The organism is Vibrio ziniensis (genome assembly GCF_011064285.1).
Classification (GTDB): Bacteria; Pseudomonadota; Gammaproteobacteria; order Enterobacterales; family Vibrionaceae; genus Vibrio; species Vibrio ziniensis.
Genome location: NZ_CP049331.1, coordinates 688,764 through 746,434 on the forward strand (window position 1 = coordinate 688,764; position 57,671 = coordinate 746,434).

The window sequence follows — 57,671 nt, forward strand, 5'->3', positions numbered from 1 at the left end:
ACCCTTGTATGTTTGATGTTCTAACTCAGACCCGTTATCCGGGTCGAGGACAGTGCCTGGTGGGTAGTTTGACTGGGGCGGTCTCCTCCCAAAGAGTAACGGAGGAGCACGAAGGTGGGCTAAACACGGTTGGACATCGTGTGGTTAGTGCAATGGCATAAGCCCGCTTGACTGCGAGAATGACAATTCGAGCAGGTGCGAAAGCAGGTCATAGTGATCCGGTGGTTCTGAATGGAAGGGCCATCGCTCAACGGATAAAAGGTACTCCGGGGATAACAGGCTGATACCGCCCAAGAGTTCATATCGACGGCGGTGTTTGGCACCTCGATGTCGGCTCATCACATCCTGGGGCTGAAGTCGGTCCCAAGGGTATGGCTGTTCGCCATTTAAAGTGGTACGCGAGCTGGGTTTAGAACGTCGTGAGACAGTTCGGTCCCTATCTGCCGTGGGCGTTGGAGAATTGAAGGGGGCTGCTCCTAGTACGAGAGGACCGGAGTGGACGAACCTCTGGTGTTCGGGTTGTTACGCCAGTAGCATTGCCCGGTAGCTAAGTTCGGAATTGATAACCGCTGAAAGCATCTAAGCGGGAAGCAAGCCCTGAGATGAGTTCTCCCTGGCGCTTTAAGCGTCCTAAAGGGTTGTTCGAGACTAGAACGTTGATAGGCAGGGTGTGTAAGTGCTGTGAGGCATTGAGCTAACCTGTACTAATTGCCCGTGAGGCTTAACCATACAACACCCAAGGGGTTTTGATGGACTCAAAGCAAGAACAGAATTGAATGTGTAGAGAACACTAAACAGCTTTCCGAATTAAACAAATTTGCTTGGCGACCATAGCGATTTGGACCCACCTGATTCCATGCCGAACTCAGAAGTGAAACGAATTAGCGCCGATGGTAGTGTGGGGTCTCCCCATGTGAGAGTAGGACATCGCCAGGCTTTAATTTGCAATTTGTCTACTGTAGCTTGATGCTTTTGATAATTGCGATGCTCACATACACTTGTATGCTGCGCTTCTCATTTCAAAATCCTCTACGCACAGCGACAAATTCCTAAATAAAGCAAAATGATATAAGACTTTATTTAGTAAAAAATTTAGTGGAGCGGTAGTTCAGTTGGTTAGAATACCGGCCTGTCACGCCGGGGGTCGCGGGTTCGAGTCCCGTCCGCTCCGCCACTTATTCTGAGAGTCGTCTCGCTAAAAACGAACTGCAGGGGTGTAGCTCCAATTGGCAGAGCAGCGGATTCCAAATCCGCGTGTTGGGAGTTCGAATCTCTCCACCCCTGCCATTATTAGAAGCCTCAGTCGAAAGACTGGGGCTTTTTTACATCTGAAATTTTATGAATTTTACTTTCTATCTTCCAATTGGCAGAGCAGCGGATTCCGCCAATATCTTAAATCAGCGCGTGTTGGGAGTTCGAATCTCTCCACCCCTGCCATTATTAGAAGCCTCAGTCGAAAGACTGGGGCTTTTTTACATCTGTAATTTCATGAATTTTATTTTCTATCTTCTAATTGGCAGAGCAGCGGATTCCGCCAATATCTTAAATCAGCGCGTGTTGGGAGTTCGAATCTCTCCACCCCTGCCATTATTAGAAGCCTCAGTCGAAAGACTGGGGCTTTTTTACATCTGCAATTTCATGAATTTTACTTTCAATCTTCTAATTGGCAGAGCAGCGGATTCCGCCAATACCTCAAATCAGCGCGTGTTGGGAGTTTGAATCTCTCCAACCCTGTCATTATTATAAGCCTTAATTGAAATGCTGGAGTTTTTCATATGCGGCTTGGGTATTTTTATTTCACTTTCCATTTATCATTTCGGTGTTCTTTACATTTAAAGCTGAAGAGAACCTATATTCATACCGGAATCTTGATAAATAATTATAAAAATCAATTCAATACGTCACATACTTTGTTCGTATATTTTGGGCTCTATTGTCAATCTTGTTTGCTATTTGTAACAAAGTTGTTTCATTTGATTATTCCATACAGTTTTAAATTTCGCCTACACTGATGTGTGTTAACGAGAACAATTCTTAATTTATAAGGAAGTGTCATGACAGAACGTATGGATCTTGCAACTGAGCAAATTGAACAAACGAGAGAAATCCCACAAGAAGCATTTGATTGGTATGACGAATATGCGCATGGTTTGATCGACCGTCGAGAGTTTATGCGACGCCTGTCAGGGTTAGCGGTATTGGGTTTTAGCATGACTGTCTTAACCTCTGCTTTGTTACCTAATTATGCGCTAGCGGAACAGGTTTCTTTTAATGATTCAAAGATCAAAGCAACTTATGTTGAGTTTGATTCTCCAAAAGGCCACGGCAAAGGTCGTGGCTACCTTGTTATGCCACGTGAGCTAACTGGTAACGCGCCTGTTGTGCTTGTAGTGCACGAAAACCGAGGTCTGAACCCTTATATTGAAGATGTCGCAAGACGTCTTGCTATGAATGGCTATATAGCGTTTGCGCCAGATGCTCTTTTCCCACTAGGTGGTTATCCAGGCAATGACGATGATGGTCGAGCAATGCAAAGCAGTATGGATAAAGCGAAAATCGAAGAAGACTTTATTGCAGCTGCGATGTTCATCAAGTCACATGCTAATAGTTCCGGCAAGTTGGGGGCGGTTGGTTTCTGCTTCGGTGGCTATGTGGTTAACATGCTCGCAGCAGCTATGCCAAACGAACTCAATGCAGGTGTTCCTTTCTATGGAACTCCGCCTGCTGAAAGTCTTCGTGGCAAGGTTAAAGGCCCTCTCTTGTTGCAGTTTGCTGAACTTGATGAGCGAGTAAATGCGACTTGGGCTGATTATGAAAAGGCGCTGATGGCGAACAAAGCGCTCTATGAAGCACATATATATAAAGGTGTGAATCATGGCTTCCACAATGACTCTACGGGGCGTTACAACGAAGAAGCCGCTGAGACTGCTTGGGAGCGCACTTTGACGTTCTTTGGTGAACATCTGAAAGCGTAACGACGATATGGCTCTGGTATCAAGGTTAATACATTTAACTTTGCTACATAGAGCCATTACTTCTTATCGCTCCCTATTTTTGAAGCTGTTATGATGTTCAAAAAGAAGGAGTTAGTTATGCCACATTTTCGTTTCCGCGCTGTAGAACCACAAACGGTGCAAAACCTATCTAAACCTCTAACGGATTCACTTCAGTCATTGATGAATTCTCCGCGCGCAGATTTTACTTTCGAATACATCTACACCACCTTCTATGCTGAAGGTGAGGTATCAGCGGCATATCCATTTGTTGAGGTATTGTGGTTTGACCGTGGGCAGGAAGTTCAAGATAAAGTGGCTACCATAGTGACTGAGCAAGTAAAACAGATTGTTGGTAGCGATATTAATGTCGCGGTAATCTTTACCGCCCTAAATCCTGCGGGTTACTACGATAATGCTCAGCATTATTAAGGTGTAAGCAAATGAACACCGTGATTGAAACCATCCTAAACCATCGCTCAATTCGAGCGTTTAAAGACATGCCAATTACAACAGAGCAATTGGATAGCATCATTAAATCGGGAATTGCGGCATCCAGCTCAAGTCTGCTTCAAGTGGTTTCTATTATTCGAGTGACGGATAAAGAGAAACGTCAGAAGTTAGCTGAGTTGTCTGGTAATCAACAATACGTCGCTCAAACCGCTGAGTTTTTAGTGTTCTGTATTGATTATCAGCGTCACTATGAGATGAATCCGAATGTGAGACCTGAGTTTATGGAACTGACACTGATTGGTGCAGTCGATTCAGGCATCATGGCACAGAACTGTTTATTGGCTGCAGAATCTATGGGATTAGGTGGTGTTTACATCGGTGGCCTACGTAATTCACCAAAACAAGTGGATGAGTTGTTAGGGCTGCCGAAATACAGTGCGGTCCTGTTCGGTATGTGCTTAGGTCATCCTGATCAAGATCCTCAACTTAAGCCACGTTTAGGGGCGGATGTGATTGTTCACGAGAACACTTACCAGCCTTTAAATAAAGAGGCGGTAGCTGAGTATGATCAGACAATGATTGAGTACTATCAAAGTCGTTCAAGTAATACTAAACAGCAAGGTTGGTCAGAGCAAATTACCGCTAAGCTGAGTAACGAATCAAGACCGTTTATGCTTGGTTATTTGAATGACAAAGGTCTCGCAGAAAAGTAGCTTAATCAGATAAATTTTTCTGCTTGAACGCAACAAAAAGCCCAGTCATTGACTGGGCTTCGATTTTTATATTAGAGAGCGATTACGCTAATCCCTGAATAATCACAAACTTCTCAAGCAACTCTTCTTCCGTTTCTATATGCTCTGGGTCAGTCACGATACAGTTCGTGATTGGGCATACAGATTGACATGTAGGGTTCTCGTAGTGTCCTTTGCACTCAGTGCATAGGTTCGGGTTAATCTCATAGATGTTGTCACCCATAGAGATTGCGCCGTTTGGACACTCAGGCTCACACATATCACAGTTAGTGCATTTCTTTGTGATCAATAACGCCATTGTTACTTGCCTACTGGGTTACGAGTATCTTGTCCAGCATTCAGGTTACGCATCAGTAGTGCGTAGTTTAGATCCATGTCTTGAGGCACTGGAATATACACGAAGTGACCGTTGCCTTTTGCATCGTCAACCGCTTCTGATTTACGGTTTTCCATTGCTTCAAGAGTGAAAATTACGTTACCTTTTGGTGTCATAAGCTCTAGGCTGTCACCAAGCATAAATTTGTTCTTCACTTCTACTTCAGCCATATCACCACGGCGTTTACCAGTAAACTCACCAACGAATTGTTGAGCATCTGATACTGAGTAACCGTAATCGTAGTTTTGGTATGCATCGTGAGTGTGACGACGCAGGAAGCCTTCTGTGTAGCCACGGTGAGCTAGGCTTTCCAGAGTATTCATCAAGCTCTCATCAAATGGCTTACCAGCAACTGCGTCATCAATGGCTTTACGGTATACCTGTGCAGTACGTGCACAGTAGTAGAATGACTTAGTACGACCTTCGATCTTCAATGAGTGAACACCCATCTTAGTCAAACGCTCTACGTGTTGAACAGCACGTAGGTCTTTCGAGTTCATGATGTAAGTGCCGTGCTCGTCTTCGAATGCCGCCATTTTCTCTTCTGGACGGTGAGCTTCAGACAGAAGTACAACTTCATCAGAAGGTTTACCTAAACCGAGAGTGTTGTCAGGACGCTCTTCCTGAACTTCAATTGCTTGCGCAGCATTTGGATCAAATTCTTCTACGATTTGACCTGCTTCGTCTTCTTTGCCTTTCTCTACTTTGTATTCCCAACGACAAGCGTTAGTACAAGTACCTTGGTTCGGGTCACGTTTGTTGATGTAACCTGAAAGTAGGCAGCGGCCAGAATAAGCCATGCAAAGAGCGCCGTGTACGAAAATTTCGATTTCCATTTCTGGGCACTGTTCGCGAATTTCTTCGATCTCTTCTAGAGACAGTTCACGAGAAAGAATGACACGCTCAACACCTTGAGTAGACCAGAATTTAACTGTCGCCCAGTTAACCGCGTTTGCTTGAACAGAAAGGTGAATAGACATTTCTGGGAAAGCTTCACGTACCATCATGATTAGACCTGGGTCAGACATGATTAGAGCATCAGGACCCATATCGATAACTGGTTTAAGGTCACGGATAAAGGTTTTTAGCTTAGAGTTATGCGGTTGAATGTTACATACCACATAGAATTTTTTACCTAGAGCATGGGCTTCGTTAATACCGATCTGTAGGTTTTCGTGGTTGAATTCGTTGTTACGTACACGAAGGCTGTAACGAGGTTGGCCAGCATAAACAGCGTCAGCGCCGTATGCAAATGCGTAGCGCATGTTCTTTAGGCTACCCGCTGGAGACAATAGCTCTGGTACAAAAGTGTTTTCAGTAGTCATGTTTGTTTCTCAATCTGATCACAAGTCAGGCCAATACCACCTGATGGTATTGGAAGGGGCGCAAATTTTACGTCAAAACGTGAGCTGTGCCTAGTAAAGATTAAGAATAGAAGCGGAAGAAAAGTAGGGAAAAACTGACTCCGCCAAGACGGAGTCAGAGAAAGGTTAAGCGTCTGCTTTAGGAAGACCGCCAAGCACTTCAAATAGATTTGGTAGGAATGCTGAGAATTCACCGCATAGCAGAGAGAAGTCAGCATCTAGACGTGCAGCTTGATCTTCGCGAGGAATGTCTTCGTTTTGATCTTTAAGCTCGTCGCTGTACTGAATACGTTTAATGCTGCAATCTTCCGCTAAGACAAAGCTCAAACGATCTTGCCAGCTTAGGGCAAGTTTAGTGACGACTTTGTTCGCTTGAATATGGCTAAGGATTTCATCGCTGGTCAGCTCTTGTTTCTTACAACGAATCACTGCGCCATCATCTAAGAAAGATTTCAGTTCTGCTTCATCAAGCAGTTGGAAACCTTGAGGCAAGTTGCCGTCTTTCACCCACTCAGTCAGTGTCGTTTCTACTGCCACTTCAGGAATTGCAGGTACTACTGGCAGGCTACCCATGCTCTTACGTAGCAGGGCAAGCACATCTTCCGCTTTCTTATAGCTGCCAGCATCAACCAGAATCAGACCTTCTTTTGGCATGATCAGAACATAAGTAAGTTGGCTACGGCTAAAGGCGCGAGGAAGAAGGTCAACAATGATGTCATCTTTGATGTTGTCTTTTTCAGTTTTCTTTAGCGGGCGACCTTCTTCAGCTTCCATCAGCGCTACTTTCTCGTTTAGAGAATCTTTAATCACTGATGCAGGAAGCATTTTTTCTTCTTTCTTAGCGCAGATGAGAATGCGGTCGTCGCTCACGTGAGTCATCATGTCGCCATGTTTACCAAGTGCATGAACCCAACCAAACTTCTGTTTGTCTTGGCTACCACATGGCGTGAAACGGAATTCTGCAAGTTGTTTTTCTAGCTGATCGGCGTTGAAATTGACTTCGCGATTAACACGATAAGCCATACAGTTTTTAAACCACATATCTTTTCTTTTCCTTGTTCGAAAGGCCAACATGATAGGGGATTTCCCCCTCAATGTCTTATCTGAAACGTAAAAATGCCTAAGTAATATAAAACCATGAATATGGTAAGAAACTTATATTAAAAATTGTTTGCAATAGTCACAAAAGTGTCATATTCATTTTTCATAATGCATATGCTCAAGTGACCACATGACGCTTGGTTATACTGTTAATTAAAAATAAAGGTTACTCAAATATGTCTAGAAGGATTCTAGTTGTTGAAGACGAAGCGCCAATTCGAGAGATGCTTTGCTTTGTTCTTGAACAGAAAGGCTACCAAGCAGTGGAAGCAGAAGATTACGACACTGCGGTAGAGAAGTTAGCTGAACCCTTCCCTGATCTTGTGCTACTAGATTGGATGCTACCTGGTGGTAGTGGCATTAACTTTATCAAACACATGAAGCGTGAAGAGCTGACTCGCAACATCCCAGTTGTTATGCTGACTGCTCGTGGTGAAGAAGAAGATAAAGTTCGCGGCTTAGAAGTGGGTGCTGATGATTACATCACCAAACCATTCTCACCTAAAGAACTTGTTGCTCGTTTGAAAGCGGTGATCCGCCGAGTAACACCAACGGCATTAGAAGAGTTGATTGATGTACAAGGTTTGAAACTAGACCCAGTTTCACACCGTGTGACAGCGAATGATGTCCCGCTCGATATGGGGCCAACAGAATTTAAAATGCTGCATTTCTTTATGACGCACCAAGAGCGTGTTTATAGCCGTGAACAGCTGTTAAATAACGTTTGGGGTACTAACGTGTATGTTGAAGACCGTACCGTTGATGTACACATTCGTCGACTGCGCAAAGCTCTTGAAGATGCTGGACACGATAAGCTGATTCAAACTGTTCGCGGTGCAGGCTATCGCTTTTCAGTTAAGGCTTAACGGAAAATCTGATAAGGCTAAATAGCGTTAGCCTTTAAAAACTCAAAGCCTTTAAAAATAAAAGTCTTTAAAAAATAAAGTGCTTTAAAGGATCAAGTTCGAGAGATTATGGTTGAACGATTGACTTGGAAAAAGCTGGCCTGGGAGCTGGCTTTTTTTTACCTTCCATGGGTAGTGGTTGGTTGGATATTTGGATATATGCCGTGGTTGCTGCTAGCAGCGACGGCGATTCAGCTTGTCTGGCATTTGCACAATCAGATGCGTCTGTCTGCGTGGTTGTGGGATGAAAAACGCCTGACGCCACCTTCAGGTTCTGGCAACTGGGAATCTCTGTTTAACGGTATATACCGACTTCAGCAACGCCAACGTAAAAAACGCAAAGAGCTGACTAATCTCATTCGCCGTTTCCGTAACGGTGCAGAATCATTGCCGGATGCTGTTGTGGTATTTCGTAGCGAAGGCAACATTGTTTGGTGTAACCGTTTAGCCCAGCATCTGCTTGGCTTTCGTTGGCCAGATGATTCTGGTCAACCGATTTCGAATTTGATTCGCACTCCGGATTTCATCAAGTATCTGCAAAAAGACGATTTTTCTGAACCATTGGAAATGCGCTCGCCACTTAACGTAGAACGTATGCTGGAACTGCGTATCGTGCCTTATACCGAAGGTGAGCATTTGATGGTGGTTCGTGATGTCACTCAGATAAAGCAACTTGAAGGTATGCGTCGCAACTTTTTCGCTAACGTTTCTCATGAGCTGCGCACTCCGATGACAGTACTTCAAGGCTATTTGGAAATGACAGAGGACCCTGAAATATTGTCAGGTCCAATGTGGGGGAAAGCACACGGTGTCATGACCGAACAGCTAAATCGCATGAACAGCTTGGTGAACCAGTTATTAACACTGTCTAAAATTGAAGCGGCACCGATGCATGAGCTTGAAGATGTGGTGAACGTTCCTGAGATGTTGGAAATACTGGAAAAAGAAGCGATCAGTCTTAGTGGCAGTGATGAACACAAACTATCGTTTGAAATTGATAAGAATCTAAAAGTGTTGGCGGACGAAGATCAGTTACGCAGTGCTATTTCGAACCTTGTCTACAATGCGGTGAAATACACGCCACCGGGGGCAGAAGTGTATGTACGCTGGTATCAAACCCCTCAAGGTGCTTGTTTAGAAGTTGAAGACAAGGGCGACGGCATCGAACCACAACACTTACATCGTCTAACAGAGCGTTTTTACCGAGTCGATAAAGCACGTTCCCGCGATACAGGTGGCAGCGGTTTAGGTTTGGCTATTGTCAAACATGCTCTGTCGCATCATGATTCGCACCTTGATATTGAAAGTGAAGTTGGTAAAGGAAGTAAGTTCTCCTTTGTGTTGCCAAAACGTTTGGTTGTGCGATGAATAAGCTGAGTCAGTTTGGTATTGCTGCATCCTTGTTACTTTGTCAGACGGCTTATGCAGTCGATGAATTACAGGACTATACGAAAACATCAGGAGTTGCTGGCAGTCTGTTGTCGGTAGGCTCAGACACGCTTGCGGGAATGACAACGCTCTGGGTTGAAGAATTTCAAACGCTTTATCCAAATGTAGATTCTCAGGTGCAGGCTTCAGGCTCTGCAACCGCTCCTCCGGCGCTAACGGAAGGTACCGCGCAGTTTGGACCAATGAGTCGACCTATGCGTATGCGTGAAGTCGAAGCGTTTGAACGTGCTTTTGGTTACAAACCGACAGAACTACGAGTCGCTATCGATGCGATTGGCGTGTTTGTTCATCGTGATAACCCGATTGAAGGGCTGAACTTCAGCCAGTTGGACAGTATTTTCTCTGAAACACTGCGCTGCGGTGCGACTAAGTCTTCGAAAACTTGGCAGGATTTAGGGCTAAGTTACGACTGGGCGAAACGTGGTATCCAGATGTTCGGGCGAAATTCAGTATCCGGTACTTATGGATACTTTAAACAGAACGCCCTTTGTAGTGGTGACTTCAAGCGCAACGTGAATGAGCAGCCGGGTTCAGCTTCGGTAGTTCAGTCAGTGGCATCATCAATCAATACCATTGGTTACTCGGGTGTTGGTTATCAGGTGTCTGGTGTTAAGCTGTTGCCAATTGCGAAATCAGGTAGCGATTACGTCATGCCGACGCACGAAAACATTCTGTCAGGTCAGTATCCACTTTCTCGTTACCTGTTTGTCTATGTGAACAAAAATCCGGTGCGTGAGTTAACACCGATTCAAAGAGAGTTCATTCGCTTTATCTTCTCCAAGCAAGGTCAAAGCCTAGTGGCTAAAGATGGATATGTGCCGATCTCCGCTGAAATTGCCAGCCAAGAGCTGAAAAAAGTCGGTATAGAGTAACGGACAAAAAAGCCTCGACGAAATGCGAGGCTTTTTAATGCACTAGTAAAATTAGAACTTCAAATCCCAACCGACTGCACTCCAGTATTCTTGCTCTGTCAGCAAATCCGCATGCAATAGTTTGTTGTTTTCCAGCCAGTCTTTATCAACGCAGCTTAATGTCCATTCATCATCTTTAGCACTTAAAGTGAGCTCTGGTAACGCATCGTCATTGCGCTGACCGTTGACTAAAATCGCCAAGCGCAATACACGTATCAGACCCGTGATGTGTTTTTTCTTGAACAGCGAGAAGTCATTCATCTCATTGAGTTTTAGTGCTTTACGTTGAAAGCGAGCTAAGGTTGAAAGTACTAGCTGTTGCTCACTGTTAAATCCCGGCATGTTGGTATGACGTAGGATATAAGCCGAGTGGCGATGGAAAGCTTGCAAGCTGATGCTCAAACCTACTTCGTGCAGCAATGCACTCCATTCCAATAGGTCAAACAATTCGCTACCCGCTTTTAAGCCAAGTTCAGAAGAGACATTGTCGAGAAAATCACGGGCGTATCCTTTCACTTGAGCTGCGTGTTCAAGGTCTACTAAGTGTTTAGCCGCAAGGTTCTCTGTGGTGCGCAGACGAATGTCGGAATACTTAAAGCGATCTTCCATTTCGTAAAGCAGACCTTCACGCAATGCGCCGTCTGAAAAGAACATTTCTTTGATATGCAGATCTTTAAATATTGCCGACAAGATTGCGACACCCGCAGCAAATACAGGCTTTCGATCTTCAGTCAGCGTCGGTAAATCAATATCGTCAATCTTGTTCCATTCACACAGTTTGTCGATCAACTTGTTCAAGCGATCCGGTGTGATGATGCCGTCTTCGTCGCCTAAACCGATCAAAACTTCATGAATCGCTTTGATAGTGCCTGATGAACCAAACGCACTTTGCCAGCCTTTTTTACGATACTTAGAAGCCATAGACTCCAGTTTCTGTTCTGCGGCTAAGATAGCTTGTGCGAAGTTTTTCTTCGACAGTTTTCCGTTGGCAAAATACTGGTGGGTGTAACTGACACAGCCCATCTGCTTGCTGTTGACTAGTTCAGCTTCAAACCCTTTACCTATGATCATTTCGGTGCTGCCACCTCCAATATCCACCACCAACATAGAATCTGATTGTGGTTGAGTATGAGCAACACCGAGATATATCAGACGAGCTTCTTCGCTACCGGGAATGATCTCGATAGGAAAAGGCATCACCTCACGAGCTCGTTGGATAAAGATATGGGCATTGTTTGCGCGACGTAGTGTATGAGTCGCTGCAATACGAACATTGTCTGGTTCAAACCCCTGAATTCGTTCAGCGAACATCGCTAAACATTCAAGGCCGCATTCAATGGATGGATTATCAAGATTACCGAGAGAATCCAACCCAGATGCTAAGCGTACGCGCTGCTTATGACGGCTAATAAGTTGCAAATCTTGATCGACGACTTTCGCAACGACCATATGGAAACTGTTTGAGCCTAAATCAATGGCGGCAATTTCACGGCTTGAAATGGGTTGGTTCATAGGCGGTAACTTACTCTTGATGGGCGATAGCCCCTTGTTTACGTGTTTGTTTTTCTACATTTTTAAGATAGTCATAAATCGCTATTTGAGAACGTATTTTTTTGCGATTGCCACGTTTTACGTAGCTGTTACTCATCTCTTTATCTATAACACGCGCTTTTACCGTATCTGTAAACTGAATGTTTAATATATCGATGATTTTTTTCTTCAAACGCTCATCGCGGATAGGTGTGGTCACTTCGATACGGTAATCGATATTACGTGTCATCCAGTCTGCAGAAGAGATATAGATTTGTGGGTCGCCATCATTGTGGGTCATAAATACGCGCGGGTGCTCCAAGAATCGGTCAACGATGCTGATGACTTCAATGTTGTCACTCACGCCTTCAACTCCTGGAACTAATGAACACATACCACGGATGATCATCCTGATTTTCACCCCTGCAGCACTTGCCCCATAAAGTTTGTTGATTAATCCTTTGTCTACAAGGTTATTTAGCTTAATTGTGATAGCTGCTTTTTTCCCTGCACGAGCATTAGCGATTTCGCTGTCAATCAAACGGTATAAGCGAGTTCGTGAGTTTCGTGGTGATACAATCAAATGGTTAAATCTAACAGGGCGGAATGGACTTTCAATGTAGTTGAAAACGCTGCGAACTTCGGTCGTCAATTCCTCATCAGCAGTGAGCAGAGAGAAGTCTGTATAGATACGTGCAGTTTTCTCGTGGAAGTTACCTGTACCGATATGTGCATAGCGGACAAATGCATCTTCTTCTTTACGTGTGATAAGCAATAATTTGGCATGAATCTTCATACCCGGAGTACCAAAGATAACGTGTACGCCAGCTTCCGTTAGAATTCGTGACCATTCAATATTGGCTTCTTCATCGAATCGAGCTTGAAGCTCAACCACTACGACTACGCGCTTGCCGTTATGTACCGCGTCAATAAGCGAGTTCATTAAACGTGAATCTTTCGCCACGCGATAAACGTTAATTTTGATACTTATGACTTTCGGGTCGAAAGAGGCTTGTCTCACCAGCTCAGTAATGTGGTCGAAGCTGTGATACGGGTAGTGAAGTAAAATATCTTTGGCTTTGATCGCCTCAAATGAGTTTGGGTAACCGTCGAAGTCTGCACAACTAAGTGGCGGTAATGGTTTGTTTTCTAGATAGTCGCGACCAAAGTTTGGAAAGCCAATAAAGTCTTTGAAGTTGTGATAACGGCTACCCGGCAGCAAGCTGTCGTAGTGTGAAATTTTCAGCTTGTCACATAAGAACCGCAACATGGTTTCTGGCATTTCACGTTCATAGACAAAACGCACTGGCATTGCAGTCAAGCGCTGACTTAAACCTTCAGACATTTGCTCGAGTAAGCTGTATTCCACTTCATGACCCAAGTCGTATTCTGCATCTCGCGTCATTTTCATCGAGTAGCCAGCAATACTGTCGTAATCGAAAAAGCCTTGGAAAATACTCTCGAGGCAGTAACGGATAATGTTATCAAGCAAGATGATGGTTTTACGACGTTTGCCTTTTTGCTCCGGCACCATAACGAAGCGAGGCAGATGATCGGTTGGGATTTCTATCAGAGCGTACTGGCTGCTTTCGCCCTTTTTCAACTCAACGGTAATGTATGCGTATTCATCTTTGAGGAACTGAAGAACGTCAATATCGTCGCGCATCAGAAGGGGGGTGATATGGGGAAGGACATCTTTCTGGAAATATTTGGTGATCCAGCGTTGTTGAGTTTCATCAAGCTGGGTTTCATTTACCAGAAAAATCCGCCTTCTCGCCATTTCTAAGATCAGATCACTGTAGAGCTGATCAAAGTCCTGATTGAGTTTGTAGGCTTTGGTTTGCATTTGCGACAGCAGATGTTTGGATTCATCACTGCCACCACGTTCACGATTGATGAGGATCATGCGTTTTACATCAGCAAATCGCACCTTGTAAAACTCATCTAAGTTGTTGGAAAATATTCCTAAAAATCGAATTCTTTCGATAAGGGGTACGGTTTTATCTGCGGCTTCTTGTAATACGCGCTCGTTGAATGAAAGCCAACTTAATTCCTTGTCGATATACAGCTTATCCGTACTCATGATACACCTACTGACTGATCGTTTGACGTTATAACTTACAGCTGTTAACGCGAGGCGTTAACGTATGCAAAATATTGCTCTAATGTGACGTTTTTATTGCAGTGAGTATTTTTATTCTTAGAGTTGTTTTATTTTCAGTTGTTTAATGCGCTTTGTAATATAATTGTCACCTAAACGACATACTATGACATTCTGGCAGAATAGGTAGATTTTTAAATGGTTCAAAGCACATTTTCATTGAGAGAACGAGATCAGAAACGATTAATCAAAGATCGTTTGGTTCGTCTTGCAGTGACATGCGGTGGCGTGAGTGTGCTAGGTGCTTTGGTACTTATTTTTGTCTACCTTGCAATGGTCGTTCTGCCTCTGTTTTCTGATGCCAAGCTGGTACCAAACTTTGCCAGTCAGCCTATTTCTGCTTCCGCTCCTCAGTATCTGGCTATCGATGAATACGGTGAACGCGCTTTTATTGTTCGCTCAAACGAAAGTGACAAAGATGCGAGCGCTGAGTTTTGGTTGTTGAATCATGAAAAAAGCTCTCCTATTTGGCTAGAGCACTTGAAGATTAAGCCAACAGTGTTTGCTACGGCAGCGAGAGATTCCGGTTGGTTCGCAATGTCTGATCGTGAGAAAAATGTTGTTGTCGTTCGCCCTCAATTTCTCTACTCAATGACCAAACAAGGTCGTGGTTTTACGCCTGAACTCGAACATCTGCCATTGCCGAAAAACTTTAAACTTGCTCCTCAGGGAGTCGCTGTTGAAAAATTCAGTTTCACCGTGACTGACGATGAAACCGTGTTTGCGAGTTATCTCAGCGATCATTCTGTGATAGTTCGCTGGGTTGATGTTTCAGAGCAGAAACTGCAAGGTGAGTTTCGTTTTCCTACAGAATTTGGCAACGTTGACCAACTGTTATTAACGCCAGACGCAAAAACGCTATTCATTCGTTCAGGTTCCGATCTTGTCGTTGCTCAGCGAGAGGGAATGTCTTTTAGCGTGCGTGAAGTGGTCGACTTAAGTTTGGGCGATCGCAAACATCAGGTAACGGCTATTACACTTTTATCTGGCGCTCATTCGGTATTAGTTTCCCACAGTGACGGTTTGGTTTCTCAATGGTTTGATGTTTTGCATACTGCGGATATCCAAGAGGGCGAGCGTAAGTTAACGCATATTCGTGAGTTTAAACTGGCTTCTGAAATGACCATGCTACTGCCAGATACCTACCGTAAAGGTTTTTACAGTTTCTACAAAAATGGTTCGGTACAAAGTCACTACACCACTAGTGAAAAGCTGGTGATTTTTGAACGTGCTTACTCAAAAGCGCCGACTTTAGCTGCTATGTCAGACAATGAGCGCTACTTAGCAACGTACTCTGATGGAAAAATCAGTGTAGCGGAAGTGGATAACGGTTATCCGGAAGTGTCGTTTTCATCGTTATGGCAGAAAGTGTGGTACGAAAGCTACCCTGAGCCTCAATATGTCTGGCAGTCAACGTCAGGAGGTGATGATTTTGAAGCCAAATTCAGCTTGGTTCCTATTGCATTTGGTACCTTGAAAGCCGCTTTTTATGCCATGTTGTTTGCTGTCCCTATTGCTGTTTTGGGTGCAATCTATACCGCTTACTTTATGGCACCGAAAATGCGCCGAATAGTGAAACCGACAGTTGAGCTGATGGAAGCGCTGCCGACGGTTATTATCGGCTTTCTTGCTGGTTTGTGGTTTGCGCCGATTGTTGAGGCAAACTTAGCATCAATAACCGCTCTGTTTGTTTTGCTTCCTGTCGCTATCTTTCTGATTGGTCTTGCTTGGGCTTGGTTGCCGCGCTCAATGGTTCGAAAAGCCAATGGTTGGCATTCGTTGATTCTCATCCCTTGTCTGATTGTCTTTGTTGCCTTGATATTGTCGTTAACCAACGAAATTGAGATGTGGTTATTTGATGGTGATGTCCGATTGCTTCTTGCTTCACACGGTATCGACTTTGACCAGCGAAATGCGCTGGTGGTTGGTTTTGCTATGGGGTTTGCGGTGATCCCAACCATATTTACCATTGCAGAAGATGCCATTTTCTCGGTGCCTAAACACTTATCAGATGGTTCGTTGGCATTGGGGGCGACCGCTTGGCAGACATTAGTGAATGTTGTGTTGTTAACTGCGAGCCCAGGTATTTTCTCCGCCATTATGATGGGGTTAGGTCGAGCGGTGGGGGAAACGATGATCGTCTTAATGGCGACAGGTAATACACCGATTATGGATTGGAATATATTGGAAGGAATGCGCACTTTATCGGCGACGATCGCTGTAGAACTTCCTGAATCAGAAGTCGGCAGTTCTCATTTTAGAATTCTGTTCTTGGCTGCATTACTTCTGTTTGTATTTACATTTGCAGTGAACTCCATTGCTGAATGGGTTCGTCAGCGCCTTCGTGCGCGTTATCGTTCACTGTAATGGGTTGGATAGCTAAATGTCGTTATTGAAGTGGTTTAAATCAGGCTCTCCTTGGATATGGCTGACCGGTGGTGCGGTGAGCCTAAGTTTGATCTCAGTACTGGGTCTATTGCTATTGATCGGTTGGAAAGGGTTAACCTACTTCTGGCCTGCGCCATTGTATCAATGGCATAGCTTAACTGAGCCTAATAATGTGATCGTTGGGCAGTTGTATGCTTCTGAAAGTGTGCCTGTGAGTCACTTAAAAGAGATGAAGATTGCGCTTTCTCCAGAAGCATTGGAAGAGGGAACCACTGAGCGATTAAGTATTAAAGTCGCCAACCGAGAATTGTATCAAGCGGATTTCATCTCATTATTAGCCGACAATGTTTCTGAGCCAGAAAAACCAACTGGCTGGGCAGTCATCGAACGTACTCGTGACGGGCAGTTTTTTGGTAAGCCTGTTGGTTTTGAAAAAGCAGATGGTCAGGTCAGTTCCTATATCTCAACGCTTCTAGAACGTGGTTTGCAAGAAGTCACCACTTTGCGAGAGCAGATAGATACAGTGATTGAGCAAGAGATTCGTGTGGTCAGTATCGCATCTGAAAAGCTGAGACTTGAAAGGAGACGTCTTGAGTTAAATGGCAAATTAACCGAAGACTATCAAGCCAACTACCTGCAACAAAAACAAGTGCTGGATGGTAAGCGAAAACAAGCGGAAGAACATCTTGATTTGCTGAGAAAGCAGCTAGGTCTGCAAACTCTTATTGTTGAGGATATGACTGGAGCGAAAGTACGTATTCCGGTCAGCCATATTTTGGATATTTGGTATCCCAACGATATGAATACATTGGAAAAGCTCACGCAGTGGTCGAAGCAGGTCTGGGCGTTCTTGTCAGACAACCCTCGTGAATCGAACTCTGAAGGTGGTGTGTTTCCTGCCATTTTTGGCACTGTATTTCTGGTGTTACTGATGTCGGTTATCGTGATGCCTTTGGGGGTGGTGGCAGCGATATATCTTCATGAATATGCGAAAGATAATACCTTTACTCGTATTATTCGGGTCGCGGTTATCAACTTAGCTGGTGTACCTTCTATCGTATATGGCGTATTTGGTTTGGGTTTCTTTGTTTACACCATAGGTTCATCGATCGATAGCTTGTTCTACGCAGAGCGACTGCCTGCTCCTACGTTTGGTACGCCTGGTTTGTTATGGTCAGCACTCACACTAGCTGTTCTGACGTTGCCTGTGGTGATCGTGACGACAGAAGAAGGTTTAACTCGAATTCCTAACTCAGTACGCCATGGTTCACTGGCTTTAGGAGCAACTCAGTTCGAAACAATCTGGCGAATTGTCTTGCCTATGGCTAGCCCTGCTATGATTACAGGATTGATATTAGCGATAGCTCGTGCTGCCGGAGAGGTTGCGCCATTAATGCTGGTGGGGGTGGTGAAAATTGCTTCAAGCTTGCCAGTGGATGCCGAGTTCCCTTATGTTCATCTGGAACGTAAGTTTATGCATTTAGGTTTTCATATTTACGATGTAGGTTTCCAGACTACCAACATCGAGACCGCGCGACCGTTGGTGTACGCGACATCATTTTTACTTGTAACGGTCATTGTGGCTTTGAACTTAACAGCCATTAGCATTCGTAATAATTTGCGCGAGAAATATCGTACTTTAGGACAAGATTAAGCATGTTTTCTGTTAATCAAACTTTGGGCTATCAGGCTCCGTTAGACGTAAACAATTTAACTGATCAGCAAACCTCAATTTCTATTGAAGGCTTGAGTTTGTTCTATGGTCAGGCAAAAGCGTTGAGCGATATCTCTATGCGTATTCCTAAAGGACAAGTGACGGCATTTATCGGCCCTTCTGGCTGTGGTAAATCGACATTACTGCGCTGTATTAATCGCATGAACGATTTAGTGGAAGCCTGTCGTGTTGAGGGTGAAATCAAGCTGCATGGCAAAAATGTTTATCATCCCGATGTGGATGTTGCAACGCTCAGACGTCGTGTAGGGATGGTGTTTCAGCGCCCGAATCCGTTTCCTAAATCTATTTACGAGAACGTGGTTTACGGTCTACGTTTACAGGGAATAAAGAACAGTCGCACTTTAGATGACGCGGTTGAGCGCTCACTGCGTGCAGCGGCGCTGTGGGATGAAGTAAAACATCGTCTGCATGAAAATGCTTTTGGTTTGTCTGGCGGTCAGCAGCAGCGTTTAGTCATTGCCCGAGCTATCGCTATTGAACCTGAAGTACTTCTGCTTGATGAACCAACCTCGGCGCTTGATCCGATTTCGACATTGACCATCGAAGAGTTGATCCACGAACTCAAAACCAAATATACGGTTGTGATTGTTACCCACAACATGCAACAAGCGGCAAGGGTGAGTGACCATACAGCCTTCATTCATATGGGAAAATTGATCGAGTACTCAGATACTGACTCTATTTTTACTTCGCCATTGAAAAAGAAAACCGAAGACTACATTACTGGTCGATACGGTTAAGCCAAAAACGATTTTCTTAAAAGATTTGTTTAGAAGAACCTTTGTAATACAAAAGAACTCTGCGAGTTAAGGATCCATCATGCAGCTAGGTCGCCATATTTCTGGTCAATTCAACGTTGAGCTTGAATCTATTCGTACGCATGTATTAACCATGGGCGGACTGGTCGAGCAGCAGCTGTCATATGCGATGCAAGCGGTGAATAAGCAGGATATTGATCTCGCAAGAAAAGTGGTGCGTGATGATCACAAAGTGAATGCGATGGAAGTCTCTATCGATGAAGCTTGTACCCGCATTATTGCTAAACGTCAACCCGCAGCAAAAGACTTACGTCTGATCATGGCAATCATCAAAACCATTACCGATCTTGAACGTATCGGTGATGTGGCAACTAAAATGGCATACGTAGCGATTGAGAGCCCTTCTTCAAAAGAGACTCAGTTTCAGGTCTCCTTAGAACCTTTGTGTCGCAGTGCTGTGGCGATGTTACATAAAGTACTGGACGCTTTTGCGCGTATGGATGTGGAAGCAGCTGCGGAAGTTTATAAGCTAGATGACAAGCTAGATAAAGAGTATGAAGCTGTGATTCGCCAGCTGATGACTTATATGATGGAAGACCCGAAGAACATTCCGCATATTCTGCAAGTCATGTGGTCTGCCCGTGCTATTGAGCGTGTGGGGGATCGTTGCCAAAATATCTGTGAATACATCATTTACTTTGTTAAAGGCAAAGACGTTCGCCACTTGGGCGAACAGTCTATTGATGACGCTCTTCGTTAAAACTGAACGCTCGTTATCAAAACGCTCTTTATCAAAACGCTCTTTATCAAAACACTCATAGCCAAAACTAAAGTGATTTTATAATGTTCGCTACTTTGCGAATGGCTTCTGGATCAGTCACTGGCACTATGAAGTCATCGAGGTTCTGATTACCCATTTTCGCTGCGTTCGCTTTCAGCTTCATGTGACTTGTTCGGGTTGATTTACCCGATAGGTGAACTTCTTTTACCAAAGTCTGAGTCACAATCGCTTCTACGTTTTCACTAGATACACCTGCTCCAGCCATTATTGATACTCGTCCCTTCGCTAGCTGCACCATTTCTGCGATGACATCTACCCCCGCTAATGCATTACTCGCTAGTCCTGATGTGAGTACTCGCTCACATCCGAGCTCAATAATGTTTTCGAGTGCTTGATGATGGTTATGGCATTGGTCAATTGCGCGGTGAAAAGTGACGCCTAAGCCATTGAGCTTAGCGTGATTAACAATGCGGGCGCATTTATTCATGTCGATGCTGCCTTCAGCTGTCAGAATGCCAAACACAATACCTTGTAAGCCTGCTTCAGCAGCAGCATCAATATCGTAAAGCATGGATTCGACGTCATCTTCATCATAAAGAAAATCGCCTTGGCGTGGGCGTATCATGGCGTAGACAGGAATCGTCGATAATTTTGCTGCTTGCTTCATCATGCCAAAACTTGGCGTGAGTCCACCGAGTGCTAGAGAAGAGCACAGTTCGATACGGTTAGCACCGCCTTCAATGGCTAAATGCAGGGATTCTAAGTTGTCGATACAAACTTCAACGTTGTAGTTCATGATGGGCTTACCGCTGTTTTATTTGCAGCTAAGTGTATATCAATCAGCGGAGTTTTTACTGCATCCAATCGCTAAAGCTGGAAATTGGTATCGATAAGCGAACCTTATGTGCCATGGAGGGCACATCAGAGCGCCATGGATGGTTGTGCGTGTTCGTGTTCGATGCCAATTAGCAGGTATAAATAAAAAAGCTCAAAGCAGATGCTTTGAGCTTGTAAAAGACTTTACTTCTTAACTGATTGGCGGTGCGTTATCGCTTTATATATTGTCCAACCATTAACCCGAGTTGAGCGCTCGAGCTAAGAAGTGATTACTTTTTACCTAGGTCGTCTGAGTGCTCAGATAGGAATGCAGCAACACCTTTTGGAGATGCGTCCATACCTGCTTTACCTTCTTCCCACTGTGCTGGACATACTTCACCGTGTTTTTGGTGGAAGTTTAGAGCGTCAACCATACGTAGCATTTCGTCGATGTTACGACCTAGTGGTAGGTCGTTAACTACTTGGTGACGTACTAGACCGTCTTCGTCAATTAGGAAAGAACCACGGAAAGCAACGCCTGCTTCTGGGTGCTCAACGTCGTAAGCTTTAACGATTTCGTGCTTAACGTCAGCAACTAGAGGGTATTTAACTTGACCGATACCGCCATCAGCGATAGCAGTGTTACGCCATGCGTTGTGAGAGAATTGTGAATCGATAGAAACACCGATAACTTCAACGCCTTTAGCTTGGAAGTCTTCGAAACGCTTGTCGAATGCGATCAATTCTGATGGGCAAACGAAAGTGAAATCTAGAGGGTAGAAGAATACTACTGCTTTCTTACCTTTAGTGAATTCTTTGAAGTTGAATGTATCAACGATTTCACCGTTACCAAGTACTGCTGCTGCAGTAAAATCAGGGGCTTGACGACCTACTAGTACCATTTTTTTGCTCCTAAGCATTAAATTATGTTAAGCCGACTCTCATTGTTGTCAGCTTTGTCCATGTATGTACGTGACAAACTATAGTACATTTTCTTAAATAGAAAAAAGCGAATTAAATAGATTAACTTAATCGAAAAAAGCGATAATAAACTCGAACTGAATTTCCTTAACCGAATTACGTAACAGACTAATATCTAATATGAATAAATGGCCAAGTTTAAAACAGCTGCATTACTTAGTAACGCTACACGAAACCCGTCATTTTAGTGAAGCTGCACTGCGTTGCTTCGTCAGTCAGTCAACCTTGAGCAAAGGTATTCAAAACCTAGAAGAACTGATTGGTTGCCCTCTGTATGAAAAGAAAGATAAGAAAAGCCCATTAGTTTTTACCCTTGCTGGGGAGCAAGTTGTAAAACGAGGAAGGGAACTTCTCGCCAAAGGACAGGATTTGGTCGAAGTGGGTAAGCTGTGCCAAACCGATGCGATGGAAGGGCAACTGAGATTGGGCTGCATTCCTACGATAGCTCCGTTTTTGCTGGTGGATCTGGTTCAAGAAGTCAACATTCGTTATCCAAAACTGCATTTGTTGTTGAGAGAAGATACGACGGCGAATCTGTTGCAGAGTCTGCGTAACGGAGAGTTAGATGTTCTGATCCTTGCTCTGCCAATGGATATTGGAAACATGGAAAGTCGTATAGTTGGCCGCGATGCTTTTCGCATGGTGATCAGTCGAAACCAAGCTGATGGTATTCGTGTCCCAATTAAATACGCAGATTTGCCGGATGAATCGGTGTTCCTATTGGAGAATGAGCATTGCTTAACTGAGCACGCCGTTTCTGCCTGCAAGCTGACCGATAAAGAGAAGATCAATCCGTTCACCGCAACCAGTCTACATACTCTGGTACAGATGGTTGCCAATGGTCTGGGAACAACCTTTATTCCACAAATGGCGATTGAACATGGATTATTAGAAAACCAGAATCTTGTGGTGATCGATCCTCCAGGCCAGCAAGCTTTTCGAGAGATTGGCTTAATTTGGCGTCCTAGCTCTTCTCGAAGTCACACTTTTAATCTTCTTGCCGATCTGGTGTCGGAGATGCTTTAGACGATCATCTATAGTTGCAACGCACCATGATATGTAGTGAAAATTCACTGTGATTGGTGCGTTTTTTAGTTTTTTATACTTTTCAGATCTCTTTTTCTGTGAAATTTCACAAGAATTAAAATTATGAAGCTTTCATAAAATTGTAAAAATTCACAAAGTTAATTTTACAGTTTTGACCTTCGCTGGTGTTTAAAGAAATGGCCAATTTCTTATTCAAGCCTTCACTGTTACTGCACTTTCTAATTTTCACATTCTATTTCATTTCGTTTAAAGCGCATTTTCTACGTAAAATTAAATGTAATTATATTACGTAATTTATTACGTAATTTGAGTTTGAAAGTTGACTAATTATTGAACCGAAGAAAACTTTGAATTTTGCTTAAATGAATTTTTAGTCTTTTACTTAGAGGCTTTTCAAGTTAGTGTTTATTTAACTTTTATAGACTTATGTCTAGTCTGGTAAACGTTGAAATCGAGTGTGCTTTGAGTGATTGTATAGACATGGAAAGCATGGAAGGTTTAATAAATTAAAATGTAATTTGTGGTTTTAAAGTTACAAATGAAATTTTAAGTGACAAGGAAGAAGATATGTTTGCTCAAACGTCAGATTCGAATATCGCATTAGAGAGAGAGTCAGGTTGCCACTCTCGATTAACAATCACTGGAGAGCTTGCTCCACAGCATAAAGTTATATTTCCAAGTGAAGCTCAGGCTTTCCTATCCGAATTGTGTGTTCGCTATGCGGCAAGAGTAGACGAGCTACTCGCTGAACGTGAACGCAAACAACAAACAATCGACAACGGTCAGTTGCCAGATTTTCTTACCGAAACACAAGACATTCGCGAGGGAAGCTGGAAAATTCTCGGTATCCCAAGTGATTTGCAAGATCGCCGCGTAGAAATTACAGGTCCTACTGATCGTAAGATGGTAATTAACGCATTGAATGCCAATGTAAAAGTGTTTATGGCGGATTTTGAAGACTCAATGTCACCGGCTTGGGACAAAGTGCTAGATGGCCAAATTAACCTTCGCGACGCTGTGAATGGCACCATCAGCTATACCAATCCAGATAACGGCAAAAACTATCAACTAAAAGAAGATCCAGCGGTACTGATTTGTCGCGTACGTGGTCTGCATCTGCGTGAAAAACATGTCACCTTTGACGGACAAATCATTCCGGGCGCTCTGTTTGATTTTGCTTTGTATTTCTTCAACAACCACAAAGCGTTATTGAAAAAAGGCAGCGGTCCATATTTCTACTTACCAAAGTTACAAGCCTATAAAGAGGCTCAATGGTGGAGTGATGTATTCCACTTCACGGAAGACTATTTTGGTTTGGAAACCGGCACTATCAAAGCCACAGTACTGATTGAAACTTTGCCTGCTGTTTTCCAAATGGATGAAATTCTGTTTGCGCTCAAGGAGCATATTGTTGGCCTCAACTGCGGACGTTGGGATTACATCTTCAGCTATATCAAAACGCTGAAAAAACACGCAGACCGTGTACTGCCAGATCGTCAGGTAGTGACTATGGATAAGCCTTTCCTCAACGCTTACTCGCGTCTGCTGATTTATACCTGCCATAAGCGTGGTGCATTTGCGATGGGGGGGATGGCTGCTTTCATTCCAGCAAAAGATCCGCAAGTGAATACTCAGGTTCAGGACAAAATCCGTAATGACAAATTACTGGAAGCGACCAATGGTCATGACGGTACTTGGGTTGCCCATCCGGGACTTGCCGATACCGCTATGGATGTGTTTAACCAAGTGCTTGGCGAACGTAACAACCAACTGGATGTGAGCCGCATGTCCGATGCTCCTATCACCGCAGAAGACTTATTGATGCCTTGTGACGGAGTAAGAAGCGAAGAGGGGATGAGACACAACATTCGTGTTGCGTTGCAATACATTGAAGCTTGGATCTCTGGTAACGGTTGTGTGCCTATCTATGGACTGATGGAAGATGCGGCGACAGCGGAAATATCTCGTACTTCGATTTGGCAATGGATTCAACATGGTAAGTCTCTGGATAACGGTCAAACCGTCACCAAAGATCTGTTCCGTCAATACCTAGCTGAAGAGATCGACGTAGTGAAATCTGAACTGGGTGATGATCGCTTCAATAGTGGAAGATTTAGTGAGGCCGCTGAGTTAATGGAAAAACTCACGACCAGCGATGAACTAACCAATTTCCTAACCGTGCCTGGTTATGAATATTTAGATTAAGCAAAATTTTACAACCAATAACAACATTAACGTGAAACTTAACTGAAACAACCAAATAGTCAGCTCAATATCAGCGTGTGCCGTACTGATAGCGAAAGGACGCTCATACCAAGAGGGATAGATTATGACACTGACTCGCCGCCAACAAATTGAAGCGTTAGAAAAAGATTGGGCAACGAATCCTCGTTGGAACAACGTAAAACGCACTTATACCGCTGAAGAAGTCGTGAACCTACGTGGTTCTCTGATTCCAGCTAACACTATTGCACAGCGTGGTGCTGACAAACTTTGGTCACTGGTTAACGGCAGTGCTAAAAAAGGTTATGTGAACTGTTTGGGCGCGTTGACTGGTGGTCAGGCAGTACAGCAGGCGAAAGCAGGTATTGAGGCGATTTACCTTTCAGGTTGGCAAGTTGCAGCGGATAACAATACTGCGTCAACTATGTATCCAGACCAGTCACTCTACCCAGTAGATTCTGTACCAAGTGTCGTTAAGCGAATCAATAACTCATTCCGTCGTGCTGACCAAATCCAATGGTCAAATGGTGTAACACCAGAAGAAGGCGTTGATTACTTCCTACCTATCGTTGCGGATGCGGAAGCGGGTTTTGGTGGCGTACTCAATGCTTATGAGCTGATGAAATCCATGATTGAAGCGGGTGCTGCAGGTGTTCACTTTGAAGACCAATTAGCATCGGTGAAGAAATGTGGACACATGGGCGGTAAAGTTTTGGTACCTACTCAGGAAGCAGTACAGAAACTGGTTGCAGCTCGATTGGCAGCAGACGTTGCAGGCACGACAACGCTGGTTATAGCTCGTACAGACGCAAACGCAGCAGACTTGCTGACATCCGATTGTGACCCATATGACGCAGACTTTATCGTAGGCGAAAGAACCAGCGAAGGTTTCTACCGTGTACGTGCAGGGATTGATCAAGCGATAGCGCGCGGACTTGCTTACGCTCCTTACGCTGATCTTGTGTGGTGTGAAACGGCAAAACCAGATTTGGACGAAGCACGCAAATTCGCAGAAGCTATTTTGGAACAGTACCCAGATCAACTTCTTGCGTATAACTGCTCGCCATCGTTTAACTGGGAAAAGAACCTTGATCAAGAAACCATTGCGAAGTTCCAACAAGAACTTTCAGACATGGGTTACAAGTACCAATTCATTACATTGGCAGGTATCCATAACATGTGGTTCAACATGTTCGAGCTTGCACACGCTTACGCTCAAGGTGAAGGTATGCGTCACTATGTTGAAATGGTTCAACGTCCTGAATTCGCTGCGGCTGAAAAAGGTTATACCTTCGTGGCTCATCAGCAAGAAGTGGGTACTGGCTATTTCGATAAGATGACGAACACTATCCAAGGCGGAAATTCATCGGTTACTGCCCTTACTGGTTCCACTGAAGAAGACCAGTTTTAAATTCATTGATAATAATTTTTTGCGCATGAATATTGAGCGGCTTAGGCCGCTCCTTTTGTTATTGGTGAAATAGTTACAACTAGCAATACATTCCGTAATACTCACTGTAAGTGGTGTGTAGGAAAATTCTTTTATTGGGTTGTCTTGTATTTGATATTGATTTTATTTTATTTAAATTCAATTTGTTACGATTTTTTCTCAAATGTTCATTATTTGACTTTGCCCTTTGCTACATCAACAATTCCGAAATTACCTCGTGTTTTATATAGCCTTCATTTGAGTGTGAGGTTGCATAAATAACGCAAAATTCAAGCTGCACAAAAATAAATAGAGAACTATGAAAGAACTATCCGCCTTAATTGTCGATGACAATCCAATCCAATTAAGTGCAATGGAACGCCAACTTCGAAAATTCGGCATGACTAAGCTGATGACCTGTAACAGTGGCCAGGAAGCGTTGCATGCAGTTTCTGAACATCAGTTTGATATTGTATTTAGTGACATCATGATGCCTGAGATGGATGGCATCACACTTATTCGTAATCTAGACAATATTGGCTATCAAGGTGCACTAGCAATCACCAGTAGTATCGGCAGCTCTATTGTGTCTTCATTAACTTATATGAGTAAGAAGCTTGGGTTCTCAAATGTTTATGAACTGAACAAACCCGTAGCAGATATTTTTCTAGAAGAAATGTTTCAGAAAGAAGCAATTATCAAGAAAACGGCGATTAAGCAGAAATTAAAAACGGTGGATATGGACGAACTGGCTGCAGCGTTTTATGAAGGCCAGTTTAAAAACTACTATCAGCCGCAACTAGATTACACAACAGGCAAAGTGGTGGGGTTAGAAGCGCTTGCTCGTTGGGTTCACCCGACGAAGGGAATGATCTTTCCCGACATTTTTATTCCTATGTTACATGATGGTGGCTTGGAATATCACTTGTTCAAAGTGGTGTTGGACAATGTGCTCGAAGATATTTCAGAAAAGAGAATTCAGTGCCGAGTGTCCATTAACGTGACTCAGCAAGATCTCGAAATTTCGAGCTTCGCTGATTATCTGCTGAATAAGTGTAAAGACTACGATGTTGATCCTAGCTACATTACTCTTGAGCTGACAGAGCAAGATATTTATAAAGAATCGATCGAAATGATCACTAATGTAACCCGCATGCGTTTGTATGGGGTGGGGATTTCGATTGATGATTTTGGCACTGGCAGCTCGTCGTATCTTAAACTCTCACATTTGCCATTTACTGAAATCAAAATTGATAAGAACTTCGTGTTCAACTGTGTTGGAGATGAAATCAAACAGTCCATTATCCGAAGCATGTGCACGCTTTCGAAAAGTATGCATATAAATCTGGTTTCCGAAGGCGTTGAAGATGATGCAACGTGGAAGCTGATGCACCATCTCGGTGTGGATGTTTGTCAGGGCTACTTCACGGGTAGACCAATGCCTATCGAAGCGCTGAGCTTTATAGATATTGCTCAACAATAAGTGGCGCTCTCTAAACTATGATGCGTTACTTTAGAATTTCGGCGATTGCCCTACTTGTCAGTACCTTGTTGTTTTATGCTGTTATGGTGATCAACATGGACAAATTTATCGATGGCAAATTTGCTAATTTTAATTCCATAGTCAAAACCTTAGAGATTAAAAAGCAAAAAATGATTCTGCTTGGCTTGTTAGCTGAAACTGAGCGTCAACTGCCAGTGCTAGTGAAAGATGCTGAGCTCGATAACTATGAAGTTCACAGCTATGCAGTTGAGGGACATAAAGAGCTAACCGAGAATGAGCAAGATATCATCCGAGTGATGCAACTTAGTAGCAAATATGTTCCCTCGTTATTTGATTCTAAAGATGTGTTTATGTATTTCCGTTCTTACGAAGGTAAAAAGATATTCACACATAAATGGGTCAGTGACTTTCCGATTTCTGAAGCACTGTTTAGTCATGAACGTTGCATTATAACGGAAACGTGTTCTATTTATGCTAGACCATTCCAACTGAAAGACAGAGTGATTGTATCTCCCGTCTATAAAGACATGCTGTCTAATAATTACGTTATTTCAATGGCATCGCCCGTCCAGGATTTCTTTACTAAAGAGATTGTTGGTGACTTTGTTGTCGATTTTCATATTCCCAGTAATTGGGGATATGGACTGAGTTATAGAACAGAGAAATCCAATAGTTATAAGAACATTATATTTGAACATTCAGGCTTCACATTTGGGCGCTCTATTAGTCGCGAGCATATTTTATCTAACCGAACTAAGATCGTTTATCGCCTGTCAGAGTCCTTGGCTGTCGTGGAGTTTTTTTGGCTTTGGCTGATTTTCTTTGTGTGTGGATTTTTTATCTATTGGAAATGGGATGAATCCCGCTATCGCAAGACACGCTTAAAAGAAGTGCTGATCTCTGCCAATGAAGATGAATTGACGGGTCTATACAATCGACGAATTTTTAAAGAAGGCAACTTTATCGAATCGGTTGAAGGCAGGAGTGCCAGTATTATTGCGATTGATGGCAATAAAATTAAACGCATTAATGATTTGCATGGTCATGCTGTTGGTGACAGTGCTATTAAGCACATTGCTAACGCGATGAGAGCGGTGTTTGAAGATGAGCATTATCTGGTTCGCAGCGGTGGGGATGAGTTTCTTGTTATTATGCCAACGTGTGAGCTTGAAGAAGCTAAGCAGTTCGCAGAAAAGTTAAAAGATGTCGTTACTGAGACAGCGTTAGAGCCCTTTAACACCCATGTTTCAGTTTCTGTTGGTGTTGCGTATAAATCGGAGCTGGGCAGTCTCCAGCAAGCAATTATAAAAGCCGATAAAGCCCTTTATCGCGACAAAGATCTGTTTCCTAAATTTCATATTCGTTAATACACTTCAGCACTAAAAGTATTATTCAAAGGCTGCCTAATATCCTTGGGCAGCTTTTTTATTACCCCAAATCTATTTGTTTAGAAATGCCTTTGCGCTTACTACATTACTATGGCTAGACAGCACTGATAGTCTTGTTTGGTTGGATTGTTATTGATCTATTTGAATACTGAAACTGCCTGCAAGACATGATTTGTATTGACGAAGGCGTAATAGATTTCCAATTGAGAGCCATAAAAGTTGGCGATAAATCGTAGATAAAAAAACAGCCGGATAGATTATCCAGCTGTTTTTTTCAATGGACTCGTTGTGCTTACTTCAGTTTGAAGAAACGCATTAGTTCAGCAAGAGTAACCGACATCTTAGCCAGCTCTTGTGAAGCTTGGTTGCTGTCTGACACCATGTTTACGGTTTGATCAACTTTGTCACGAACGACGGTGATACTTTCACTGATCATCTCGGCTGTTGTGCTTTGCTCTTCTGTTGCAGTAGCAATTTGCGTATTCAGGTTGTTGGTTTGTGCAACGCTGTCTGTGATGGTAGAGAATGCTACGTTCGCTGATTCTGCTTGTGTCACTGTCTCTTCAAGCATGATCTGGCTTGCATTGATCGACTCTACAACTTGAGATGTGTTGTTTTGCAGCGTCGTAATTTGATCTTCAATTTTTTCAACCGCTTTCTGAGTTTGCTGTGCTAGCTGACGTACCTCATCAGCAACAACCGCAAAACCACGGCCTTGTTCACCAGCACGAGCGGCTTCGATTGCTGCGTTGAGAGCCAGAAGGTTGGTTTGCTCGGCAATTTTTTGAATCACGTCCATTACATCACCCACTTCTTCTGTGCCTGTGCGAAGGGTAGAAATCTCAGCGCTAAGGTCGCCCATTTGTTGAGCGAGGGAGCTTATTTGTTCCATAGACGAAGACATCACAGACATGCCTTTGTTTGCTTCTTCTGTTGCAGATTCTGCTTCTTGAGATGCGGTGTTCGCACCGATTGCCACTTCGTTGATCGCAGCAGACATTTCGTTCATTGCCGTAGCAACTTGATCGGTCTCTTGTTGCTGAGTCATAGAACTTTGCAGTACTTCGTGGTTGATAGCTGATAACTGCTCTGAAGCGGAAGCCAGCATTTCACAGTTTTGCGTGATCTCTTGAACCGTGCTGTAGAACTTCTGTTCCATTTGACCCAAAGAGCGACGCATTTGAGCAACTTCATCAGCACCTTCAACAGAATGTTCAGCATGCAGCTCGCCGTTTGCCATGCGCTCAATAATGTTCTTAGTCGTATTGATCGGGCCTGTGATACTGCGTGTAACCAACTGACAAATAACCATCACGATAGGCAGTGAGATCAGAAGCGCAGTAATAACGGCAGTGATCGCGTTGTCAGACAGTTCAGATACTTTTTGAGCCAGAGTCGTTTGGTTATTAAACGAGTGCTGTTTAATGTTCACAATGTTATCGGTAATTTCGTTACCCAATTTAGCTAGGCTGACATTCCAAATTTCATTACGTTTACCAATGATGCTGAAAATTTCATTGATATTATTGTTAAACACAGCGATCTGTTTCTTAACGGTCTCATTGCGGTACTGAGGATATTCGTTATTGAATTCTTCCATCATTTTTTGCAGTTGAGCAAAGGCACTCTGATAGAGTTCAAAATCGTTTTCTTCGTTATCAACGAGGAAGTCAGTGGCGTGTTGCAGAGCAATAGTAAATTGATATTCCGTTTCGATTACATGCTCAAAAAGCTCCATGCTTTCATTTAGGCTGGCAGCACGAACTAAGCCAATGTGTTTTTGCAGCTCTTCAGTCACAGACTGGTTTTTACGAACAAGCTCATTTCTGCGCTGCATTAAGCGCTTCACTTCGTTCAGTTCAACTTCATACTGACTTACGTTTTTCTTCATGCTGGTAAGAAGAGCCACTTGCTGCTGAGTTTTGCTTGTGTTGATCTCTTCTTGAATGATGCTTTCCGTTGCTTTTAGCTCATGAACTGAATCATTGAAGTGTTTCTCATCACCACTTGAGCGGAACGTTAATGCTCGAATACGTGCGGTTAGCATGTGTTCTTGAACGTTACTTGCTTGAATAGCGTTTTGGTTTACATCTCTGAAATCGTTGAAGTCAGACTGAATGTTTTTGATCGCGAACCAAGCAACGCCTGAAATGATCAGCGTTGAAAGTGTCGTAAAGGTAATGATTAAATAAATTTTAAACGATACCTTAGTGATTCGATTTAGCATGTGTTTCTTCTTTATGGACAAACGGAATTAGGCAAATTTTATACAAATAGTCACCATCAGCCAAAAATACCAAGTGCTGATGTTTTTGTTTAATTTATTGATATATAAGGTTTAAATTCCTTTGTATGACATGCTGAATGGTTAAAAAAAACAAATCCTACGCCAATGGTAGGATGATTCTGACATAAGCTGGCAATTAGGAAGTAGGGCAGGGAAGTGAAGGTTAATATTAGTGAATATTAACCTTTCAAAAATGGAGTTTTAGGTAGGAGCTTTAGATCATTAAAGATCGTCTTCGATTTCTTCTGGTTCAATTTCTTCTTGTAGCTCAAGTAAGCTAATCGCAATTGAAACAAAATCACTGTCGGTAATGATGCCGACTAGTTCTCCTTTAGCTATGACTGGTAAGCAACCAACTTTATGTTTTTGCATGTACATTGCACTTTCTTTTAGCCCAGCTTGCGGCGAAACCGTCATCACTTGCGAATGCATGATTTCATTGAGTGGTGAGTCATCCGTGTAGGAGTGAACACTAGATGATTTTTGTAGGCTAGATTCTTGAGCGGCAAGAATATCTCTTTGAGTCACAACACCCAGTAGTTTCTTTTCTGCATCAACAATAGGAATGTGGCGAATATCTAATGCTTCCATCATGTGTTTAGCATCAGATAGAGTGTTTGAACGCAGTAAAGTATGGGGATTACGAGTCATCATGTCTTCGACTTTAATCATATCCAACTCCTATCACTTCAGGCTTGTAATAACTCTTTGGTTCTTGTTTAAAGCATAGTTTTTCTGCGGATAAATAACTGAGAGCTTGCCCAACTTTTATCTCGAATTGGCGCAATTCATCGTTGATTACAAACTATTGCCTTGAGATTAGTCGTTCAGGGTGCACAATCCTGTATCTTGCGGTTGCTTAGGTATATACTACCGCGCCGCGAAAAGATTCATCGCTAAACCCAAAAGAGAACGAATATACAGTCATGCAAGTTTCAGATTTCCATTTTGAACTTCCAGACGAGCTTATTGCTCGTTATCCAAAAGCAGACCGTACAGCCAGCCGTTTGCTGCAGTTGAACGGTAATACGGGTACGCTCACTGATAGTACCTTTAAAAATGTCCTCGACTTGGTTGAGCCGGGTGATCTTTTAGTGTTTAACAATACTCGTGTTATTCCTGCTCGTATGTTTGGCCGTAAAGCCTCAGGTGGAAAACTAGAAGTATTGGTTGAGCGCATGCTTGATGAACACTCGATTCTTGCTCACGTTCGCTCTTCTAAGCCGCCAAAACCAAATACAGAATTGTATCTGGGTGAAAACGATGAATACCATGCGGTGATGGTTGCTCGTCATGATGCTCTGTTTGAAATTCGCTTTACGGATGAGAAAGCCGTATTGGAGATTTTAAATGAGATCGGACATATGCCTCTGCCTCCTTACATCGATCGCCCAGATGAAGATGCAGACAAAGAGCGCTACCAAACGGTTTATAACCAAAAACCGGGTGCGGTTGCGGCTCCGACTGCTGGTTTGCACTTCGATGAAACTTTGCTTGAGCAGATCAAAGCAAAAGGTGTTGAATTTGCATACGTGACTTTGCACGTTGGGGCGGGGACGTTCCAACCTGTTCGTGTAGACAACATCAATGATCACCACATGCATGCTGAATACGTAGAAGTACCACAAGACGTAGTGGATGCTATTTCGGCAACGAAAGCGCGTGGTGGACGTATTATCGCTGTTGGTACAACCTCTGTTCGTTCGTTAGAAAGTGCAGCGCAAGACGCGTTGAGCAAAGGCACTGAGTTGGTTCCATTCTTTGGTGATACTGAGATCTTTATTTTCCCAGGTTATCAATATCAGTTAGTGGATTGTTTGATTACCAATTTCCACCTACCTGAATCAACGTTAATTATGTTAGTAAGTGCATTCGCCAGTTACGAGCATACTATGGCGGCCTATGATCACGCTGTAAAAGAGCAGTACCGTTTCTTTAGTTACGGCGATGCGATGTTCATAACAAAGAGAACGAATCAAAGCTAAAAGCGCCTTTTTGGTAAATTATTTTTGAGGCTATCTGGACACTTTTCCGGGTAGCTGTTTATACCCATGCTAGTGTTTATGTAATGCCATTTCTTGGTGTGACAATAGGTGTGGGTATCAATCCGTCAGACTGTTTCTCTGACATTTGGAGGCTTTGTGAAACTACAATTCAATCTAAAAAAGAAAAATGGCAATGCGCGTCGCGGTCAACTGACTTTTGAACGTGGCACAGTGCAAACGCCAGCATTTATGCCTGTAGGTACTTACGGTACGGTAAAAGGTATGACACCAGAAGAAGTGGCTGATACTGGCGCACAAATTCTACTGGGTAACACTTTCCACCTTTGGTTACGCCCTGGTCAAGAAGTGATGAAAATGCACGGTGACTTACATGATTTCATGAACTGGCAAGGTCCAATCCTAACGGATTCGGGCGGTTTCCAAGTATTCAGCCTTGGTGATATTCGTAAAATCACTGAAGAAGGTGTGCATTTCCGTAACCCTGTAAACGGTGACAAGATTTTCATGGACGCTGAGAAGTCGATGGAAATCCAAAAAGACCTTGGTTCAGACATCGTGATGATCTTCGATGAATGTACGCCATACCCTGCAACTCATGATGAAGCGAAGAAATCAATGGAGATGTCTCTTCGTTGGGCACAACGTTCTCGTGATCATTTTGACAAGCTTGAAAACCCGAACAATCTGTTCGGTATTGTTCAAGGTAGCGTATACGAAGATTTGCGTGATATTTCAGTTAAAGGTCTGACTGAAATTGGTTTCGATGGCTATGCTGTTGGTGGTCTTGCGGTTGGTGAACCAAAAGAAGACATGCACCGTATGCTTGAGCACACGTGTCCACAACTACCAGAAGACAAACCTCGTTACTTAATGGGCGTTGGCAAACCGGAAGATTTAGTGGAAGGTGTACGTCGCGGTATCGATATGTTCGACTGTGTAATGCCAACACGTAACGCACGTAATGGTCACTTATTCGTTACTGGCGGTGTAATTAAGATTCGTAACGCGGTGCATAAAACGGATACTTCTCCATTAGATCCGCAATGTGATTGTTACACTTGCAAAAATTACTCGAAATCGTATCTTCACCACTTAGATCGTTGTAATGAAATTTTGGGTGCACGCCTGAATACCATTCATAACCTACGCTACTACCAACGTTTGATGGAAAGTATCCGTACTGCGATTGATGAAGACCGTTTCGATCAATTTGTAGAAGAGTTCTACGCACGTCGTAATCGTGAAGTTCCACCTCTACAAAAAGAGAAAGCTTAATGTTGATGCCAGCATACGTGCTGGCATTAATGTAATTTCGTGCGCTAAGTTGGATTTATCTCTTTCCTGACTTGAATTCAGCGTTGCGCAACCCAATAGATTTCACACTAGACAAAACAACTTAGAGGACATTTCTCAATGAGTCTAATTTCTGTAGCACACGCGGCTCCTGCTGGCACTCCAGCTGGTGGTGGTTTTGAAATGCTAATCATGCTTGGCATGTTTGCGGTAATCTTCTACTTCATGATTTACCGCCCACAATCTAAGCGCGTAAAAGAGCATAAAAACCTAATGGCTTCTATGACTAAAGGTGATGAGGTTCTTACCAGTGGTGGACTAGTTGGTCGCATTACTAAAATTGCAGAAGACAACGATTATGTTTCTATTGCACTTAACGAGAACAACGAAATCGTTCTTAAAAAAGACTTCATTACAGCAGTATTACCAAAAGGTACGCTGAAATCTCTATAAACAGCTAGAGGATCTTCTCTGTGCTAAACCGTTATCCGTTATGGAAGTACTTGATGGTGGTATTCGTTATTGCCATCTCAGCTTTGTATGCACTTCCAAATATTTACGGTGAAGATCCAGCCATTCAAATTACAGGGGCGCGTGGCGCCTCTGTAGATCTGTCAACGCTGGATTCTGTCACTAAGGCGCTTGATGAAGCGCAGCTTTCTCATAAATCCATTGGTCTTGAAAATGGATCTATTCTTGTTCGATTTAATGACACTGACACCCAAATCAGTGCTCGCGATGTAGTGAGCGAAGCTCTGGGTAAAGACACGATCGTGGCATTAAACCTTGCAGCATCAACTCCTGATTGGCTTGAAGCAATAGGCGCAGCGCCTATGAAGCTTGGTCTTGACCTTCGCGGCGGTGTTCATTTCTTAATGGAAGTGGATATGGACGCAGCGATGGAAAAATTGGTCACTCAGCAAGAAGAAGCATTCCGCAGTGAACTGCGAGAAGACAAAATTCGCTATCGTGCAATTCGTCCTCTTAAAGATTCCGTTGAAGTGGTGTTACGTGATGCAGAGCAGCTAGCTCAAGCGAAAGCCTCTTTAGAATCAAAACATCGCGATATGACGTTTATTGCTTCTGAAGAGAGCAACCAGTTCGTTCTGAAAGCGCAATTCTCTGAAACTCGTCTACAAGAAATCCGTAACTATGCTGTTGAACAGAACATTAGCATCCTACGCAACCGTGTAAACGAACTGGGTGTTGCTGAGCCTTTGGTACAACGTCAAGGTGCAACTCGTATCGTAGTTGAACTTCCTGGTGTTCAGGACACAGCGCGTGCGAAAGAGATTCTTGGTGCAACTGCGACACTTGAATTCCGTGAAGTGGATGACAAGGCCGATTTAGCTGCTGCTGCTGCGGGCCGAGTACCTGCGGGTAGTGAAGTTAAGTTTGACCGTGATGGCCGTCCAGCTGTGCTGAAGAAACGTGTAATTCTTGGTGGTTCAAGCATCACGGATGCGAGTTCAAGCACCGACGAATATGGTCGTCCGCAGGTAAACATCTCACTGGATAGTGAAGGTGGCGCGAAAATGTCAGCGTTCTCTAAAAAGAACATTGGCAAGCTAATGGCTACAGTATTTGCAGAATACAAAGACAGCGGTCGTAAGACTCCAGAAGGTAAAGTTATCTTAGTTAAACATGAAGAAGTGGTTAACCAAGCAACGATTCAATCTGCGTTAGGCCGTAGTTTCCGTATTACGGGTATTGATTCAGTAGCTGAAGCTCATAACCTTGCACTTCTACTGCGTGCTGGTGCTCTGATTGCGCCAATCTCGATTGTAGAAGAACGCACCATTGGTCCATCAATGGGTCAACAGAATATCGACATGGGTATTCAAGCGTGTGTATGGGGTATGGTTGCAGTAATGCTGTTTACGCTACTTTACTACCGTAAGTTTGGCTTGATCGCGAACGTAGCACTGTTTGCAAACCTTGTGTTGATCATCGGTGTAATGTCTATGATTCCAGGTGCAACAATGACTCTACCGGGTATCGCGGGTATCGTATTGACTGTCGGTATGGCGGTGGATGCCAACGTACTGATTTTTGAACGTATCCGTGAAGAGCTGCGTGATGGGCGTAACCCCCAACAAGCGATTCACCAAGGTTATGCTAATGCATTCAGTACGATCGCCGATGCGAACATCACAACCCTAATCACTGCTATCATTCTGTTTGCAGTAGGTACAGGTGCGATCAAAGGTTTCGCGGTAACTCTGTCTATCGGTATTCTAACTTCAATGTTTACTGCAATTATCGGCACTCGTTGTATCGTCAACTTGTTGTACGGTGGTAAACGCATTAACAAGTTGTCGATCTAAGGGTAGGAATTGGTATGTTTCAAATTCTGAAAACAGATAAATCGATCGACTTTATGCGTTGGTCGAAGTTCGCATTCGTTTTCTCGATTCTAATGATCGGTGCTTCGATTTTTACTCTATCGACAAAATGGCTGAATTGGGGCTTAGATTTTACTGGCGGTACATTGATCGAGGTTGGTTTCGAACAGCCAGTAAACCTTGAAGAAATTCGTGTTGCGCTTGAAGCTAAAGGGTTCGGTGACGCAACAGTACAAAACTTTGGTTCCGCTAAAGATGTGATGGTTCGTCTTCGCCCACGTGAAAATGTGGCAAGTGAAGCTTTAGGTAACCAAATCCTAAGCGCAATTAAAGAAGGTACGGGTAAAGCGGTAGAAATGCGCCGTATTGAGTTCGTTGGTCCTAATGTAGGTGACGAGCTAACAGAAGCCGGCGGTTTGGCGATTTTAGTCTCGCTGCTGTGTATTCTTCTGTATGTATCTATGCGATTCGAATGGCGTTTGGCTGCGGGTGCAGTTTTAGCATTGGCTCACGACGTTATCATCACGCTAGGTATTTTCTCATTGATGCAAGTTGAAGTAGACCTAACTATCGTTGCAGCATTGCTAACGGTTGTGGGTTATTCACTTAACGATACCATAGTGGTATTTGACCGTATCCGTGAGAACTTCCGTAAGATGCGTAAAGGTGATTCTGCTGAAATCATGAACAGCTCAATCACTCAAACATTAAGCCGTACTTTGATTACTTCTGGTACCACATTGTTTGTAGTTATCGCACTGTTTGTTCAAGGTGGGGCTATGATTCACGGCTTCGCAATGGCATTGCTATTGGGTATTACTGTTGGTACTTACTCTTCAATTTATGTGGCTTCTGCCCTAGCATTGAAATTGGGTATCACACGTGAGCACTTACTTACTCCTCAAGTGGAGAAAGAAGGTGCTGAATTCGACGATATGCCATAGTTGATATGAAAGCCACTGATTACAGTGGCTTTTTTTTGCTTTGAATATTTTGGATTAATCCGTTAAAAGGAGGCGAGATGGCCATTGCTCAGCTTGATGATAAAACCGCATTAATCGTGATTGATTTGCAAAACGGAATTGTCGCACTTGCCCAAGAAGAGGATGTTAAGTCTGTCATCCAGAATGCCAATAAGCTAATTGGAGCTTTTCACGCTGCATCATTACCTGTGGTGTTGGTTAACGTCGCTGGTGGTGCCGCGGGTAGAATCGATTTGGTTATGCCAGCAAGGACTATGGATGAAAAGTGGAGTGCCTTGGTTGAAGCATTAGTTCGAGATGAGCGCGAGATATTGCTAACCAAACGAAATTGGGGGGCATTTATCAACAGCGATCTTGATCAACAGTTCAAACAGCTGGGTGTTACTCAGGTTGTCGTGATCGGCATTTCTACCAGTATTGGCGTTGAGTCAACAGCAAGGCAGGCATTCGAATTAGGGTATAACGTGATACTTTGTACCGATGCGATGACGGATTCGAATCTTGATAATCATGCACATTCGATAAAGTCTATTTTCCCACGTCTAGCTGAAACAGGCACCACAGAAGATCTGCTCAATCTGCTATAAGTTTCGATTTTTCAGATATAAAAAAGCCCCAACCATATAGGTCGGGGCTTTCTTTAATAAATCAGCTGTGACGGAGCTTTTATTTCAAGATCGCGCTGTTACCGTTTTCACGGATATGTTGAAGAATCGCTTTCACGCCGCGTGGGCTAGAACCAACTATGTTGCCTGATTTCATGTAATCAGTACCGCCAGCGAAATCTGTAAGGATTGCACCTGCTTCTCGAGCAATCAGTTCACCAGCTGCAAGATCCCAAGGTTTCAAACCAAGCTCAAAGTAACCATCGACACGGTTAGATGCTAGGTAACATAAATCTAGAGCTGCAGAGCCTGTGCGACGGAAGTCTGAACACTCAACAAATAGAGACGTCATTATCTTCATGTAAGATTCTGAATGCTGTTTTTGTTTGAATGGGAAACCAGTTGCTAGAACTGCACCTTGCAGGTCTTTAATCGGTTTGATACGGATACGAGCGTTGTTTAGCTGTGCACCAGCGCCACGTTGAGCTGTAAAAAGCTCGTTAAGCATTGGGTTGTAAACACAAGCGACTTCTGTTTTGCCTTTAATGCGAACTGCAATTGAAACACAGAAGTGAGGTAAACCTTTTACAAAGTTTGTAGTGCCATCCAGTGGGTCGATAATCCATTGTACATCCTGATCTTTACCTTCGATCAGACCACCTTCTTCTGCAACGATGCAGTGTTCAGGGTAAGAGTTTTTAATCGTAGCAACGATAAGGTTTTCAGCTTCTTTGTCTACGTTAGTAACAAAGTCGTTCATGCCTTTTTGAGAGGCTTCGATTTTCTCAGGAGTTTCTAGAGATTTAGCAATGTGATTGCCTGCTTTACGCGCAGCGCGAATAGCAATGTTTAGCATTGGATGCATACGGATTTCCCAACGGATGTTAAAGAACGAAAAAAGCGGTGCGCAGTATACCAAATGTTTATCAAAATGGAAGTGGTTATTTTTTATTCGTTCGGTTCTGGGGATGTTAAGCTTCTGACCATTTTACTCAGGTTTATGTTAAGATTCTGCGGTTATAAATTGAGTAGCGTAAAAACATCATGTTAAGCAATGTTAAAGTGGTTTTAGTGGGAACCTCTCATTCTGGCAATATAGGCTCTGCTGCTCGTGCTATGAAAGTAATGGGTCTCAGCGAAATGGTTTTAGTTGATCCTCAATGTGAAGTGGATGCTCAAGCTATCGCTTTAGCTGCTGGCGCAAGCGAAATCGCACTCAATGCTCGAATTGTTAAAAGTTTAGAAGAAGCAGTAGAAGATTGCGGTCTAGTGGTTGGTACTAGCGCGCGTTCAAGAACGTTGGAATGGCCGATACTAGACTCTCGTGAATGCGGTGAGAAATTTGCAATCGAAGGACAAAAACATCCTGTCGCTTTAGTTTTTGGTCGAGAGCGTACTGGGCTTAGTAACGAAGAGCTGCAAACTTGTCATTATCACGTTAGCATTCCTGCAAACCCTGAATACAGCTCTCTGAACCTAGCAATGGCGGTGCAGACGCTATGTTACGAAATCCGTGTAGCTCATTTGAATCAGCTTCAATCGCATTATTCGTCTCATGCGGAGGAAGAATATCCTCGTCACAAAGAACTGGAAATGTTCTATGAGCACCTTGAAAAAGTCATGATTGAAACCCAATTCATATCAGAGACACAGCCAAGCCAAGTGATGAATAAACTTCGTCGCCTATTCAATCGCGCGCGTCCTGAAGCTCAAGAACTCAATATTTTACGTGGTGTTTTGACTGCGGTTGGGAAAAGCTTGCGGGATAAAAAATAACCATTGTTATTGAATGGTTAAATACTTGAGTGTTTTAGTCAAATAAATACTTGACCATATTGGTCGGGTATGTGAAACTTCCAACCACATAATCAATGTGGATACGGTGTGATATGAGACTTACATCTAAAGGAAGATATGCGGTAACAGCCATGTTAGATGTGGCTCTGCATTCGCAACAAAGCCCAGTACCACTGGCTGATATTTCAGAGCGTCAGGGCATTTCGCTTTCATATTTAGAGCAACTGTTTTCGAAATTACGTAAAGCAGGTTTAGTGGCTAGTGTTCGTGGTCCTGGTGGTGGTTACCGACTAGGTGCACATGGCCATGCGATTTCAATCGGCACTGTGATTGCAGCGGTTGATGAATCGGTTGACGCGACTAAATGTCATGGCAAAGGCGGATGCCAAGGTGGTACTCGCTGTTTAACACATACACTGTGGCGTGATTTAAGTTCTCGCATCAGTGACTTCCTTAACAATATCACTCTAGGTGAGTTGATGGTTGATAACGAAGTACTAGAAATTTCAGATCGTCAAGATATCGATCTTGCGATTAACCACGGGATTGCACACAAAAATTCGAACACAGTCACCATTGGTGCGGCACCCGTAGGTATTAATGTTCGTTCCTAAGAACGACGTTTTACATTGGAGTAGAAAATGAAACTGCCGATTTATTTAGACTATTCAGCAACTTGCCCAGTAGATCCACGTGTTGCTGAAAAGATGGTTCAGTACATGACGATGGATGGTACCTTCGGTAACCCAGCATCTCGTTCACATCGTTATGGCTGGCAGGCAGAAGAAGCCGTAGATACTGCGCGTGAGCAAATTGCAGATTTACTAAATGCAGACCCTCGTGAAATTATCTTCACATCAGGTGCAACAGAATCTGACAACTTGGCGATTAAAGGTGTTGCTCACTTTTATCAAAAACAAGGTAAACACATCATTACCTGCAAAACTGAGCACAAAGCTGTACTTGATACGACTCGTCAGTTAGAGCGTGAAGGTTTTGAAGTCACTTACCTAGATCCAGAATCAAACGGCCTTATCGATCTAAACAAACTAGAAGCAGCAATGCGTGATGACACCATTCTTGTTTCTATCATGCATGTGAACAATGAAATCGGTGTTATCCAAGATATCAATGCTATCGGTGAACTTTGTCGTTCACGTAAAATTGTTTTCCATGTAGACGCAGCACAGTCTGCGGGTAAATTGCCAATCGACGTTCAAGAGATGAAAGTTGACCTTATCTCTATGTCGGCACACAAAGTTTACGGTCCTAAAGGGATTGGTGCTCTATACGTACGTCGTAAACCACGTATCCGTCTGGAAGCACAAATGCACGGTGGCGGCCATGAGCGCGGTTTCCGCTCTGGTACACTTCCTACTCACCAAATCGTGGGTATGGGTGAAGCATTCCGAATTGCAAAACAAGAGATGCAACAAGATTACGACCACGCAAAAACTCTGCGTGATCGTCTACTCGCTGGCGTCAAAGATATGGAAGCAGTTTCGATCAACGGTGATCTAGAACAGCGTCTACCGAACAACCTAAACATCAGTTTTGCTTTTGTTGAAGGTGAATCACTGCTTATGTCTCTGAAAGACCTTGCGGTATCTTCAGGCAGTGCATGTACATCAGCAAGCCTTGAACCATCGTATGTACTACGTGCTCTTGGTCTTGATGATGAATTGGCTCACAGCTCAATTCGTTTCTCATTCGGTCGTTTCACGACAGAAGAGGATATCGATTATGCGATTGAATTGATTCGTGTAGCTGTCAACAAATTACGCGAGATGTCTCCTCTGTGGGACATGTATAAGGAAGGGGTAGATTTGAGCACTGTTGAGTGGGCTCATCATTAATCTTTCCAGCGATATAGAGGATTCGAGGTAACTATCATGGCATACAGTGAAAAAGTAATAGACCATTACGAGAACCCACGTAACGTTGGTTCATTCGATAAAGAAGACCCATCAGTAGGTAGCGGCATGGTTGGTGCTCCTGCTTGTGGTGACGTAATGCGTCTACAAATTAAAGTATCTCCAGAAGGCATCATTGAAGATGCAAAATTCAAAACTTACGGATGTGGTAGTGCTATCGCATCAAGCTCGCTTGTAACAGAGTGGGTGAAAGGTAAGTCAATTGATGAAGCAGCAGCGATTAAAAACGCTGAAATTGCGGAAGAACTAGAACTACCACCAGTTAAAGTTCACTGCTCAATCTTGGCAGAAGACGCAATTAAAGCCGCTGTAGCGGATTACAAGAAAAAACATCAACAATAATAAGTAATTGGGAGTAGCGTTTTGCTACTCCCGCTTAAATTAACAGAAGACCCAAAGGTAGCAGTATGGCCATTACCCTAACTGAAACAGCAGCACACCGAGTTAGAACCTTTTTGGAAAACCGTGGAAAAGGTATCGGCTTACGTTTAGGCGTAAGAACGACGGGGTGTTCAGGTATGGCATACGTACTAGAATTCGTTGATGATCTTGAAGACGGTGACCAAGTATTTGAAGATAACGGTGTGAAAGTTATCATCGACCCGAAAAGCTTGGTTTACCTAGACGGCACCGAGCTGGATTACAAAAAAGAAGGCTTGAATGAAGGCTTTGAATTTAACAACCCAAATGCGAAAGGCGAGTGTGGTTGTGGTGAAAGCTTCAACGTCTAAGAGTTCTCTGAATTTAGGGTGAGTAAGTGCTCACCTTAAATCGAATTAAAGGACCAATATCACCATGAATTATTTCGAATTATTTGGGCTACCAACTCAGTTTCAGCTGGATGGTAGCCTTCTTTCTTCTCAGTTCCGTGAGTTGCAAAAGCGTTTTCATCCAGATAACTTTGCCACGGCTTCTGAGCGTGACCGATTGATGTCGGTACAAAAGACGGCAGAGATTAACGATGCCAATCAAATTTTAAAAAGCCCAATCTCTCGCGCAGAATATTTGCTTTCGCTCAACGGTGTTGAACTTCGTGGTGAGCAGCAAACTCTTCGAGACCCAATGTTCTTAATGGAACAATTGGAGCTGCGTGAAGAACTTGAAGCAATTATCGAAAGCTCTGATCCGGAAAGTGCGTTGTTCGACTTTGATAGTAAAGTCGAGAAAATGTATAAACAGCACCTTAACCAAGTAGAGCAAGAGCTTAACGGTCAACAGTGGGACACCGCAGCTGATACCGTTCGCAAGCTCAAATTTATTGCCAAATTAAAAAATGAAATAGAACGAGTCGAAGACAAGCTTCTCGACTAATTCTAAAAAAGGACCCATAGATGGCATTACTTCAAATTGCAGAACCTGGTCAAAGTTCTGCACCGCACCAGCACAAACTGGCTGCAGGCATTGATTTAGGAACCACCAACTCGTTAGTGGCTTCGGTGAGAAGCGGCACAGCAACCACTTTAGTTGATGGGCAAGGACGAAGCATCCTGCCTTCTGTTGTGTCTTATTCCAGAGAGGAAAAAGTTGTCGGCTACGAAGCTCGCGACAACGCTCAAGCCGATCCTACAAATACTATCATTTCGGTTAAAAGACTGGTTGGTCGTTCATTGACCGACATTCAGTCTCGTTACCCACATCTGCCATATCAGTTTAAAGCCAGTGAAAATGGTTTGCCTATTATGCAAACACCTCACGGTGATCTAAATCCGATTCAAGTTTCTGCAGATATTTTAAGAACGCTAGGTCAACGTGCTGAAAACACCTTAGGTGGTGAGCTAGCGGGTGTGGTAATCACAGTTCCTGCTTACTTCGACGACGCTCAGCGTGTAGCTACAAAAGATGCGGCTGCATTGGCTGGGTTACATGTATTGCGTCTACTTAACGAACCAACGGCAGCCGCTATTGCTTACGGATTGGATTCTGGCCAAGAAGGCGTAATTGCCGTTTATGACTTGGGTGGAGGTACGTTTGATATCTCTATTCTACGTTTGTCAAAAGGCGTGTTTGAAGTATTAGCAACGGGTGGTGATTCAGCGCTAGGTGGCGACGATTTTGACCATCTGATTGCAGATTATCTTCAAGAGCAAATGGGCATTGAAGGTAAGCTAAGCGCGGATAAACATCGTGCACTATTGAATGCTGCAACGGCTGCGAAAATTGCGTTGTCAGATAATGACCAAGTGGATGTGAATGTCCTTGATTGGTCTGGCGTACTGACCAAACAACAGTTCAATGAGCTCATTCAGCCATTAGTGAAGAAGACGCTGATGTCTTGTCGCCGTGCACTCAAAGATGCGCAAATATCGGCGGATGAAGTATTAGAAGTTGTGATGGTTGGTGGTTCTACTCGTACTCCGTTTGTTCGTGAGCAAGTAGGTGAGTTCTTCGGACGCACGCCATTAACCAGTATTAACCCCGATGAAGTGGTTGCGATTGGTGCTGCTATTCAAGCCGACGTTTTGGCTGGCAACAAGCCTGACTCAGAAATGTTGTTGTTAGATGTGATTCCACTTTCTCTGGGTATTGAAACCATGGGTGGTTTAGTGGAAAAAATCATTCCGCGTAACACTACAATTCCTGTCGCTAGAGCACAAGAATTTACCACCTTCAAAGATGGTCAAACAGCGATGAGTGTCCATGTTGTGCAAGGTGAACGTGAGCTTGTGGATGACTGCCGTTCACTGGCGCGTTTTTCACTAAAAGGCATTCCTCCAATGGCAGCGGGCGCTGCACATATTCGCGTTACTTATCAAGTGGATGCGGATGGTCTGTTATCTGTAACAGCAATGGAAAAGAGCACAGGCGTACAAGCCGAGATTCAGGTTAAACCTTCTTACGGTTTAAGCGATGATGAAGTAACCCAAATGCTGCGTGATTCTATGGCTTTTGCTAAAGAAGATATGCAAGCAAGAGCGTTGATGGAACAATGCGTTGAAGCTGATCGAGTAATTGAAGGCCTGATTGCAGCAATGCATGCGGATGGTGATGAATTACTAAGTGAAGATGAGCGACAACTTCTACTTAAAGCTATTGAATCACTGATCGAATTACGTAACGGTGACGATGCTGATGCTATCGAGCAAGGGATAAAAGATACCGACAAAGCGAGCCAAGATTTTGCGTCGCGCCGAATGGATAAATCCATACGCGCAGCATTGGCTGGTCATTCTGTTGACGAGATTTAAAGAGAAGACAAAAATGCCTAAGATTATTGTTTTACCCCATGAAACACTTTGTCCAGAAGGTGCGGTATTAGATGCACAAACTGGCGAAACCATTCTTGATGTGGCGTTGAAGAACGGTATTGGAATTGATCACGCATGTGAAAAGTCATGTGCGTGTACCACTTGTCACTGTATTGTGCGTGAAGGTTTTGACTCGCTAGAAGAGAGTGATGAGCTGGAAGATGACATGCTAGATAAAGCATGGGGTCTAGAGCCTGAATCACGTTTAAGTTGTCAGGCTCGGGTTGCCGATGAAGATTTGGTTATTGAACTTCCTAAATACACCCTAAACCACGCAACAGAAGATCATTAATCATTATTCCTGAACGACTAAATTTTCGGTGCTGAAAGTATATTCCAAGTGCCGTTTGAAGAAGTTCAGGTTTAGCTTTGGCTTGTTTTTAGCCAGATAATATGACACTGGAATACTATTATGAAATGGACTGATTCACGCGATATCGCCATTGAGCTTTACGAAAAATATCCGGATGTTGAACCACAAAACGTTCGCTTTACTGATTTACATCAGTGGATATTAGAGCTTGAAGATTTTAAAGATGAGCCAAATCGCTCGAACGAAAAAATTCTTGAAGCGATCATTATGTGCTGGATGGATGAGCGAGATTAATTTCGCTTATCTAGCATCGCTAAGTTAACAAATTTTAATAAAAAATCGGGCCTTGTAGCCCGATTTTATTATCAAGTTGACATATTAACCTGACAAAATGCTAACATCCTTTGGTTAACGATCAGATGTGGCGCAGAACCGCCATTACAAGGACAAGGAGAAACCATGTCTACACAAATGTCTGTATTTATTAGTCTAGAAGCTGCCCAGCCTCAGTGGGGAGAGAAGGCTCTAGTATCATTTTCTGAGCAAGGTGTAACGATTCATCTTACTCAATCTCACGATTTAGGCGCGATTCAACGTGCTGCTCGTAAATTAGATAATCAAGGACTGCGTTCTTTATCTTTGCAAGGTGAAGGCTGGGATCTTGAAGCGATCTGGGCTTTTCATCAAGGCTACCGTGAAGCGAAGAAGAGAAATACACTAGAATGGCAACCACTGGCTGAAGCTGATCAAGCTGAGCTCGATGCGCGTATCAAAGCGACTGATTGGGTTCGTGATATCATTAACAAGAGCGCTGAAGAAGTGGGCCCTCGTCAGCTTGCAACAATGGCAGCTGAATTTGTTAAATCAATCGCACCGGATCATGTTTCTTACCGCATCGTAAAAGATAAAGATCTACTTGCTGAAGGCTGGGAAGGCATTTTTGCTGTTGGCCGTGGTTCAGACCGTACTTCTTCTATGCTGCAATTGGATTACAACCCAACAGGTAAAGAGGACGCGCCAGTGTATGCGTGTCTAGTTGGTAAAGGCATCACTTTCGATTCAGGTGGTTACAGCATCAAATCGTCTGGCATGATGTCATCAATGAAAGCTGACATGGGCGGTGCTGGTATGGCGACTGGCGCACTTGCGCTTTCGATTCTTCGTGGCCTAAACAAACGCGTAAAATTGATCCTTTGCTGTGCGGAAAACATGGTTTCTGGTCGTGCACTTAAACTTGGCGATATCATTACTTACAAAAACGGTAAGACAGTTGAAATCATGAACACCGACGCAGAAGGCCGTTTAGTTCTTGCTGATGGTCTAATGTATGCGAGTGAGCAAAAGCCTGAGCTTATTATCGACTGTGCAACTCTAACAGGCGCTGCGAAAAATGCATTAGGCAATGATTTCCATGCGCTAATGAGTTTTGATGATGAGTTATCACACCAAGCTCTGACTGCGGCTAAAGCTGAGCACGAAGGTTTATGGCCACTACCACTGATGGATTTCCATCGTGAAATGTTGCCATCACCGTTTGCTGATCTATCTAATATCAGCTCTGGTGATTATACGCCGGGTGCAAGTACAGCCGCAGCGTTCTTGTCTTACTTCGTTGAAGATCACAAGAAAGGCTGGTTACACTTTGACTGTGCGGGTACTTACCGTAAGTCTCCTAGTGATAAGTGGGCGGCTGGTGCAACGGGTATGGGCGTAAGAACCATTTCTCGTGTTCTAATGGATCAAGCGAAATAATTCGATTAAAACAAAGGTGGTGTAGATCCACCTTTCTAAAATAAAACGACAAGTAAAGTAAAAGGACATCTTATGGCCCTAGAGAGAACATTTTCTATTATTAAGCCTGACGCTGTGGAACGTGATTTGATCGGTGAAATTTATCATCGCATTGAAAAAGCGGGACTGCGTATTATTGCTGCGAAAATGCTTCGTCTGACTGATGAGCAAGCAAGCGGCTTTTACGCGGAGCACGAAGGAAAACCATTCTTTGAACCGCTAAAAGAGTTCATGACTTCTGGCCCAATTATGGTTCAAGTTCTTGAAGGTGAAGATGCGGTTACTCGTTACCGTGAACTGATGGGTAAAACTAACCCAGAAGAAGCTGCTTGTGGCACTATCCGTGCAGATTATGCATTAAGCATGCGTCATAACTCTGTGCATGGCAGTGATAGCCCAGAGTCTGCAGCACGTGAAATTGAGTTCTTTTTTCCTGAATCAGAAATCTGTCCTCGCTCTGAAGCTGTAGTTTAATTTTAGAAAGCTCCCGAAAGGGAGCTTTTTTTGTATCAAACACACTTTCTTTTCTATCCTGAAGTTGGTTGGTTTCAGCCACTTCACCAAGCATTTATCCCTTCTCGCTTATTTATTTAAATTGCTGATTATTTTTTATTCAATGAGTTGTAAATACCATAATAAACTCATGGTATTGCAGCCCTTGTTGTTACTGCCTAAAGGCTGTACAATTCGCGCCCTTAATTATAGTTCCATCTTTGAGAGGCTACATGACCACACAAAAAGTCAATTTACTTGATTTTGATCGCAAGGGTATGCGTTCATTTTTCGCTGATGAACTGGGTGAAAAAGCATTCCGCGCCGATCAGGTGATGAAGTGGATTTATCACTTTGGTTGTGATGACTTCGAAAAGATGACCAATATTAATAAGCAGTTGCGCGAAAAACTGATCCAAAAATGTGAAATTCGCGCACCGTACGTATCTGAAGCTCAACACTCTAGCGATGGCACCATTAAGTGGGCGATGAAAGTGGGCGATCAGGACGTAGAAACGGTTTATATCCCGGAAGAAGATCGTGCAACGCTATGTGTCTCTTCTCAAGTTGGTTGTGCGCTTGAATGTAAATTCTGCTCTACCGCTCAACAAGGTTTTAACCGTAACTTACGTGTATCTGAAATCATTGGTCAAGTATGGCGAGCTGCACGTGAAATAGGTTTAGAAAAAGAAACGGGTCGTCGTCCAATTACCAACGTAGTAATGATGGGTATGGGCGAGCCGTTACTGAATATGAAGAACTTAATTCCAGCACTAGAAATTATGCTGGATGACCTAGGTTTTGGTCTTTCAAAACGTCGCGTAACAGTGTCGACTTCTGGTGTTGTATCAGGTTTAGATCAAATGACTGGTCAAATCGACGTTGCTTTAGCCATTTCACTTCACGCTCCAAACGATAAACTGCGCAGTGAAATTATGCCAATTAATGATCGTTGGGATATTCAAGAGTTTCTTGCATCGGTTCGCCGTTACATTGCGTCGTCAAACGCAAACAGAGGTAAAGTGACGGTGGAGTATGTACTTCTTGACCATGTTAATGATGGTACAGAGCATGCTCATGAACTGGCTCAACTAATGAAAGATACGCCTTGTAAGATCAACTTGATTCCGTTTAACCCATATCCGGGTTCACCTTACAAGAAACCAAGTAATTCACGAATCGACCGCTTCCAAAAAACACTAATGCAGTACGAGCATACTGTAACGATTCGTAAGACACGTGGTGATGATATCGATGCGGCTTGTGGTCAGTTAGTTGGTGACGTAATTGACCGAACCAAACGCACTAAAGCTATTAAGATGGATAAACAAGCTATCCCTGTTAAACAGATTTAGTAATAAATGAGTAAGCCAGAGTACACTCTGGCTTACTTGTATTTGGAATTAATCCTACAAATTATGTCTTTTTGATGTCAGTTTAAGCAAAAACCTTGACGTGTCTGTAATTTCTTTTCCAAATGCTTGTTGTTTACAGTCTAATATCTATTAGAATGTTCCACTATTATCAAAAGTAAATGCGAATTACTGACGATATCGAATTTAAATGATTTCCACCTGTTGAAGTTATCAAGTTTGCTTACTACTAACAAATCAATAATAAAAGTATCGAATTTATACTTGAGCGACAAAATATGAGATAGACATCGCGGATGAATACTGAACACACAGAACAAGAAAACCTTATCGTTGAAGAAACACAAACTTTTGTAGAACCAGGAACCCTTTTAAAAGAAAAACGCGAAGCTTTAGGTTTAACACAGCAACAAGTAGCAGACCGTCTAAGGTTACGTGTATCTATTGTTCAAAATTTGGAAGATAACAACTTTGATTCTGATTTAGTCGCTACTTTTATTCGCGGCTATTTGCGTTCTTACGCTAAAGCGGTGGGGATCAAAGAGTCTGAAATATTAGAAGCTTATGAAAAAAGTACTGTCACTAATGTTGCTCCACAAGAGCAGACCATGCAGAGCTTTTCCAAGAAGACCAAACGAGCGAAGCATGATAGCCATATAATGACTATTACTTGGGTTATTCTGATTATCCTAATTGGTATGTCGTCACTTTGGTGGTGGCAGAATCATAAAGATAATGGATTTGAAGTGGGTAAAGATGCTGAAGTATCAGCAGTGTTGAGTAATGACTCTTCACTTCAAAATTCTCGTAACGATCAAGAGTTTGCTACTGTAAGTGAATTAACGGAAGAATCAGGTGAAGAACCTGTTGAACCATTTTCTCCTGCTAATGAAGGTGAAAATATTGAACTAGTTGAACAACCCTTAGTTGAAAATACTGATTCCTCATCCACACCAAATGTTCAAGTAGTAGAAGAGTCAGTAGTAGACCCAGTAGTAGACCCAGTAGTCGAAGAGTCAGCAGTATTAGAAAACTTGACTCTTTCTTTCTCTGCTGACTGCTGGATCCAAGTTAAAGATGCAACAGGTAAAACTTTGTCTACAGGCATCAAACAAGCTGGTCAGACACTGAGTTTACGTGGGCAAAAACCTCTACAAGTGATTCTTGGCGCTCCAGAGAGTGTATCAATGACATTTGCGAGTGAACCTGTAGACCTTTCTGGGTATACTTCAGGCAAAGTAGCAAGATTCACCTTACCTTAGACATTACTATGCAACACGAATCTCCGATCAAACGTCGTCCTTCTACACGTATTTATGTAGGGGATGTGCCAATTGGCGATGGTGCGCCAATTGCTGTGCAATCAATGACCAACACAAGAACGACTGACGTTGAAGCGACAGTCGCTCAGATTAAAGCTTTGGAAAAAGTTGGTGCAGATATCGTTCGCGTGTCTGTTCCGACGATGGATGCAGCCGAAGCATTCAAACTTATCAAACAGCAAGTGTCAGTTCCACTCGTCGCTGATATTCACTTTGACTATCGTATTGCATTGCAAGTGGCTGAATACGGTGTTGATTGTTTGCGCATTAACCCAGGTAACATTGGTAATGAAGCACGCATTCGCTCTGTGGTGGACTGTGCGCGTGATAAAAACATTCCGATTCGTATCGGGGTAAACGGTGGCTCATTAGAAAAAGATCTGCAAATGAAATATGGCGAACCGACACCAGAAGCGTTGGTGGAGTCGGCAATGCGTCATGTGGATATTCTTGATCGTCTGAACTTTGATAAGTTTAAAGTCAGCGTGAAAGCATCCGATGTCTTCCTTGCTGTGGATTCGTATCGCTTGTTGGCGAAGAAAATCGATCAGCCACTTCATCTGGGTATTACTGAAGCGGGCGGAGCTCGTGCAGGGTCAGTTAAGTCAGCGGTTGGTTTAGGTATGCTGCTTGCAGAAGGCATTGGCGATACGTTGCGTATCTCTTTAGCTGCTAATCCAGTTGAAGAAATTAAAGTGGGTTTCGATATTCTGAAATCACTGCGCATTCGTTCTCGCGGAATTAACTTTATTGCTTGTCCAAGCTGCTCTCGCCAAGAGTTTGATGTTATTTCAACTGTTAATGAGCTGGAACAACGTTTGGAAGACATTTTAACGCCAATGGATGTCTCCATTATTGGCTGTGTGGTCAATGGTCCTGGTGAAGCGGAAGTTTCTCATTTAGGTCTCGCAGGCAGTAACAAGAAAAGCGCTTTTTATGAAGACGGCGTTCGTCAAAAAGAACGTTTTGACAACGACGACCTAGTTGCTCAGCTTGAAGCGAAAATTCGCGCTAAAGCTTCCATGTTAGATGAGAAAAACCGCATCAACATTCAGCAACTTGAACAAGATTAATCTAAACGATATTACGGTAACTATTTTGGCAAAGACTATTCAAGCAATCCGAGGCATGAACGACTGTCTCCCAACTCAGTCTCCACTTTGGCAAAAAGTGGAAGGCACGGTAAAAAACGTAATTAGTGCTTACGGCTATAACGAAGTTCGTATGCCTATCGTTGAGATGACACATCTATTTAGCCGTGCGATTGGTGAAGTCACTGACGTGGTTGAAAAAGAGATGTACACCTTCGAAGACCGTAATGGTGATAGCTTATCGCTACGCCCTGAAGGTACTGCTGGCTGTGTACGTTCTGGTATCGAAAACGGTCTGCTGTACAACCAGGAACAGCGTCTTTGGTACATCGGTCCAATGTTCCGTCACGAGCGCCCTCAAAAAGGACGCTATCGTCAGTTCCATCAATGTGGTGTGGAAGTCTTTGGTCTAGATGGTCCTGATGTTGATGCTGAACTGATCATGATGACTGCACGTATGTGGCGTGAATTGGGTATTTCTGAGCATGTACGTCTTGAACTGAACTCTATTGGTTCACTGGAAGCTCGTGCTAATTATCGTACTGCGCTAATCGAATACCTAGAACAATATATGGATGTACTGGATGATGATTGTAAGCGTCGTCTATACACCAACCCTCTACGAGTTCTTGATTCCAAAAACCCAGATGTTCAGGCGGTATTAGGTGATGCACCAGAACTGTCTGATTACCTAGATGAAGAATCAAAACAACATTTTGCAGGTTTGTGTGAACTTCTTGATGTTGCAGGTATCGAATATACGGTTAACCAAAGATTGGTTCGAGGTTTGGATTACTACAACCGTACTGTATTTGAGTGGGTCACTGAAAGCTTAGGCTCACAAGGTACTGTATGTGGTGGTGGCCGCTATGATGGTCTTGTAGAACAATTGGGCGGTAAACCTACTCCAGCTGTCGGCTTTGCTATGGGCTTAGAACGCTTAGTATTGATGATGGAAACATTAGGCAATACAGATGTTCGTCGTAGTGTTGATGTCTACATGGTGACCGCTGGTGAAGGCACTCTGTCTGCGGGTATGAAGCTTGCTGAGCAAATTCGTGAACAGGTTCCAGGTCTACGTGTGATGACACACTTTGGTGGCGGAAACTTTAAGAAACAGTTTAAGCGTGCAGACAAAGTGGGTGCTGCGATAGCATTAGTCTTAGGCGAAAATGAAGTTGCTGAAAATACTGTGGTCGTTAAAGACCTGACTGGCGGCGACCAAGAAACAATTTCTCAAGCTGAGATCGCGAGCAAACTGGCTCATTTGATCTAATAGCGCATTTTTAGAGATACATTATGTCAATGCTCGTCATTGGCATTAATTAAGAGGATAGCAAGTGGAACTCTACGATACTGAAGAACAACAAGTAGAAGCGATCAAAGATTGGTGGAAGGAAAATGGCAAAGCCGTAATGCTAGGTGCTGTTATTGGCTTAGGTGGTCTGTTTGGTTGGCGTTATTACCAAGATAGCGTAACCGAAGCAAAAGAGGCTGCTTCAGAAGCATATTCTCAAGCAATCTTGTCTCTATCCTCTAAAGGTATTGATGCTAGCGGTGATGTGCAAAGCTTTATTGATGGTAATAAAGATACTGAATACTCAGTACTTGCTGCAATGCAACTGGCTAAAGCGCAAATTGAAGCGGGTCATTTAGATGAGGCATTAGCTCAACTTGAGTGGGCGAAAGGTACAACCAAAGACGCTGCTTTAAAACCTATCATTACCTTCCGTGTTGCCCGCCTTCAGGCTGAGCAAGGCGACTTTGATGCAGCATTAACTGAATTAAGCAACATTAAAGAAGAGAGTTGGGCTGGCCGAGTTGCTGAGTTACGTGGTGATATTTCACTACGCAAAGGTGATAGCGCAGCCGCTTATGCTGCTTACACTGAAGCGCAGCAAGCGAGTGATGCTAGCCAGACACTGCAAATTAAATTGGATGATCTTGCCAAGTAAGGGCACAAGTTGATGAAAAAGATGCTCAACAGAGTGCTCCTATCTTCAGCTGTATTAGCGTTGCTAGCGGGTTGTGCGGGAGAAGAAGAAAACGTTGTCATGGCTCCCGTGCCTGTGGTGAAAAGCGAATTTACGCCAAAAACATTGTGGAAAGCTTCTATTGATAAAGGTGTTGGGCACTATTTCTCAAAACTATCTCCGGATTACGCTTATGGCAAAGTTTTTGTTGCAAGCCGAGATGGTATTGTAAAAGCGCTTGATCCTGAAAACGGCAAAGAGATCTGGAAAGTTAATCTGAAAGAAGATGTTTCTGCTCGTCTTTCTGGTGGTATCGTTGCTGCTTACGGGCAAATTTACATCGGTAGTGAAAACGGTGTTGTTATTGCTTTAGATGCCGAGACTGGTACCGAGTCTTGGAAAGTGAAAGTTGAAGGTGAAGTATTAGCATCACCTGTAGCTGATAGCAACCTTGTCATCGTGAATACTAGCCGTGGTGCGTTAGTTGCACTAGATCAAGCGACTGGTAGCCAAAAATGGACAATTAGTACTGAAGTTCCAAACTTGACACTACGTGGTGATAGCCAGCCTTCTGCTGTTTCTGGCGGTGTGTTCTGGGGTACACCAAGTGGTAGATTGGCAGCTGCAATTTCAGCTCGCGGTCAGCTTATTTGGCAACAACCAGTAGGGCAGCCTAAAGGCGCGACAGAAATAGATCGTTTGGTTGATGTTGATGCTTCTCCAGTGATCATAGGTGGGACACTTTACACTATTGGTTTCAACGGACAGTTAATTGCAATTGATCTACGTTCAGGAAACCCAATCTGGAAACGTAACTACTCTTCATCAACGGATATGGTGACAGATGGTGGTCGTTTATTCCTGGTAACGGATAAAGATCACTTAGTTGCTGTTGATTCACGTAGTGGGACTGAACTTTGGAGTAACAAGCGACTTGAACACCGTTTACTGACTGCGCCAAAAATCATTGAAGGTTATGTGGTTGTGGGTGACAGTGAAGGTTATCTACACTGGGTAGATCGTAGTTCAGGTGATTTTGTTGCTCAACAAATGGTTGATGATAGCGGTTTCGCTGTAGGACCAGTTGCTATTGATGGCGGTTATGTTCTCGTTACTCGCGATGGCGATGTAAAGAAACTGACGATCAAAAAGTAATTTGTGATATAATTCACATACGGCTCCTAGCTGGAAACAGTTAGGAGCCGTTTTATTGAAATAAATAATGTGGTTATAGGTAATACTTATATGGTCGTGACAGCGACAATATTGGTATAAAGCTGATTGGTTGTTTTCTCAGTCATTACCTATAACTACATATGATTAATAATTGTAGAGGTTGTTATGATACCTGTTGTTGCTCTTGTAGGGCGTCCTAACGTAGGTAAATCGACACTGTTTAACCGCTTAACGCGTACTCGCGATGCGTTGGTTGCAGACTTTCCTGGTTTAACCCGTGACCGTAAATATGGTCAAGCAAAGCTAGGTGAACACGAATTCATCGTTATTGATACCGGTGGTATTGATGGTAGTGAAGAAGGTGTTGAAACAAAAATGGCTGAACAATCGCTAGCTGCGATTGAAGAGGCAGATGTTGTTCTGTTTATGGTAGATGGCCGTGCGGGCTTAACTGTAGCAGATGAAGCTATTGCTCAACATCTTCGCCGTATTGAGAAAAACAGCATTTTGGTTGTCAACAAAGTTGATGGTATTGATGCTGATGCAGCGAGTGCTGAGTTCTGGCAACTTGGTATGGAAAATATGTACCAAATCGCCGCAGCTCACGGTCGTGGTGTTGGTGCTCTGATTGATCGTGCGTTAAGCCCGATTGCCGAAGAGATGCAAGCTCAAGATGCACTTCTAGAAGATCTGACTGAATTTGAAGATTCAGAAGAAGAGCAACTCGAGTACACAGAAGAAGAAGCGGAAGAAGCGTATAAGCGTCTGCAAGATCAGCCGATCAAACTGGCAATTATCGGTCGTCCAAACGTTGGTAAGTCTACTCTGACTAACCGCATTTTGGGTGAAGAACGTGTAGTTGTTTACGATATGCCGGGAACAACACGCGATTCTATCTACATTCCTATGACGCGTGATGAGCGTGAATATGTGCTTATCGATACAGCGGGTGTACGTCGCCGTAAACGTGTAAATGAGACAGTAGAGAAGTTCTCTGTTGTTAAAACCCTGAAAGCTATCGAAGATGCGAACGTGGTTCTGCTTGTTGTAGACGCACGTGAGAACATCTCAGATCAAGATTTAAGCTTACTAGGCTTTGCTCTTAATGCTGGTCGTTCACTTGTTATCGCAGTTAATAAGTGGGATGGCTTGGACACTGATGTTAAAGACCGTGTGAAGAAAGAGCTAGACCGTCGTCTAGGCTTTGTTGATTTCGCTCGTATTCACTTTATATCTGCACTTCACGGTACTGGTGTTGGTCATTTGTTTGAATCTGTACAAGAAGCTTATAAGTCGGCGACAACTCGTGTTGGTACTTCCGTACTGACTCGTATCATGAAGATGGCGACGGAAGATCACCAGCCTCCTATGGTTCGTAGCCGTCGTGTGAAACTGAAATACGCGCACGCTGGTGGCTATAATCCACCAATCATTGTGATCCACGGTAACCTAGTTAATGAACTACCTGATTCATACAAACGTTATCTGATGAACTATTTCCGTAAATCATTGGATATCATGGGTACCCCGATTCGTATTCAGTTCCAAAATAGCGAAAACCCATTTGAAGGTAAAACTAACAAAATGACGTTATCTCAAGAGCGCAAACGCAAGCGCTTGATGACCATGATGAAAGGTCGCAGAAAATAATGTATGAACAGAGCCCAAGCTATGCTTGGGCTTTTTACTATCTGTTGCTTTATTTTATTATCTTCCACTTTGTTTTTAATGTGCCAATAGACCCGATATGTCCTATACACCTACACAAGTCACCTTTACTCAATCAATCTATCAATTAGCAAGTGAGGTACAGTTTGTCAGACCTCATGACGAGTATCTTTATGTTGTTAGCACTCAAACGCCGTTTCATCCTGTGAGCCATATTTGGCCTGATCATCCAGCAGACAGAGGGACGCTTGCAGTCGATGGCTGCGTATATGTTGTTGAAGATTGCTTAGTTGGAGCTATCAATCAGGATGAGCATCAACTGTTAGTCGGCAAAGAGATCCTTGTTAAGCGAGATGAGCCAGGATGGGTATTCGTTGTCGTTCATCAAATTAAGACAGAAGAAAATGCTGTAAAAGTTGGTGATGTAGTGACTTTAACTGTTGATGAAGAATACCAAAATCAGCTGAGTCGTGCTCACAGCGCGGGGCATTTAGCGTATCTCGCATTAAACAAAGTGTTGGCGTCTGCATATTGGCGTAAAGATGCTGATAGAAAAGACCCACACGGCCACAATGACTTTAATAGCTATGCTCAAGTTACAAGCTTTGTAACCGAAGACCGTTGTTTAGATACGTACCGTTTAGGTAAAACTTTGCGTAAACGTGGCCTGAATAGCGCAGATATGCTAGAAAACTTAGCTAAGATTGAAGAGCAGGTAAACTCACAACTCTCTGATTGGTTAAAGCTTGGATCTAAAATTGAGATAATCAGACAAGGTGATAATTTAACAGATTCCCGCTATTGGCAGTGTGATTTAGGTGAAGGTGAAGTGGCTATCATCCCTTGTGGCGGCACGCATTGTGACTCATTAACATCATTTGGAACTATGCAGGTGAAACTTGTGCAACGCGATGGTGAACATATCGAAATGC

General features: G+C 43.3%; 51 protein-coding genes, 2 tRNA genes and 2 rRNA genes (2 of these 55 cut by a window edge). 45 read left to right on the forward strand and 10 right to left on the reverse strand.

Annotation, left to right across the window (positions count from 1 at the left end):
* From G5S32_RS03100 to nfsA, 8 genes are all read left to right on the forward strand, one after another.
* A 23S ribosomal RNA gene (locus G5S32_RS03100) occupies positions 1-729 on the forward strand (it extends 2,161 nt beyond the left edge of the window).
* Positions 730-820: 91 nt separating this feature from the next.
* Positions 821-936 (forward strand): 5S ribosomal RNA (gene rrf, locus G5S32_RS03105).
* Between the two features lie 161 nt (positions 937-1,097).
* A tRNA-Asp gene (locus G5S32_RS03110) sits at positions 1,098-1,174 on the forward strand.
* Between the two features lie 36 nt (positions 1,175-1,210).
* Positions 1,211-1,287 (forward strand) — tRNA-Trp (locus tag G5S32_RS03115).
* Positions 1,288-1,338: 51 nt separating this feature from the next.
* Entirely contained in the window at positions 1,339-1,719 is a 381-nt protein-coding gene (locus G5S32_RS03120) for a hypothetical protein (RefSeq protein WP_165310440.1), read from the forward strand.
* A gap of 347 nt (positions 1,720-2,066) precedes the next feature.
* Positions 2,067-2,975 (forward strand): dienelactone hydrolase family protein, encoded by a 909-nt coding sequence (locus tag G5S32_RS03125; RefSeq protein WP_207621614.1) that lies wholly within the window; start codon positions 2,067-2,069, stop codon positions 2,973-2,975.
* Positions 2,976-3,092: 117 nt separating this feature from the next.
* Entirely contained in the window at positions 3,093-3,425 is a 333-nt protein-coding gene (locus G5S32_RS03130; protein ID WP_165310442.1) for a DUF1904 domain-containing protein, read from the forward strand.
* An 11-nt stretch (positions 3,426-3,436) separates the two neighbouring features.
* The gene (gene nfsA / locus G5S32_RS03135; RefSeq protein ID WP_165310443.1) at positions 3,437-4,159 is read left to right on the forward strand and encodes an oxygen-insensitive NADPH nitroreductase; all 723 of its coding nucleotides are present in this window, start codon (positions 3,437-3,439) and stop codon (positions 4,157-4,159) included.
* 82 nt (positions 4,160-4,241) lie between these two features.
* Here nfsA and G5S32_RS03140 read toward each other — a convergent pair whose 3' ends face one another.
* From G5S32_RS03140 to rdgC, 3 genes are all read right to left on the reverse strand, one after another.
* Positions 4,242-4,496, reverse strand: coding sequence for a YfhL family 4Fe-4S dicluster ferredoxin (locus tag G5S32_RS03140; protein WP_165310444.1), 255 nt, complete (start codon positions 4,494-4,496; stop codon positions 4,242-4,244).
* Positions 4,497-4,498: 2 nt separating this feature from the next.
* A complete protein-coding gene (trhP, locus tag G5S32_RS03145; RefSeq protein WP_165310445.1) occupies positions 4,499-5,899 on the reverse strand; it encodes a prephenate-dependent tRNA uridine(34) hydroxylase TrhP in 1,401 nt (466 codons plus the stop codon).
* 165 nt (positions 5,900-6,064) lie between these two features.
* Positions 6,065-6,979, reverse strand: a complete 915-nt coding sequence (gene rdgC, locus G5S32_RS03150) for a recombination-associated protein RdgC (protein WP_165310446.1) — start codon at positions 6,977-6,979, stop codon at positions 6,065-6,067.
* 236 nt (positions 6,980-7,215) lie between these two features.
* Here rdgC and phoB point away from each other — a divergent pair, with 236 nt between their 5' ends.
* The 3 genes from phoB to G5S32_RS03165 all read left to right on the forward strand — a co-directional run bounded on the left by phoB (position 7,216) and on the right by G5S32_RS03165 (position 10,265).
* Positions 7,216-7,905, forward strand: coding sequence for a phosphate regulon transcriptional regulator PhoB (gene phoB / locus G5S32_RS03155; RefSeq protein WP_165310447.1), 690 nt, complete (start codon positions 7,216-7,218; stop codon positions 7,903-7,905).
* A 108-nt stretch (positions 7,906-8,013) separates the two neighbouring features.
* A complete protein-coding gene (phoR, locus tag G5S32_RS03160) occupies positions 8,014-9,312 on the forward strand; it encodes a phosphate regulon sensor histidine kinase PhoR (RefSeq protein ID WP_165310448.1) in 1,299 nt (432 codons plus the stop codon).
* Positions 9,309-10,265, forward strand: a complete 957-nt coding sequence (locus tag G5S32_RS03165; RefSeq protein WP_165310449.1) for a PstS family phosphate ABC transporter substrate-binding protein — start codon at positions 9,309-9,311, stop codon at positions 10,263-10,265. The genes phoR and G5S32_RS03165 overlap by 4 nt, the downstream gene beginning before the upstream one ends.
* 51 nt (positions 10,266-10,316) lie before the next feature.
* Here G5S32_RS03165 and ppx read toward each other — a convergent pair whose 3' ends face one another.
* Positions 10,317-11,816 (reverse strand): exopolyphosphatase, encoded by a 1,500-nt coding sequence (ppx, locus tag G5S32_RS03170; protein WP_165310450.1) that lies wholly within the window; start codon positions 11,814-11,816, stop codon positions 10,317-10,319.
* A 10-nt stretch (positions 11,817-11,826) separates the two neighbouring features.
* Positions 11,827-13,917 (reverse strand): polyphosphate kinase 1, encoded by a 2,091-nt coding sequence (gene ppk1 / locus G5S32_RS03175; RefSeq protein ID WP_165310451.1) that lies wholly within the window; start codon positions 13,915-13,917, stop codon positions 11,827-11,829.
* A gap of 216 nt (positions 13,918-14,133) precedes the next feature.
* On the opposite strand from ppk1, the gene G5S32_RS03180 reads away from it, so the two are divergent.
* The 4 genes from G5S32_RS03180 (at position 14,134) to phoU (ending at position 19,636) form a co-directional block, all read left to right on the forward strand.
* A complete protein-coding gene (locus tag G5S32_RS03180) occupies positions 14,134-16,362 on the forward strand; it encodes an ABC transporter permease subunit (protein WP_165310452.1) in 2,229 nt (742 codons plus the stop codon).
* A gap of 16 nt (positions 16,363-16,378) precedes the next feature.
* Positions 16,379-18,037 carry a phosphate ABC transporter permease PstA gene (pstA, locus tag G5S32_RS03185; protein ID WP_165310453.1) on the forward strand — a complete coding sequence of 553 codons (1,659 nt, stop codon included), beginning with the start codon at positions 16,379-16,381 and terminating at the stop codon, positions 18,035-18,037.
* A 2-nt stretch (positions 18,038-18,039) separates the two neighbouring features.
* Positions 18,040-18,858, forward strand: coding sequence for a phosphate ABC transporter ATP-binding protein PstB (gene pstB / locus G5S32_RS03190; protein ID WP_165310454.1), 819 nt, complete (start codon positions 18,040-18,042; stop codon positions 18,856-18,858).
* A gap of 79 nt (positions 18,859-18,937) precedes the next feature.
* Complete coding sequence (gene phoU, locus G5S32_RS03195) at positions 18,938-19,636, forward strand: phosphate signaling complex protein PhoU (protein WP_165310455.1); 699 nt, start codon at positions 18,938-18,940, stop codon at positions 19,634-19,636.
* A 67-nt stretch (positions 19,637-19,703) separates the two neighbouring features.
* On the opposite strand, the gene G5S32_RS03200 is transcribed toward phoU, so the two are convergent.
* Complete coding sequence (locus tag G5S32_RS03200; protein ID WP_165310456.1) at positions 19,704-20,453, reverse strand: copper homeostasis protein CutC; 750 nt, start codon at positions 20,451-20,453, stop codon at positions 19,704-19,706.
* A 310-nt stretch (positions 20,454-20,763) separates the two neighbouring features.
* Complete coding sequence (locus G5S32_RS03205; RefSeq protein ID WP_042489622.1) at positions 20,764-21,375, reverse strand: peroxiredoxin C; 612 nt, start codon at positions 21,373-21,375, stop codon at positions 20,764-20,766.
* A 199-nt stretch (positions 21,376-21,574) separates the two neighbouring features.
* Here G5S32_RS03205 and G5S32_RS03210 point away from each other — a divergent pair, with 199 nt between their 5' ends.
* The 5 genes from G5S32_RS03210 to G5S32_RS03230 all read left to right on the forward strand — a co-directional run bounded on the left by G5S32_RS03210 (position 21,575) and on the right by G5S32_RS03230 (position 29,024).
* Positions 21,575-22,480, forward strand: a complete 906-nt coding sequence (locus tag G5S32_RS03210; RefSeq protein WP_165310457.1) for a hydrogen peroxide-inducible genes activator — start codon at positions 21,575-21,577, stop codon at positions 22,478-22,480.
* Positions 22,481-23,068: 588 nt separating this feature from the next.
* The gene (gene aceB / locus G5S32_RS03215; RefSeq protein ID WP_165310458.1) at positions 23,069-24,706 is read left to right on the forward strand and encodes a malate synthase A; all 1,638 of its coding nucleotides are present in this window, start codon (positions 23,069-23,071) and stop codon (positions 24,704-24,706) included.
* 124 nt (positions 24,707-24,830) lie between these two features.
* A complete protein-coding gene (gene aceA / locus G5S32_RS03220; RefSeq protein WP_165310459.1) occupies positions 24,831-26,135 on the forward strand; it encodes an isocitrate lyase in 1,305 nt (434 codons plus the stop codon).
* Positions 26,136-26,472: 337 nt separating this feature from the next.
* Positions 26,473-27,636, forward strand: coding sequence for an EAL domain-containing response regulator (locus G5S32_RS03225; RefSeq protein ID WP_165310460.1), 1,164 nt, complete (start codon positions 26,473-26,475; stop codon positions 27,634-27,636).
* Between the two features lie 95 nt (positions 27,637-27,731).
* On the forward strand, positions 27,732-29,024 hold the full coding sequence (locus G5S32_RS03230) for a GGDEF domain-containing protein (protein ID WP_165310461.1): 1,293 nt from the start codon (positions 27,732-27,734) through the stop codon (positions 29,022-29,024).
* Between the two features lie 313 nt (positions 29,025-29,337).
* Here the strand turns inward: G5S32_RS03230 and G5S32_RS03235 are convergent, their stop codons facing one another.
* Both G5S32_RS03235 and G5S32_RS03240 read right to left on the reverse strand, forming a co-directional pair.
* Entirely contained in the window at positions 29,338-31,272 is a 1,935-nt protein-coding gene (locus tag G5S32_RS03235; protein ID WP_165310462.1) for a methyl-accepting chemotaxis protein, read from the reverse strand.
* Positions 31,273-31,554: 282 nt separating this feature from the next.
* Positions 31,555-32,004, reverse strand: a complete 450-nt coding sequence (locus G5S32_RS03240; RefSeq protein ID WP_165310463.1) for a CBS domain-containing protein — start codon at positions 32,002-32,004, stop codon at positions 31,555-31,557.
* A gap of 254 nt (positions 32,005-32,258) precedes the next feature.
* Here G5S32_RS03240 and queA point away from each other — a divergent pair, with 254 nt between their 5' ends.
* The 6 genes from queA (at position 32,259) to G5S32_RS03270 (ending at position 38,546) form a co-directional block, all read left to right on the forward strand.
* Entirely contained in the window at positions 32,259-33,317 is a 1,059-nt protein-coding gene (gene queA, locus G5S32_RS03245; RefSeq protein WP_165310464.1) for a tRNA preQ1(34) S-adenosylmethionine ribosyltransferase-isomerase QueA, read from the forward strand.
* Between the two features lie 156 nt (positions 33,318-33,473).
* On the forward strand, positions 33,474-34,613 hold the full coding sequence (gene tgt, locus G5S32_RS03250) for a tRNA guanosine(34) transglycosylase Tgt (protein ID WP_165310465.1): 1,140 nt from the start codon (positions 33,474-33,476) through the stop codon (positions 34,611-34,613).
* Between the two features lie 138 nt (positions 34,614-34,751).
* Positions 34,752-35,084: a preprotein translocase subunit YajC gene (gene yajC / locus G5S32_RS03255; protein ID WP_165310466.1), complete on the forward strand. Its 333-nt coding sequence runs from the start codon at positions 34,752-34,754 to the stop codon at positions 35,082-35,084.
* 20 nt (positions 35,085-35,104) lie between these two features.
* Positions 35,105-36,958 carry a protein translocase subunit SecD gene (gene secD / locus G5S32_RS03260; RefSeq protein ID WP_165310467.1) on the forward strand — a complete coding sequence of 618 codons (1,854 nt, stop codon included), beginning with the start codon at positions 35,105-35,107 and terminating at the stop codon, positions 36,956-36,958.
* Positions 36,959-36,972: 14 nt separating this feature from the next.
* The gene (gene secF, locus G5S32_RS03265; protein ID WP_165310468.1) at positions 36,973-37,920 is read left to right on the forward strand and encodes a protein translocase subunit SecF; all 948 of its coding nucleotides are present in this window, start codon (positions 36,973-36,975) and stop codon (positions 37,918-37,920) included.
* A 77-nt stretch (positions 37,921-37,997) separates the two neighbouring features.
* Entirely contained in the window at positions 37,998-38,546 is a 549-nt protein-coding gene (locus G5S32_RS03270) for an isochorismatase family protein (RefSeq protein ID WP_165310469.1), read from the forward strand.
* A 79-nt stretch (positions 38,547-38,625) separates the two neighbouring features.
* On the opposite strand, the gene suhB is transcribed toward G5S32_RS03270, so the two are convergent.
* Positions 38,626-39,429 carry an inositol-1-monophosphatase gene (suhB, locus tag G5S32_RS03275; protein WP_165310470.1) on the reverse strand — a complete coding sequence of 268 codons (804 nt, stop codon included), beginning with the start codon at positions 39,427-39,429 and terminating at the stop codon, positions 38,626-38,628.
* Positions 39,430-39,608: 179 nt separating this feature from the next.
* On the opposite strand from suhB, the gene trmJ reads away from it, so the two are divergent.
* The 19 genes from trmJ to G5S32_RS03370 all read left to right on the forward strand — a co-directional run.
* Entirely contained in the window at positions 39,609-40,340 is a 732-nt protein-coding gene (trmJ, locus tag G5S32_RS03280) for a tRNA (cytosine(32)/uridine(32)-2'-O)-methyltransferase TrmJ (RefSeq protein WP_165310471.1), read from the forward strand.
* Positions 40,341-40,453: 113 nt separating this feature from the next.
* Positions 40,454-40,975, forward strand: coding sequence for a Fe-S cluster assembly transcriptional regulator IscR (gene iscR / locus G5S32_RS03285; RefSeq protein WP_165310472.1), 522 nt, complete (start codon positions 40,454-40,456; stop codon positions 40,973-40,975).
* A 27-nt stretch (positions 40,976-41,002) separates the two neighbouring features.
* Complete coding sequence (locus tag G5S32_RS03290) at positions 41,003-42,217, forward strand: IscS subfamily cysteine desulfurase (RefSeq protein ID WP_165310473.1); 1,215 nt, start codon at positions 41,003-41,005, stop codon at positions 42,215-42,217.
* A 36-nt stretch (positions 42,218-42,253) separates the two neighbouring features.
* Positions 42,254-42,637: a Fe-S cluster assembly scaffold IscU gene (gene iscU, locus G5S32_RS03295; RefSeq protein WP_102942912.1), complete on the forward strand. Its 384-nt coding sequence runs from the start codon at positions 42,254-42,256 to the stop codon at positions 42,635-42,637.
* A gap of 65 nt (positions 42,638-42,702) precedes the next feature.
* The gene (iscA, locus tag G5S32_RS03300) at positions 42,703-43,026 is read left to right on the forward strand and encodes an iron-sulfur cluster assembly protein IscA (RefSeq protein WP_165310474.1); all 324 of its coding nucleotides are present in this window, start codon (positions 42,703-42,705) and stop codon (positions 43,024-43,026) included.
* Positions 43,027-43,090: 64 nt separating this feature from the next.
* Positions 43,091-43,606, forward strand: coding sequence for a co-chaperone HscB (hscB, locus tag G5S32_RS03305; RefSeq protein ID WP_165310475.1), 516 nt, complete (start codon positions 43,091-43,093; stop codon positions 43,604-43,606).
* Positions 43,607-43,626: 20 nt separating this feature from the next.
* Complete coding sequence (gene hscA, locus G5S32_RS03310) at positions 43,627-45,480, forward strand: Fe-S protein assembly chaperone HscA (RefSeq protein WP_165310476.1); 1,854 nt, start codon at positions 43,627-43,629, stop codon at positions 45,478-45,480.
* Positions 45,481-45,493: 13 nt separating this feature from the next.
* On the forward strand, positions 45,494-45,832 hold the full coding sequence (fdx, locus tag G5S32_RS03315; RefSeq protein WP_165310477.1) for an ISC system 2Fe-2S type ferredoxin: 339 nt from the start codon (positions 45,494-45,496) through the stop codon (positions 45,830-45,832).
* 120 nt (positions 45,833-45,952) lie between these two features.
* Positions 45,953-46,147, forward strand: coding sequence for a Fe-S cluster assembly protein IscX (gene iscX / locus G5S32_RS03320; RefSeq protein ID WP_165310478.1), 195 nt, complete (start codon positions 45,953-45,955; stop codon positions 46,145-46,147).
* A gap of 165 nt (positions 46,148-46,312) precedes the next feature.
* Entirely contained in the window at positions 46,313-47,605 is a 1,293-nt protein-coding gene (pepB, locus tag G5S32_RS03325; protein ID WP_165310479.1) for an aminopeptidase PepB, read from the forward strand.
* Between the two features lie 72 nt (positions 47,606-47,677).
* On the forward strand, positions 47,678-48,118 hold the full coding sequence (gene ndk / locus G5S32_RS03330; protein ID WP_165310480.1) for a nucleoside-diphosphate kinase: 441 nt from the start codon (positions 47,678-47,680) through the stop codon (positions 48,116-48,118).
* A gap of 251 nt (positions 48,119-48,369) precedes the next feature.
* On the forward strand, positions 48,370-49,491 hold the full coding sequence (gene rlmN / locus G5S32_RS03335) for a dual-specificity RNA methyltransferase RlmN (RefSeq protein ID WP_165310481.1): 1,122 nt from the start codon (positions 48,370-48,372) through the stop codon (positions 49,489-49,491).
* 314 nt (positions 49,492-49,805) lie between these two features.
* Complete coding sequence (rodZ, locus tag G5S32_RS03340; RefSeq protein ID WP_165310482.1) at positions 49,806-50,771, forward strand: cytoskeleton protein RodZ; 966 nt, start codon at positions 49,806-49,808, stop codon at positions 50,769-50,771.
* Positions 50,772-50,779: 8 nt separating this feature from the next.
* A complete protein-coding gene (ispG, locus tag G5S32_RS03345; RefSeq protein ID WP_165310483.1) occupies positions 50,780-51,904 on the forward strand; it encodes a flavodoxin-dependent (E)-4-hydroxy-3-methylbut-2-enyl-diphosphate synthase in 1,125 nt (374 codons plus the stop codon).
* A gap of 25 nt (positions 51,905-51,929) precedes the next feature.
* Positions 51,930-53,198, forward strand: a complete 1,269-nt coding sequence (hisS, locus tag G5S32_RS03350; RefSeq protein WP_165310484.1) for a histidine--tRNA ligase — start codon at positions 51,930-51,932, stop codon at positions 53,196-53,198.
* 64 nt (positions 53,199-53,262) lie between these two features.
* The gene (locus tag G5S32_RS03355) at positions 53,263-53,877 is read left to right on the forward strand and encodes a YfgM family protein (RefSeq protein ID WP_165310485.1); all 615 of its coding nucleotides are present in this window, start codon (positions 53,263-53,265) and stop codon (positions 53,875-53,877) included.
* Between the two features lie 12 nt (positions 53,878-53,889).
* Positions 53,890-55,050 carry an outer membrane protein assembly factor BamB gene (gene bamB, locus G5S32_RS03360; RefSeq protein ID WP_165310486.1) on the forward strand — a complete coding sequence of 387 codons (1,161 nt, stop codon included), beginning with the start codon at positions 53,890-53,892 and terminating at the stop codon, positions 55,048-55,050.
* A gap of 186 nt (positions 55,051-55,236) precedes the next feature.
* Positions 55,237-56,721, forward strand: a complete 1,485-nt coding sequence (der, locus tag G5S32_RS03365; protein WP_165310487.1) for a ribosome biogenesis GTPase Der — start codon at positions 55,237-55,239, stop codon at positions 56,719-56,721.
* A 97-nt stretch (positions 56,722-56,818) separates the two neighbouring features.
* A protein-coding gene (locus G5S32_RS03370; RefSeq protein WP_165310488.1) for an alanine--tRNA ligase crosses the window boundary here: on the forward strand, positions 56,819-57,671 show its 5' portion. Its footprint extends 23 nt past the window's final position; the window shows 853 of its 876 coding nt (coding positions 1-853); its start codon is at positions 56,819-56,821; the stop codon falls past the right edge of the window.

Bases quoted from the DNA above. Each gene is read 5' to 3' on its own strand.
- G5S32_RS03120 (WP_165310440.1), top strand. From the start codon at position 1,339: ATGAATTTTACTTTCTATCTTCCAATTGGCAGAGCAGCGGATTCCGCC.
- G5S32_RS03125 (WP_207621614.1), top strand. From the start codon at position 2,067: ATGGATCTTGCAACTGAGCAAATTGAACAAACGAGAGAAATCCCACAA.
- G5S32_RS03130 (WP_165310442.1), top strand. From the start codon at position 3,093: ATGCCACATTTTCGTTTCCGCGCTGTAGAACCACAAACGGTGCAAAAC.
- nfsA (WP_165310443.1), top strand. From the start codon at position 3,437: ATGAACACCGTGATTGAAACCATCCTAAACCATCGCTCAATTCGAGCG.
- G5S32_RS03140 (WP_165310444.1), bottom strand. From the start codon at position 4,496: ATGGCGTTATTGATCACAAAGAAATGCACTAACTGTGATATGTGTGAG.
- trhP (WP_165310445.1), bottom strand. From the start codon at position 5,899: ATGACTACTGAAAACACTTTTGTACCAGAGCTATTGTCTCCAGCGGGT.
- rdgC (WP_165310446.1), bottom strand. From the start codon at position 6,979: ATGTGGTTTAAAAACTGTATGGCTTATCGTGTTAATCGCGAAGTCAAT.
- phoB (WP_165310447.1), top strand. From the start codon at position 7,216: ATGTCTAGAAGGATTCTAGTTGTTGAAGACGAAGCGCCAATTCGAGAG.
- phoR (WP_165310448.1), top strand. From the start codon at position 8,014: ATGGTTGAACGATTGACTTGGAAAAAGCTGGCCTGGGAGCTGGCTTTT.
- G5S32_RS03165 (WP_165310449.1), top strand. From the start codon at position 9,309: ATGAATAAGCTGAGTCAGTTTGGTATTGCTGCATCCTTGTTACTTTGT.
- ppx (WP_165310450.1), bottom strand. From the start codon at position 11,816: ATGAACCAACCCATTTCAAGCCGTGAAATTGCCGCCATTGATTTAGGC.
- ppk1 (WP_165310451.1), bottom strand. From the start codon at position 13,917: ATGAGTACGGATAAGCTGTATATCGACAAGGAATTAAGTTGGCTTTCA.
- G5S32_RS03180 (WP_165310452.1), top strand. From the start codon at position 14,134: ATGGTTCAAAGCACATTTTCATTGAGAGAACGAGATCAGAAACGATTA.
- pstA (WP_165310453.1), top strand. From the start codon at position 16,379: ATGTCGTTATTGAAGTGGTTTAAATCAGGCTCTCCTTGGATATGGCTG.
- pstB (WP_165310454.1), top strand. From the start codon at position 18,040: ATGTTTTCTGTTAATCAAACTTTGGGCTATCAGGCTCCGTTAGACGTA.
- phoU (WP_165310455.1), top strand. From the start codon at position 18,938: ATGCAGCTAGGTCGCCATATTTCTGGTCAATTCAACGTTGAGCTTGAA.
- G5S32_RS03200 (WP_165310456.1), bottom strand. From the start codon at position 20,453: ATGAACTACAACGTTGAAGTTTGTATCGACAACTTAGAATCCCTGCAT.
- G5S32_RS03205 (WP_042489622.1), bottom strand. From the start codon at position 21,375: ATGGTACTAGTAGGTCGTCAAGCCCCTGATTTTACTGCAGCAGCAGTA.
- G5S32_RS03210 (WP_165310457.1), top strand. From the start codon at position 21,575: ATGAATAAATGGCCAAGTTTAAAACAGCTGCATTACTTAGTAACGCTA.
- aceB (WP_165310458.1), top strand. From the start codon at position 23,069: ATGTTTGCTCAAACGTCAGATTCGAATATCGCATTAGAGAGAGAGTCA.
- aceA (WP_165310459.1), top strand. From the start codon at position 24,831: ATGACACTGACTCGCCGCCAACAAATTGAAGCGTTAGAAAAAGATTGG.
- G5S32_RS03225 (WP_165310460.1), top strand. From the start codon at position 26,473: ATGAAAGAACTATCCGCCTTAATTGTCGATGACAATCCAATCCAATTA.
- G5S32_RS03230 (WP_165310461.1), top strand. From the start codon at position 27,732: ATGGACAAATTTATCGATGGCAAATTTGCTAATTTTAATTCCATAGTC.
- G5S32_RS03235 (WP_165310462.1), bottom strand. From the start codon at position 31,272: ATGCTAAATCGAATCACTAAGGTATCGTTTAAAATTTATTTAATCATT.
- G5S32_RS03240 (WP_165310463.1), bottom strand. From the start codon at position 32,004: ATGATTAAAGTCGAAGACATGATGACTCGTAATCCCCATACTTTACTG.
- queA (WP_165310464.1), top strand. From the start codon at position 32,259: ATGCAAGTTTCAGATTTCCATTTTGAACTTCCAGACGAGCTTATTGCT.
- yajC (WP_165310466.1), top strand. From the start codon at position 34,752: ATGAGTCTAATTTCTGTAGCACACGCGGCTCCTGCTGGCACTCCAGCT.
- secF (WP_165310468.1), top strand. From the start codon at position 36,973: ATGTTTCAAATTCTGAAAACAGATAAATCGATCGACTTTATGCGTTGG.
- G5S32_RS03270 (WP_165310469.1), top strand. From the start codon at position 37,998: ATGGCCATTGCTCAGCTTGATGATAAAACCGCATTAATCGTGATTGAT.
- suhB (WP_165310470.1), bottom strand. From the start codon at position 39,429: ATGCATCCAATGCTAAACATTGCTATTCGCGCTGCGCGTAAAGCAGGC.
- trmJ (WP_165310471.1), top strand. From the start codon at position 39,609: ATGTTAAGCAATGTTAAAGTGGTTTTAGTGGGAACCTCTCATTCTGGC.
- iscR (WP_165310472.1), top strand. From the start codon at position 40,454: ATGAGACTTACATCTAAAGGAAGATATGCGGTAACAGCCATGTTAGAT.
- G5S32_RS03290 (WP_165310473.1), top strand. From the start codon at position 41,003: ATGAAACTGCCGATTTATTTAGACTATTCAGCAACTTGCCCAGTAGAT.
- iscU (WP_102942912.1), top strand. From the start codon at position 42,254: ATGGCATACAGTGAAAAAGTAATAGACCATTACGAGAACCCACGTAAC.
- iscA (WP_165310474.1), top strand. From the start codon at position 42,703: ATGGCCATTACCCTAACTGAAACAGCAGCACACCGAGTTAGAACCTTT.
- hscB (WP_165310475.1), top strand. From the start codon at position 43,091: ATGAATTATTTCGAATTATTTGGGCTACCAACTCAGTTTCAGCTGGAT.
- hscA (WP_165310476.1), top strand. From the start codon at position 43,627: ATGGCATTACTTCAAATTGCAGAACCTGGTCAAAGTTCTGCACCGCAC.
- fdx (WP_165310477.1), top strand. From the start codon at position 45,494: ATGCCTAAGATTATTGTTTTACCCCATGAAACACTTTGTCCAGAAGGT.
- iscX (WP_165310478.1), top strand. From the start codon at position 45,953: ATGAAATGGACTGATTCACGCGATATCGCCATTGAGCTTTACGAAAAA.
- pepB (WP_165310479.1), top strand. From the start codon at position 46,313: ATGTCTACACAAATGTCTGTATTTATTAGTCTAGAAGCTGCCCAGCCT.
- ndk (WP_165310480.1), top strand. From the start codon at position 47,678: ATGGCCCTAGAGAGAACATTTTCTATTATTAAGCCTGACGCTGTGGAA.
- rlmN (WP_165310481.1), top strand. From the start codon at position 48,370: ATGACCACACAAAAAGTCAATTTACTTGATTTTGATCGCAAGGGTATG.
- rodZ (WP_165310482.1), top strand. From the start codon at position 49,806: ATGAATACTGAACACACAGAACAAGAAAACCTTATCGTTGAAGAAACA.
- ispG (WP_165310483.1), top strand. From the start codon at position 50,780: ATGCAACACGAATCTCCGATCAAACGTCGTCCTTCTACACGTATTTAT.
- bamB (WP_165310486.1), top strand. From the start codon at position 53,890: ATGAAAAAGATGCTCAACAGAGTGCTCCTATCTTCAGCTGTATTAGCG.
- der (WP_165310487.1), top strand. From the start codon at position 55,237: ATGATACCTGTTGTTGCTCTTGTAGGGCGTCCTAACGTAGGTAAATCG.